Raw genomic sequence first — 55,238 nt, forward strand, 5'->3', positions numbered from 1 at the left:
GTTTAAATACTATTCTTTCCTTACAGACCGAACAAAAATAATTCTTCTTTATCTTAACAGATAAATTTTGGAAAAGCAAATAGGTTAAGAAAACCCACTTCAATCAGTGAGTTTTTTTCTTCTGTAATAGATTAATTTACTCATTAAACTATTTCTTCCTGAATCAGTTAAAATTCTAACGAATAGTGGAATTGTGGCAGGTAGTTTAACTGCGATTATCTTGAATATTATCTTTAATATTATTCCATCACCTTCGAGACAAAAGCAATCAGAAGAGAGAGTTGTTCAAAGTCAAGCTTCATAAAAAATGTGCTTTCTCTATATTCATTTTAACATATGAATATAGGGAGAGCATTTTTTGTTTTTCTAAAAAATCAAGTGTTAAAGTAGAAAAACTACGTGTTTGTGCAATACTGATGAAAACGTAAAAGGAGGTGCATTGGTGATGAAGGATCATGAAAAAGTTAGGTCAATAAGTGAATATCAATTGATGAAGCAGTTAAAAGAGGATCAACATGAATTACTAGAAGTATCAGACTTATCAGAGCTATCAGATCCGATCTACACTCAAAATGCAATAAACGACAATGAAAAGCAGCAAATCCAAACAACAGTGAACAAAATGTCTCAGTTATGTGGTTGGGTTCTATCTGACCATGTTGTAATGAGAAACTGCATAAAGCTTGTATTTGTTCACTCGGATTATTCGGAGAAAAAGGAGATTGTTATTCAAACGGATGAGCAAAATCGGTTATTAATTACAGCAGATGAGGAAGGCTACTGTTAAAAACTGTTCTCCATTGGTTACTTTTTAAAAATTTGTCATGAAGGATGTTGGAAGTCAATAGAATTTTTATAAAAGTAATCATAGGGAGAATGGGATGAGAGTAAAAGAGCTGAGAGTTTCTAAACCAATGAGTGTAGACATATTTATCCAACTGGCGAATCTTGCAAAAAAATTTGAATCAGACATTTATGTAATCGGCCCTAATTATAAAATTGATGCCAAAAGTCTAATGGGATTATTAGCAACATTACGAATTGATGATCAAATTACCATCTTAACTAGCGGAGAGGATGAAGAGGAAGCAATAAAAGCGTGTATCCAGTTTTTTAAATAAAATTTTTGGATTTTATTCACCTTGTCCTTAATCGTTGAATACGATATAGAAACAACGATAACGAGGTCAGGTGAAAATGACATGAAAACAAAACTGATCAATTGGTTTGAAAAAAGAAAAAAAGTTCATCAAGAGAAGATGATGAAACTTGGAAAGTGTCCTGATTGTCGTGGTTATGGAGTTGTCATTGTACCGATACACTATGCCGGAAGTAATATAGAATGTTATAAATGTAATGGAACAGGAAAATTTTCTGAATGGGAAAAAAATACACAATAATAATAAGGACAGTGCCTTACGAAATCTTATGGAATGACATTCGTACAATGTATTCCGGGATTCGAGAGGAACTGTCCTTTTTTAGTTGAAATTCTTTACTTTTCTAAAAGTCGTTCTTTTTGATCTTCGTATTCTTCTTCTGAAAGAATTTCTAAATCAAAAAGCTCTTTTATTTTCTTTAATTTTTCAAAATTGTCAACTGCAGAATCGACCCTTTGATTTTTTACCTCTTCAACTTTGCTCTCAATCATTTCTTTTAGTTCGTAAGCGAGCTCTTTTTCCTGTTTAGAAAACTCAATTGCATACATATGTTTTTCTTTTTTATTTTCACCTGGACCACAGTCGATTACGATATTTCCATTAGACGCAAAACCCGGTTCCTTTAGGGTAACATTTGAAATATTTTTATACTGGAGTAATTTTCCTTTATTAAATTTACCAAGAAATCTGTTTTGAATGATTTCAATACTATTTTGATACATGTAAACAGTTGTTTTACTTCCTTTTTTAAACGTGTATTCTTTAAATGCTAATTCAGCCACCGTTTTTCCCCATTTCCATTCATCATACAAATTTTTTTATCCACGCTGAGACAACATAAACTGCTTTTATTTTACATAATTTTTAACTAAATTTCACCGCTTTTACGATTAAAATTTTGTAACGAATATTAAAAAAGCAAAAATGCCTTAACAAACATGTTTAAAAAACTGCCATTAGATCGATATTAAGGAATAATAAGGAATAATGAGGTGATGAATTGGATTTTCTACGTGGGATAGCAGATTGGAAGCAAACAAGAGTAGAAAAGGTGCGTACTGATATGGAGTCTTTGGGGAGATGTCCAGATTGCAGAGGCAGAGGCTTTACTTCATCTTTTACAAGTGTTTATTTACCACCAACATATGATGCCATTTTTGATTGCCCGGGTTGTAATGGCAGCGGTCAATATGAGGACTGGAGCGGAAATAATGCTTAGGTAAAGGTATTATTACTGGTATTGAAAACAAGTTACGATCTGGCATAGGATCTTTTCATTTGAGTAAAAATAGATGTGCTTCACAAAAAAAGTGAGGGGGAGATCTTCAGAATGAAATGGCAAAAGCAGCTTTTATCAAAGTTACAGGAAAGAAGCGAAAAAAAAATTGCACTTGCGATAGACACATCAACTAAACAAACGAATACATTACTCATTCAGAATATAGTGAAGCTGTTTGGTGAGGTTGCCCCACATTCACTTTTAGTGCAAGCAGATTTTAAAATTAGAAACATTACGCCAATAAAAGAAGATAATATAACGTATTACACTCATGGAAAGTCGTCTTATACCGAAGTATTAGAATGGGCTGATCAAGAAAAGATCGATACTCTATTTTATATTACGGATGTAACGGGCTATTTTTATGAAGAATTAAAAGTGAATTGTGAAGTGTTTTGGTTAGTTCCCGATGAATTTGTTCCAAAGGTTCCTTTCGGTAAAGCAATTCGTGTTGCTTAGAAAGAATTAATGAGGCTGATACAACAATTCAGCCTCTGCTTTGATTTAAAGGAGAGAATATAATGACAGGGGATATGATCGAAGAATTTACCGCAAAAAATGGAGAAAAGGTAATGCTTAGACCTGTTCGAATCGAAGATGCAGAACAGATCATTCATGCTGTAGCTCTAATTATTAAATCTGGCGCTTACATTCAGAAAGAATCTGCACGCAGCTTAGCAGAAGAGCAGAGATTTATTGAAAATATGATTCAATTAGATAATATGTATGTTGCTGCAGTTCTAAATGATGAAATAGTAGGCATTGCCCGTGTGATTAGAGGAGAACTTGAAATGAAACGACATACCGGGTTATTTAGAACATGGTTAGTCCATTCAGCTCAAGGGAATGGTATAGGTTCCAATATAATGAACCATACAATGAAATGGTGCAGGACTCATCAATTACATAAGTTATGTTTGACTGTATTTGCTTCAAATGATTTAGCCCACAAATTGTATGAACGATACGGTTTTATCGAAGAGGGTGTTCAGAAGGAGCAAGTGAAAATAAATGGAATGTATGATGATGAAATTTTTATGGCCTATTTTTTTAATAAGAAAGAATAGCAACTGGTCTGTGTATATGTATTGGAATTAATTCGTGATGGGATTTGATAATCATCATTAAAATTGAAATAGAATTTCCAGAATTTTCAGCGGTGAGTATTTCCTATGAATGTTATATAATGAAAGAGCACAACAACAACTCCTTTAAAACGTTGCTTTTCCCCATTTTTAGGGAAAGGCTTTTTTTATACATAAAAAATTTAATAAGATTTTATTGAAGATAGTTTAGTATAAGGTAAACTATTGCTTTCGTTAGTAGGACAGGACCTTGAAGACAAGATGTTTTTTATCTAATACGTAAAAAGAATATATTGACATTGGTGGGTGCGGGGTTTCGAATTTCTTTCCGATCATCAAATTAGCTTCAATTCCTTGCTAGTAAGGAATTGAAGCTTTTTGGCTTTTTGTAGATTAAATCTCTTCACTATTTTAAGAAGATTTTCGAAGTTAATTAGATTCTCTCTATATGTATTTTTCTACTATAGCGATAAGTGTTATTAGCACTGCTTTGAGAGATGAAAAACGATGAATTCCATAAAAATACATCGCTATAAGAAATATAAAGTACTTGAATTTAATTTCTTAACAAGAATGTGAATTAAATTTAGTTCCCTTGAATGGGTACAAACTTTCTAGATTAAGATTAATAATGATAGCTGAAAAAGAAATATACATTAAATCAAGATGGAAAAAATATGTAGAAAAAGCAAATAAATTGACAATAAAATATATGTTAAGAATTCAAATAAACGGGAAAAACAGAAATAACAGAAAATTATCATTAGTTACTTCAGATAATAGTGTAAAATCACTTTTTTACCAAACAATTATCGATAGGAGGACTTTAAAATGAGAATTAATAAACCTGAATGGCTTTTACTTAGCAAGGAAATAAAGTTGAAACTTATTCGTTTAGCAGTTTTGGAAAATGAAATGAAGCCCTCTAAACGAATAATAAACATAGGGTAATAGGCATTTAAAGGATATATTCCCTAGTTTTGAGATTTTTAGTGAATTAGTGATCTACAACAAAGGAATTAAGTAAAAAGATTACACCTCTGCACTTGGTAAAGAGGAGAGAAGGAGGAAATTACCTATTACAATAAGGAAAAAACTTTCTTGTAAAGTATCAATTAACTCCATTAAATTTGAGTAGTTAAAACGTCTTAAATCCTTGATAGCATTGGAGTGAGGCGTTTTTTTACGTTTTTAGGAACGAACGATAAGGGATATCAACAAATCTTGAGGATACTTTTGAGCTTTAATAGGGTAATGAATTTACATGTTTCTGCAAGTGAAAGTGTGAATCATAGAATATAAGTTTTTTTAAAGCATGAAGTATAAAGTCAATTAGCCTCGCCATTCGGCGGTTTTTTTTTATTTTGGATAAATTTAGCTTATTTGGAAAAAGTAAAGTTAATATATTTTGAAGATGGTTTGAAGAAAAATGAGGTGAAGTGACTTTGGCCTATATCTTATCGGTAGGAAAATCTATTCCTCAATATGAATTGACTCAAGATTCAACTGTAGAATTTGCAAAAGAAATATTTGAGGATTCGTTTAAGGATTTTGATCGCCTTTTACCCGTTTTTAAAAATGGAGAAATAGAAAAGCGGCAATTTGCACAGCCTGTTGAATGGTACAAAAAGCCAAGATCGTTTGAAGAGAAAAATGATCTATATATTAAAACTGCAGTGAAACATGGGATTGAAGCAGTGAAAAATTGCCTTTCTAATAAAACATTATTACAAAACAATATTATATATGAAGAGGTTGATGCCCTCTTTTTTGTTAGTACAACTGGTTTATCAACTCCGAGTATAGAGGCAAAAATAATGAATGTACTGCCTTTTAAAGAAACAACAAAGCGAATTCCAATCTGGGGACTGGGGTGTGCCGGCGGTGCTTCAGGCTTGTCTCGTGCTTATGAATATTGTAAGGCATATCCAGACTCAACAGTTCTTGTTATTTCAGTGGAATTATGCAGCTTAACTTTTCAACATGATGACAGGTCAAAAAGTAATTTAATAGGTACATCACTTTTTGCAGATGGTGTTGCATGCACTTGTGTGGTAGGAAATAATGTTGATTGGAAATCAAAATCCAAATTGCATTCTATCCCTAAAATACTTGATACAAGATCAACATTGATGCGTAATTCCGAAGATGTAATGGGGTGGGATATTAAAAATAATGGTCTATACGTGATTTTTTCACGAGATATCCCCTCAATTATAAAAAAGTGGCTTCGCCCACAAGTTATTGATTTCCTGGAAGAAAATAAAATGAAATTAGACGAAATAAACCACTTTATTGCCCATCCGGGAGGAAAAAAAGTAATCGATGCTTATACAGAAGGTCTCGGCTTTTCAGAAGAACAACTACATATTTCAAAAGAAGTGCTAATAAATCATGGGAATATGTCATCAGTAACGGTTATGTATGTTTTAGAATTATATCTCCAAAGGGAACTAGGTAAAGCGAAAGAGTATGGTCTAATTGGTGCTCTTGGACCTGGATTTAGCTCTGAAATGTTGCTTGTTCAATGGGAGGAATGATAAGGGATGTTTTATATAGTCTTTTTCTTTTTAATCGTACAAAGAATAACAGAACTATTTATTGCAAGGAAAAATGAAAAGTGGATGAAGAATAGAGGCGGTATTGAGCATGGAAAAGACCATTATCCTTATATCGTGTCATTACATCTCCTCTTTTTAATCTCCTTTTTTATAGAAGTTCAAGTTTTTCAAAGAGAGTTAACAGACATATGGTTTGTTATGTTTCCGATTCTTTTTGTGACACAGTTTTTGCGGTATTGGTCAGTCTTTTCTTTAGGGAATTACTGGAACACAAAAATTATAATTGTCCCAGATGATGTGGTCATTTCAAGGGGACCATACAAATTTGTAAAACATCCGAATTATATTGTAGTAGCGGTTGAAATTTTATTATTGCCTTTATTATTTCATGCTTATATTACGGCAATTCTGTTTACGATCCTGAATGTGGTAATGATGACGATAAGAATTCCTGCTGAAGAATCCGCTCTTCAAACATATACGAATTATCATGAGGTCTTTCCGATTAAGTCTAGATTTTTGCCGAAAAGGTAATAAAGAAAGATTTTTCAAAAAATATTAAAAGTCCCATTGAAAATGATTATCATTGATGATAAAATATGATTGTGTTGAAAATCATTCTCATAAATATGGAGGTCTGCTGCGAATATGACGATGTTATTTGTCGGTTGTACCGTTGTTACGTATAGCTTTTTAATTGGCTACATATTAAAAAATATTGATACCCAAAAAGCATAATCATTTGAACATTTTATATAGTAGAATTTTATGGCTCACAGCTAATTGTTGTGAGCCTTTATTCTTTTTTCTAGAAAACGACGATAGAAAATTTGCATATAATTCTGTAAAATGAAGTTATTAAATTGCAAGTGCCATAAGTGAAGGGGATAAACATGACAACTGTTGTAAAATCAAAACAATTGATGCAAACCATTATTAATCTTCATGAAATGATCCATGAAAAAGATCATGAAAATGCGGTTAAATTAGTCGAAATGTCTCATAAGCTTGAACAAGAAAAACTGTATATTGCTTATGCAGGACATTTTTCGGCAGGAAAGTCATCCATGATAAACAAACTATTAGATGAGCAAATTTTACCGACAAGTCCAATTCCTACAAGTGCTAATCTTGTTTTGTTAGAAAAAGGGATAGAGCAGGTAACCTTATATTCTGCCGCAAAAGAAAGCATTGAATTATCAGGTGACTACTCAATAGAACAAATCAAAGAATATTGTAAACAAGGTGACGATATTGAGAGGATTCGTATTAAAAAACCTTATGACAACTTAGCAGAAGATGTTGTTATTATGGATTCACCTGGTATTGATTCCACAGATGCAGCACATAAATTGTCAACAGAATCAATGCTTCATTTAGCGGATGTTATCTTTTATGTAACCGACTACAATCATGTTCAATCAGAAGAGAACCTTTCATTTATCCAAGAAATGAAGAGTCGAAATAAAATGATTTTCTTGATTGTCAATCAAATTGATAAACATGAAGAAAAAGAAATTCGTTTCCAAGACTTTAGACAAAACATTGAGGGATCATTTGCAGAAGTAGGACTACATCCGCAGGACGTGTTTTTTACAACCTTAAAAAACGATCAACATCCTTATAATGATTTAGAAAAAGTGAAAGAGTTAATCAGAGTGGTGATTCAAGATAAAAATAGATTTCTGGAGCAAAATATTTCTCAATCAATTACACAAGTTGTGTCGGAGCATATTGACAAATTTGAGGAACAGCTTGATCTAATAGATCTAAACGAGGATGAGATTCGTGAGAAGTTAGATGAACATACAAACAAATTGAATCAATTACTTGCGCAAATACAGCAGAAAGAAGAGAAGATGGAAAAGCTTGTCTTAGATACAGAAGAAAAAGTATCGGCAATATTAAAAAGTGCAAATTTAATTCCATTTGAAACTAGGGAGAAGGCTTCAGCTTTTATTGAGGCAGCAGATCCTTCATTTAAGATCGGTTTACTTTTTTCGAAGTCTAAAACTGAACAAGAACGTGAAAAAAGAAAAAAAGAACTATATGACAGTCTGAAGAAAAATACAGAAACGCAAATTTCCTGGCACTTTATTACATTACTTAAAGAATTTATTCAATCATACGAAATTCATGATCCAAAGCTTATTCAAGAAGCTCAATCGTTTTCCATCAACGTTTCAGAGCAGCTTGTATCTGATGCAATAAAAACTGGTGCTTCTTTTAATAATCAGTATATTTTAACGTATTCCTCTGATGTTAGCGAATTAATCAAAAAGCAAAGTAAGCATCAAGTTATGGACTTATTTAAAAAGATGATTGATGGTATTAATAATGAAATTCAAGAGCAAATCGAAGAAATAAATGTAAAGGTAAAGAGCGAAAATGAAGAAATTGGCCATTATAAAGAGATTTTATTCAAGTTCGAGACACTTGGTCAATATAAACATTCATTGCAAGAACTAAATAAAGGAATATTTGTTTCAACTCATAATGAAGAAAAATGGTTAAATGAGCATCAGACATATAAGAAAGTAACAAAAGACATCCAAATACAAGAAAAGGTAGTAGCTGCAGAAGAACCAAGAGAGGATCAATTTTCAAAGCCTCTATACAATACTCGTTACAGTAAGCGGGATGAGTTTATAAAGAACGCAGAGCAGGCTGTCAAACGTCTTGACAATATCCAAGGGTTTAAGCAATTTACAGAGTCACTTGAAGGGAAGATTAACAGTTTTAAAAACCGCACCTTTACTGTTGCGTTATTCGGTGCCTTTAGTGCAGGAAAATCTTCCTTTGCTAACGCACTTATAGGAGAAAGACTGTTACCTTCATCACCTAATCCGACAACAGCGACGATAAATAAAATAGCACCGCCAACATCTGAAAAGGCACATGGACTAGTTGAAGTGAAATTGAAATCAAAAGAGATGTTAATGAAGGACATAATGATTAGTATTCCATCATTGAATAATAAGGATTTTTCGATCGAAAGTATAGCAGAAGTACTTCGAAACTATCAAGGCCAAAATAAAAACGAAACTGAACAGATAGCAAAGTATCAAAAAGCGATAGTAGATTATCAAACGTTAACAAGTGAAGGACTTACCGTGCAATCGGATACGAATTCATTTAGGGATTTTGTTGCTAAGGAAGAAAAGGCATGTTTAGTTGAAGAGGTCATTGTTTATTTTGATTGCTCGATTACCAGGGCTGGTATTACCTTAGTTGATACGCCGGGAGCAGATTCCCTTCATAAAAGACATACAGATGTAGCTTTTCAATATATTAAAAAGGCAGATGCAATTCTTTATGTCACCTATTACAACCACCCATTCTCAAAAGGTGACCGTGAATTTTTAAGACAATTAGGAAGGGTTAAAGATTCCTTTACACTTGATAAAATGTTCTTCATTATCAATGCAGTGGATTTAGCTAAAGATGAAGAAGAAGTGAAAGTTGTTAAGTCTTATATTAAAGATCAGTTTTTAAAGCATGAGATAAGAAATGTACGCTTATTTGGAGTATCCAGTTTAAATGTTTTATCAGGCCAAGTAGATGAAGAAAAAGATTATATTGAATTTCAAAAACAGTTCAATACTTTTATTAAAGAAGAATTAACGAATACAACTCTTTTATCAATAAAAGAAGATTTAAATCGTTGCAAGGATAGGATTCAATCCCTTATTCATGCTGCCGAGTTGAGTGGCAAGGAAAAAGAGGAGAGAAGAGAAAGCCTTCTGCAAGAGCAAATGAAAGTCAACGATGAAATTTCGAATATATCTCCTGACCATATTGTTACATCTATTTCTAAAGAAATAGAAGAGCTGATTTTTTACGTGAAGCAGCGACTATTTTTCCGATTTAATGATTTTTTTAAGGAGAGCTTCCATCCGAGCATATTTAACCAAAATGCTGACATTCAACAAGCGTTAAAAATTTGTTTAGAAGAGCTTGTCAGAACGGTAGAATTTGAATTAATACAAGAACTGCAAGCTACATCATTAAGAATAGAAAAAGTTATTTACAAAACATTAGATGGTGAGTTCAGCCGGATCGTACAGCTCATAAAGAAAAAATCTAAAAATGTTACACTTGCTACAATTGAGTTTCCAGAAATTCAAACACCAACAATAGTTGTTGAATTTTCATCAAGTATGCTGGCAACTATTCAGCCGACTTTGAAGTTATTTAAGAATACAAAATCTTTCTTTGAGCGTAATGAGAAAAAGTTCATGTCTGATGACTTATCTAAACGAATGGATAGCCCTATTTCAAGTATATTAAATGAATACATTGAGAATTTTTCAAGTTATTATCGTGATGCAATTGGATCTTCTCATCACCTCCTCATAAAAGAGGTAAAGAAACAAACAGAGGAAGGGTTTTCTGCTTTGTTGGATATCCGACATGAAGACACGGAACACTTAAAAACAGAGTTAGCTGTCATCACAGAAAGTGTTCAATTATTACAAGAGAATAATCTTCAACATCATTAATTTTATGATACAATTTATTGATAAAACTCATTTAATGTGCAGGGGGAAAAAGGTTGGATTCAAAAACGTATCAAGTTTGTGCAACGTGTATACATTTTAAGGCGATTCGAAAAGATAAAAAAATGATCTATTATTGTAGTCGTTTAAAATACGAAACGAAGCCAACTTATTCGTTTAATTGCTGGGACCCTAAAGAACACGTTAAAAGGTTAATGGAAAAACGAGGTGGAACGACATGAGTAACGTACATGAAGCAATTAGTCAGCACAGTAAAAATCAGCATCAACACATTCAATCTTTCTTAAAATTAGAAGCGAAAAGAGAATCTTTAATTGAAGAAGCTATTTTTCTCTGTGTAAATTCTAAACCATTTAAAGTTGAACCTATTAATCAGGTAACGTCTGAAATGAACAGGCTAGCGTCAGAAGGAATTGTACCGATGCGTAAACTGGTAACAAAGGAAATGGTACAGGAATTTGTGGAAAGAAAATATGGGAAATAATTAATATGTAATTTCAGCATTGTTATTTTTGTTATACATTACCAAGATCCCATCCGGTTTTAAAAATCATCTCTGTGAAACACTATAAATGTTTTTCTTAATGAAGTGAAAGGGATGATTTTATGGGACGTACAAAATTAGGTAATGCAAATGCACAACGTAATAATAATAAGAAAAAGAAAAATGATTTTAATACTGAATTTGCTTCATATGCACAAAATGAAGCACTTAAATTAAGCAGTAAAAATAAAGAGTAATCAATTTATGAAAACCTGTGGAGATAACTTCTCTACAGGTTTTTTTATGTGTTTATATGCATCAGGAATTGACTTGAAGTACCAAATACAAGGTCTCATTTTTTATGATATACTATTCTTTGATTATGAAGAAGTATGATTTTATAAGTATTTTACTGATTGTGAGGGAGATAAATTGAAAAAAGATCAGCATTTATTAATCGTGGATGGAATGGCTTTGCTATTTCGCTCGTTCTTTTCAACATCTGTGTACGGTCAATTTATGATCAATAGTAAAGGGATTCCGACAAATGCAGTTACTGGTTTATTAAAGCATTTATTTGCTGTTATTGAATATACAAAACCAACACATATTATTTGTTGTTGGGATATGGGCAGTAAAACATATCGTAATGATTTATTTACTGATTACAAAGCGAATAGACCTGAAGCCCCAATCGAATTACAGCCTCAGTTCAACTTGGCAAAAGAAGTAGTAGAAGCATTAAACATAACAAATATTGGTATAGAAGGCTTTGAAGCTGACGACTGTATTGGAACATTAACAAAGAAGTTTGAAACTGAAATGAAAATATCCATCGTTACAGGAGATAAGGATATTCTTCAACTATTAAATGATCAAGTGGATGTTTTAATCTTACAAAAAGGGATAGGCAATTATAAGCATTATACAAGAGATATATATGTTGAAGAATTTGCAATTGAACCCCGTATGTTAATTGATGTAAAGGCCTTAATGGGAGATTCAAGTGACAATTATCCGGGAGTAAAGGGGATTGGCGAGAAAACAGCTTTTAAACTTATTTCTCAATACAAAACGATTGACGCATTACTTCTATGTTTATCCGAACTTACGAAGAGTCAAAAGATGAAAATTGAGAATGATTTAGAAATGCTTCATCTTTCAAGGAAATTAGCTGAAATTAATTGTACAGCTCCATTAGAATGTTTACTGGACGATTCGCTTCTCCTAATTGATGAAGAAAAAGCACTTTCTATCATAAAGGAGCATGAACTAAGAGGGATTCAGTCAATACTTAAGAACATCATGTTTTCACAAGAGGAAGCTATATAAAGGTTGAATAAGTAATCAAAGCTATACACGTAAGCATGCATGATATCGAAGAAAGAGAGAACCCTCGACTCATGCATGTTACTTTATTTTGTGTTTTTCTTCTTGGCAGCATTTTCTAGTTTGCTTTTCGGCTCCATAGAGAATTCAACATCTGCTGCGTGTCCTTGGGGATTTACACTTGGAGCTTTTCTTCCTCGATTATTTCCTCTTTTTTCACTACTCATTTGATATCCACCTCCAATACTATTATGACCTACTACCTATAAAATACGTATTGAATAATTGTGATAAAAGTAGCAAAGATTGGTAACGAAAATGAAAATAATGATAGAATTTGTCGACGTTTTTAGATAAGATCAAAGGAGGACAACGTAAACAAAGGATGAATCTTAATATGTTTGGAACGGTTAGTGAATATGTTGATCACTTAATAAGTAAAGGATTTGTATTAGGGGATGATGCAAATGGGTTTATAGCATTTGGTCAACAGTACACAGATACAGTAGATGAAGTAGTTATAATAGCGATTGAATTAACATTAAAGATTCAAAAGGAATTTGACGGCTCATTTTTTATTTCCCTGCTGGAAAATTTTAAATCAGAAAAAATAAACAATCGTAAACAAGCTCTTCGTTTTATTGAATCATTACACTTAATATGAGATGTGAATGTGAAGCTATTTCTAGGGATGAAATAGCTTGGATTATCACACTCATTATAATTAACACCTTTTAGATATGATTAGTTTGTTTCAGCTCTCTTTTAAGCAGCTTGGGGATTTCGGTTGTTATCATAGTAGTAAAAATGAACAAGCATCCGATTAATCCATACATTGACAATCGTTCATTGAGAACAAAAAATGCTGTTATTGCTGCAAATACAGGTTCCATTGCAAAAATGATGGCGACTCTAGCTGCACTTGTAAACTGTTGAAATTTAGTTTGTATATAAAAGGCAATAGCGGTTGCAAAAATAGATGTTATTAACAATGCAAAGATAACGTCTCCATGTAAAACTTGATTAAGTGAAACCAAGGTTTCTTCAAATGTAAATGAACTTAGAAAGCTTAGTATAGATACCGTCAATAATTGAATAATGGTTAAAGGTAGTGCTGGATGTTGTTCAGTAAATTTACTTGTAAACACAATATGAAAAGCGAATCCTATTGCGCATATTAAAATTAGTAAGTCCCCAAAGTTTATTTGTGATATACCTGCTAATGTTAAAAAATAAAGACCAACTGTTCCAAAACCAGCACTAATGAAGATGATGAGTTTTGGTGGTTCTTTTAAATAGTAGATAGCAAGTATGGGAACAATCAACACACTTAACCCAGTAATAAAACCTGCTTTAGAAGATGTTGTATAAATAAGACCTACTGTTTGAAAGGCATAGCCTATAAATAAAAAGAATCCCAGGAAAGTGCCTGCTTTCATTAACTTCAGTGTAATGAATTTTTTTTCTTTCTTCCCTACAAACAATGAGAGGATAATGGCTGCTAAAAGGAACCGAATACCATTAAATAAATGTGGCGGTAATGTTTGAATCGCATTTTGTACAATGACAAAGGTGGAACCCCAAATAAAAGCAACAAATAATAGACTTCCGTCTGCAAATAGTTTTTTCATTACATTCACTCTTTCAAATACAATCATTTTTGAATATATTATTGGTTACGGATGGCATATCTTGCAAGTTGATCAGCTACTTTGTTTTCTTTACTTGGAATCCATTTAATGAAAAATAAATCAAACTCCTTAGCGAGTTCAAGTATTTTTTCTAAGAGTGGGGAATATTGGTTATTTTTTACGTATTGCTTTTCAACTGCACGATCAACTAATTGTGAATCTGTTCGGAACGATACAACTTTAAAACCATTTTGAATGCAAATCTCCATACCCTTAATAACCGCATGGTATTCCGCTTCATGATTTGACATTAAGCCTAGTGGTATAGAGAATTCTTCGGCTTTTCCATGTCCTTTAATAAATACTCCTGCACCGGATTGACCGGGATCACCGGCACTGGCTCCGTCAACATATACTTCAATCAAAAATTTCCCTCCTCATACCTAATCCTTTAATAAATCAGCAAACGATGGTAAAATAATTACCATTGGTCTCACACAACATAGGAATCATTATTATAATAAATCGAATATGATTATAGCATATTGATTACATTAATAAATATAAAGACTACTTTTAGTTACCTTATAATAATTCATGTTCAGGAGTGGACGTAGTTGAAATATCGAATTGAGTGGATGTATCAAACTAAGAAAAAACTGCAAACAGAACTTGTATCTAATTTTCTTTCATTAAATGAAGCGATTATGATATCAGAAGATATTTTACAAACGGGAAGAGTAAAAGAAATTACTTATACTTCAGAAGATGGACAAACATGGAATCTTAAAGAGTTAAAGAAGTTAAAAGATATTGTAAAAGATGAACCACACGATGTTGTTGCATACTTTGATGGCGGATTTCATAAAAATACTAAACTGGCTGGATTTGGAGCAGTGATCTATTTTACCCAAAGTGGAAATAGGCATAGAATAAGAATGAATGAAAAAGCAAATGAAATTGACTCTAATAATGAGGCGGAATATGCAGCTTTTGCTTATTTAGTTAAAGTTCTTGAAGAATATGGAATATCAAGACAAAAGGTATTATTTAAAGGTGACTCACAGGTCGTATTAAACCAACTATCCGGTGAATGGCCGTGTTATGAACCAGAATTTAATGTTTGGCTTGATCGAATTGAAGCTAAACTTAATCAACTAAGAATAACTCCGGAATATGAACCAGTTTCAAGAAAAGAAAATACCGAGGCTGATAAATTGGCCACTCAAGCGTTGGAAGGTATTGAAATTAAAAGTAAGATGACGATAGATGAGGGCGTTGAGATGGATGAATAAAAAACAAACGTTACAAGAGTTAAGTGAAATTATTGACACCTACTGTTCAAATTGTTTATTAAAAAAACATTTCAGAGAAGAATTTGGTAAAACATATGCCCACACTTTTTGTATAAAAAGTTGTACTGTTGGAGATAAAATAAAAAGTGTTGGCAAAAAATTAATCTAAAAAAATCCGCTTCTTAGCGGATTTTTTTAAAACCTGTAAATATTATTAATGTTTAGCTTCTGACAATTGATGTTGACACTGGTCTATCAGTTGTTGTTGTTTTGTTAAAAAGTCCTGGTCAAATCCAGTATCGGAAGTTAGACTCATTAGTGCTTTAGCATCATTAATTGCATTTTCAGCATTTTTAATTGCTTCAGGATCCATTTGCATTGTGGCTGCTCCAACCATTTTTTGTGCGGCTTTAACTGATGCTTCCAGCTGTGCAATTTCATTCATTCCACTAATTAATCCTGTGTGATTAATTTGGTCCATGTTAATACCACCTCCAAAGATAGTTTTTGTCTAATCTCTAATAATATTCGTTAAAAAAAACATTCTATTTTTTATATCACATTTTTAAATGACGTGTTAAAATGAAAATAGAATTCATCTTGTAAAAAAATAGAACAAATATAAAACATATTTACTAGAAATTGTCGATTTATAAATAAGGGGAGAGGGGGTTAAGGACTTGACGAATGGTCCATTAGATTCATCAATAAAAGAAGCTTTTCAGGAAATTTATAAAGATATTGATAAATTGGTCTTTATAGCGAACAATGCGAATGTATTCAATCATAATGAAGTATCTCGGATCGAGAAAAGTATTAAACAAAATGTAAAAGCGATTGAGTATTTACTAATAAGTCAAAAGTCACTATAAGAAAAAAAGAGGTGGAAATAATCCAACCTCTTTTTGTTTAAGTTTTGTTTTATGTTAAATCACAATTAAACTAGTGATTATAACTTTGTAACGTTAGCAGCTTGTGGTCCGCGGTTACCTTCAACGATTTCAAAAGAAACCTCTTGACCTTCTTCTAATGATTTGTATCCATCACCTTGGATAGCAGTGAAGTGTACGAATACATCGTCTCCACCTTCAACTTCGATAAATCCGAAACCTTTTTCGTTATTGAACCATTTTACTTTACCGTTTTGCATAGTACTTAATCCTCCTAATACTGTAGCACAGGTGGTGCTAAAAAAAATTTTATCATTTAAGAATATGATATGTAAGGTGTAGACATGATGTGAAAACTAGGTTGTTACCAATATATACTCATCTTAATGATAATTTCACTATACACTAATCTCAAGATATACGTCAAGGTAAAGTAGCATATTTTAACATAACTTTCTGAAAGTTTATAATAGATTCGTATGTACAAGCATATAATGGCTAAAACAAGTAGAGGATGGTCTTTGTGAGAAAGATTAAAATAGGAAGCAAAGATGTTTTTGTGACATGCCATCGAAAAATAGATCATATAAAATTCAATAAAATATGTGATTTGATTTTACAGTTAGATCATAACATTTTTCATCTGGAAAAATCCTCTGTAATCATAGTGCAAGGTAATGAAGAGAACTTTGTAGTAGAAAGAATGAATACTGACACGTATACATTACATGTCCATTATGTTATTCCTAAACAGGAAGTATATAAAATAACTGAAAATCAGACAATAAGTTAAAAGAAAACTAGTTCCCTTTTTTCAAAAAAAGTTTATAATAATGGTAATACGATATGTAGCTTATATTAGCTGCAACTTTGATGAATGATACATAATCATCGCATTTTTATTTAAAGCTGCATTGGCTATCTTGAAAGGGGTTTTTGAAAAATGGTAGAAAAAACATTTACAATTACAAGTGAAGCAGGCCTTCACGCTAGACCAGCAACTGCATTAGTAAATGCGGTTAATTCATTCACTGCAGATGTAAACCTAGAAGCGAATGGACGAACTGTAAATCTAAAATCGATAATGGGTGTTATGTCTCTTGGGATTTCTAAAGGTACTCAAGTGAAAATTTCTGCAAGTGGAAGTGACGAGGAAGCAGCATTAGAAGCTGTGGAAAGAGCGATCACAACTGAAGGTTTAGGAGAGTAAACTAAAAAAGAGCGACATTTCATGTCTGCTCTTTTTTTTGTCTAAATAGCGTTCATATACGGTAAAGTCAATGTTTATGTTATTCTTCTCTTGTTTTGTCTCTTTGGTCTTTGTTACGTTTGTTTCCCTTACTATTATCACCTGCAACATGTTCCTCTGCTAGCTCCATTTGATTTGCACCGTTTCTAGGTGAATTTTGATTACTGCTGCCTTTATTCATTTTTTTAGTCATTATAGGCCCTCCTTAATAATGAAACCTTTAATTACTTATATATTTTTTTCCGAGGGAAAAAATATATGCATGTCATTTGATGTTTTTATATAATAAAAAGCCCTATATTCAGAAAGAGCGATTAAGCATAGTCTTTCGTGAATCGGGCTTACCTTCCTTACTTTAGTTCTATGTTTTTGTCATGTGTTGGCATCATTTTCTTATTGGTGTACCTTGATTGATGGATCCAGCCTGTATAGGAAGTAACTATTTGGAGATCTTTATCTAAGAGTACTAATGCCATGTACGGATAGTGGTAATTTTGTCTAAATCTAAGATCGAACCATCGAACTTCAAATCCATTTTGTCTCTCGACATACAGTGCATGAGTATGCTTTGAGTTAGCGAGAAAATGTTTTACATTACAATCTTTAAGTGAAGACTGAATATATGGACAGGAAGGATCATGTTTTCTAAATGAATGATTCCAGATAACTTCTCTTTTATTTACATGGCCTGTTCTAAAGTAGTCATCTGTCTCAATTACAAAATCCCATTTATTAATAGATAAAGTAGGAATGACCGTATAACTTGCTATTGGATGATATTTAGCCAACATTGTTTTTAGACGGAGAGAAATAAGGTAACGATAAAAAAGGTAAAAAGAAAGAGTAACATAACAAAAGAAAAAGATGATCCCTGGTGGAAATTCAAATAACCAAAATATAAAGCCTATTAGGTGAACAAGAATAATAAATAAATCGAACAATGGAATAAAATTTAATGATAGCCATTTCTTTGTAAATGGCCGTCCTGCTTGAGTCCCGTAAGCATTAAAAATGTCAAACAGTACGTGTAAAATAACAGCAATAGAGGTCCAATACAGTAATGGTATAAAGGATATTTGGTCGAAAATTGCAAATGTGATGCAAGCGATCAATATTGGCCAAATAATCATAGCTAGGAGAGAATGGGACAGTCCTCTATGGTGTTCAGTATACATACCATTTCCTTTAAGGATTTTTATCGCATAATCAAAATCTGGTGCATTTGAACCGATGACTGTCCCAATCATAACAGCAGTAGCTAACTCCGGATTTGTTGCTACATTTGGATCTAAATAGGCAAGACCTGCTAATCCTAATCCCATGGTAATATGAGTACTTGTATCCATTTATTGCCCCCAAGATAATAGATAAACCCATCCATCCGGTAATGCTATTTTATCTCTATTCAATTTGTAGACATGTGCTGGTCTGCATGCTATTCAAATCAATTTATTTTAAGCTATTACTAGAATTATTAATAATTAACAGAGCCAACCATTACTTGTTTATCCTTAATATAAGCTGACTCTTTTATCATATCTTGTACAATCATGTCAGCGGAGTGAGGGACATTTAATTTTTTTATATTGTGCTTCATGTTTAGAAGTTTTTGGTCGTTCATTAAAAGATTATGGACTTCTTCACATATATCTTCAATTTGATTAATAATAAGTGCAGATTGATTGTTTTCGAAAAAATGTGCATTTTCCTTCTCTTGACCAGGAACTGGCTTAAAAAGGACAATAGGTACACCAATTGCTGTAGCTTCTGTCAATGTAATGCCGCCGGGTTTTGTAATCATACATGAAGCGATTCGATAAAGCTCATCCACACGTTCTACATAGCTTAACACCTTAAATTGTTGAGGATAATTTTTACCTAATGAATCGAGAGATTCCTTTAGAGGATGGTTATTTCCACATACGACAACAATTTGTAACTGTTTATTTTTTGATAAGAAGGCTTGACATAATTCTTTTACATTCTTCAAAACGCCATGTGCACCAGCCATAATAAGTAATGTTTTCTTTGAAGGATCTAAGCCGTATTTATGATAAATCGGGTTTAAATCCATTTCCAATTCAAATTGTTTTCGAATTGGAATTCCAGTTACTTTTATACGATTTGGATGAATTCCTAATTGTAATAATTTTTCTTTAACATGATTCGTTGCGACATAGTATTTGTCGATATTTTCATGGACCCATATTCTGTGTAAACAAAAGTCTGTTAATACATTAAAAGTTGGGATAACTGTTCCTGTTTTTCTTCTGTATTCAGGAACAACAATCATAGGAAATGTATTAATGATCATATCAGGTTGTTCTGAAGTTACAATTTGATGTAATCGTTTATGTCCCATAATAAAATATAAGTTCATTAATCTTTTATTATAAATTTTATCAACTCCATAATAAAAAAGACGATAAAATTGTTTTCCGATGGAGAAACTTTTTAAGTATAAATATTGAGTAATTTCAGAGAAAACTGGAAATGATTCAGAATAAAGATTACAGACAATAACTTTTTTAAATCCCAGCTCCTTACACTTTTCTTCTAATGTTTTGGCAACTTGAACGTGACCATTTCCGTATTTTGCAGTTAAAATTAACACCTTTGAATTTGGCTTCAACATCATCACCTCAATCTAGTCAAAAACAGTTCGATATACATGAAAACAGTCCATATTCAAAGTATATGAAAATATGAACTGAATTTGTCTTTTAGGTTACCATATAAATGTTACTTTTTCATAAAGCAATTATTAAGTATTTCTTAAGATGTTAAGTTGTTGTAAACAATCGAAATCTAAATGAGACTACTCTATTAATTCAGTCCCAATTATAAGGAGTTTCCTGGTATACATAATAATTGAGCCAGTTAACAAAAAGAAGATTTGCATGAGATCTCCAGCATTGAATAGGTTTATTTTTAGGATCGTTGTTTCGGAAATAATTTTCAGGAATGTCAATTTCCAAACCTTTTGCTAAGTCACGTTCATATTCATCTTGTAGGGATGTTAATTCATACTCAGGATGTCCCGTTAAAAAAACGTGTTTTTCATCCTTGGACATAACCAGGCAGACACCGGCTTTTTCTGAATATGATAAGATCTGTAACTCAGGGATTTGATCAATTTCTTCTTTTAATACATCAGTATGTCTAGAGTGGGGAACATAGTACAAATCGTCGAATCCTCTTAATAGTTTTACAGTCGGATCCACAACTTCATGTTCAAAAATACCAAAGCATTTTTTTTCCAGTTTATATTTATTTACGCCATAATGGTGGTAAAGTCCTGCTTGTGCACCCCAACAAATATGTAAAGTTGAAGTAACATTTGTTTTCGTCCAATCCATAATTGTTTGCATTTCAGGCCAATATGAAACTTCCTCATAATCCAGGTGTTCGATAGGCGCACCTGTTATGATCATGCCGTCATATCGTTTATGTTGGATATGACGAAATGTGGTATAAAATTCCTTTAGATGTTCAATTGCTGTTGTCTTTGATGTATGTGTTTCAGGTCGCAAAAAGGTAATATTTAGTTGCAATGGTGAATTTCCTAACAAACGCAATAACTGTGTTTCGGTCTTTTCTTTTTCTGGCATAATGTTCAGAATAATAATATTTAAAGGACGTATATCCTGAGAGTAAGCACGTTTTTCATCCATAATAAAAATATTTTCTTTTTCAAGAATTTCTTTTGCTGGTAAATGACTTGGAATATTAATTGGCATTATAACTACACCCCCGCTACAAAATTAAGCTTTAAGACTTTATAAAAATAAGATAACCAACAGTCACTGATTCTTTATTATAGAAAGTTTAGAAAAATAATTCAATTTATATATTTCAATAAATAACCAGTTTTTAAGAAAAAATTAATTTTTGTGTAAATATGAGTGGTTCTGACTTATTTAATAAGTAAAAAATATGGTAAAGTAAATCTTATACATAGTGCTATAAACTTTTACGATCATTGGGAGGAAGAATGTTCGATCCAACAGTTTTCGATAATTTAAAGGTTGTAATAGAAGGATATATTTATGATATGGATATTGACGAACAAATTTCTGTGACAGATCGCAGTGATATTATTGATCTAGCAAAGATGTCCAGACAATATTCCATCTCTTATAAAGGAATAAAAAATAAAAGAAAAACAGCTAAATTCCTCATAGAAATGCCACATCATGAACTATCAGGTGAGCTTCTTCAAACAACAAGAAAACCTGGCTGCAGGGTAACTCTTGTTTTCTTGGAAACACAAGATTCAAAGGAATACGATGAAATATTATATAGGAAATTAAAAAAAATATGGGGAGAAAATCATCCTGTTTCTTTGTTCCTTACAAAGGAACTTACAATGACATCCTTCTACTATCATCACAAATATAAAGTGAAATTTCAAACAATGTTTGGTGAGGATGATTTAGAGGCATTACTACAAATAGTTGATCATTCGATCGTTTTACTTGGTTTAACTTCAAGAAAATAAAATAAGCTATTTATTATTTAAAGTTACACAAGTTGCTATAATCAAAACGATGAAGTCGTAAAAATAAGCTTTTTTGGTTCTCACTTGACTCAAAAACCTTATTAGCGGAGTAAACTATAGAACTAACATATATTGTATCCGGTTTCCCGGTAGGGAGGTAACATGGGAAATGGAATATCCAATACTTATTAGCTGTGACAAAGTTTCTGCACAGTTTTGTCTCGGTGGTTCCATTGGGGCATGAAAACTTTTAAACAACTGATGAACTGTATTATTTTCATAACAGTGTAATAAAATCACATGTCGTCCTGTCCATGCCTGACCAATTATTGTGCGAGGGTTTCTTCTTATCATCTGATTAGCTCCTTTAAACTTAATAAAATATTATATGAAGGGCAGCTAGTCAGATGTTCTTTACTTTATATATCAATCAATTACTGATGGAAGGCAACGATAAAAATGAATTCAGAAGACATAATCGAATACATAACAAAGTATGTGTACAAACAATTCGAACATGAGGAAAGTGGCCATGATAAATGGCATATTGATAGAGTTAGAAAACTTGCTGTATCTATAGCCGAAAAAGAAAATGCAAATGTATTTATTGTTGAATTGGCGGCTATTCTCCATGATTTAATAGATGAAAAGGTAAAAGAAACGATTAGGCTAGATATCCTTGAAGTTGAAAAATTATTGAAAATGCAACGAGTTCATAAGGATGATCGAGATAAAGTTTTAAAAATTATTGATTCAATAAGTTTCAGGAAGAATATCAGTCAGAATGAGTTGAGTATAGAGGGTAAAATTGTTCAGGATGCAGATCGTCTAGATGCAATCGGTGCAATCGGTATTGCCAGGACATTTTCTTTTGCTGGTTCACGTGGCCATATTATATATGATCCGGAGAAGAAAAATAATCATCATGCTATTCAGCATTTTTATGATAAATTACTTAAATTAAAAGAATTAATGAATACGGAAACAGCAAAACATATAGCAGAAGAAAGGCATTTATTTTTAGAGCAATATTTACAACAGTTTTATTCAGAGTGGGGTACTACTACAGAAAAGTAAAGGGAACAAATTGTTGCAATGATAGCTATTCTTTCTTTTTACCTATTGAACAGATTGTTTAGTTAATATAGAACGAAAATCAAGTAAAATCCTATGAATAGCATGTCTAAACAAGGCTATGTTACAATACCATTACGAAATAAATAAAGGAGTGCCCAGAATGAAGATTAAATCTATTGAACCTACTCCAAGTCCTAATACGATGAAGGTTCTTTTATCAGAGGAACTCCCTTCAGGAAAGAGCAATAATTACAAAAAAGATTCTGCGGTTGATGCACCGCAAATAATTAAAGATATTCTTGCTATAGAAGGGGTAAAAGGAGTTTATCATGTTGCAGATTTTCTTGCTGTGGAAAGAAATGCAAAATACGATTGGAAAGATTTGCTAGCCCAGGTTCGTCAAGCGTTCGGAGAAGATGTCTTGGAAGGATCTTCAGACAATGGGACGAATGAAGAAGCGTTTGGTGAAGTGAAAGTATCTATCCAAATGTTTAATCACATTCCGATGCAAGTTAAATTGACAGATGGAATAACCGAACAACGGTTTGGCTTACCTGACCGTTTTAAAGATGCCGTATTTACAGCTCAACAATCAAATGAAAATGTTGTATTAGATCGCCAGTGGAAAGAACATGGAGTACGTTATGGTGATCTTGAAGATATTGGAAAAGAGGTTGTTGATGAGATAAATGCTGCATATTCTGACGAACGCCTTAATAACTTACTTATGGCTTTATCGGAAAATAAAGAAGCGGCAAAAATACAACCACGTAAATCATATAAAGTAACACTCGAGATGTTAGATCATGATGATTGGACTGAACGCTTCGCTCATTTAGATCAAATGAATCCTACAGAAGCGGATATTCCTGTTTTGGAAAAATCATTAAATGATGAGAAAGCTTCAATAAGAAGACTGGCTACAGTTTATTTGGGGATGATCGAGAAGCCAGCTGTTTTACCATTGCTTTATAAAGCACTTAAGGATAAATCTGTTACGGTGAGAAGAACAGCAGGTGATTGTCTATCAGACATTGGTGATCCTGCAGCCATGGAAGAAATGATGGTTGCATTAAAAGATAAAAATAAATTAGTAAGATGGCGGGCAGCCATGTTTCTTTATGAAGTCGGAGACGAAAAAGCCTTATCTGCATTAAAAGAGGCTGAAAATGATCCGGAGTTTGAGGTTAGTATGCAAATCAAAATGGCGATAGAACGTATTGAAGGTGGAGAAGAAGCGAAAGGTTCTGTTTGGAAACAGATGACAGAAAGTCGAAAAGCGTAATACTTAGCGTTGACAACCAACCATTATAAGTGTGGTTGGTTGTTTTGACATGTACTTTATTGAGACTTTTATTCATAAATAAGAAAGATAAAATTTTGTACTAAGTTTTGGTGTCTAGCTCAAGCTGATGGGTGGCGCCTTGCGCTTTTCTTATTTGCAATGAGAAATAGGCTATAGTATTCTAAAAATACATGTGAAGTACTTGGAGGGATTAATGATGTCAATGGCATACGAAGAATATATGAGGCAAATGGTCAAACCTATGAGAGCAGAATTAACAAATGCCGGGTTTGAGGAGTTGACAAGTGAAGAAGATGTTGAGCAATTCATGAAAGATGAGAATGGCACAGTTCTTGTTGTAGTTAATTCTGTTTGTGGATGTGCCGCAGGTTTAGCTAGACCTGCAGCAACCCAAGCCGTTCTTAACGCTGATAAAAAACCTTCTAGATTGGTTACAGTTTTTGCTGGACAGGATAAAGAGGCAACAGCAAAGATGAGGGATTATTTTGAAGGATATGAACCTTCTTCACCATCAATGGCACTATTGAAAGAAGGAAAGGTTGTTCACTTTATTCCACGTCATGAAATCGAAGGGAATTCGATTGAGGCTATTAAGCAAAACTTGGAAAGTTCATTTGAAAAGTACTGTTAAAAGGATGCTCATGCATCCTTTTATTATGACTTAAATTAGGAGAAAAATATGATTGTTACAACATCAGGAAGACCTAATGAAAAGCAGGATCAATACGCTATGCAAATTGCTGATGTACTGGGTGCCACATATCAAAAACGAAACAAAAGATCAGTAGCAGATATACAAAAAAGAGCTGTGGATCACGTTATTGTAGTGGGGAAAAACAGAGTGGAATTGCATTTTTTAAATGGAGAAAGCCCATTATTTTTTCATCCTAATTCAGCAATGTTCAGGATCAAAAGGCTGATGAAAGGAGAGGGAGATCCCTTTTGTGATGCTTGCGATTTGCGGCCAGGAGACAAGATTTTAGACTGCACGTTAGGTCTTGCTTCGGATAGTATAGTCGGAAGTTATGTAGTAGGAACCCATGGACTGATAATAGGGGTTGAAGGCAGCAGGTTTCTATCTTATCTTGTGCATAAAGGTCTTAATCAATGGGAAACAGGCTTACCGGTTATCGATGAGGCGATGAGACGAATTGTTGTACATAATATTGATCATTTTTCATATCTCAAAAGCTGTGATGATGATTCATTTGATGTCGTATATTTCGACCCAATGTTTGAAGAATCAATTGATGGCTCTGTTGGAATTGAACCTTTAAAAAAATTAGCCAACTATTCGCCGCTGCATGCTGAAACCATCGAAGAGGCCAAGCGTGTTGCCAAAAAAAGAGTTGTCTTAAAAGATCATTACAAAAGCTCCAGGTTTAAACAATTTCAATTTGAGGTGAATGTTCGTAAATCAGCAAAATTCCATTACGGTGTAATAGAAATATCTTAATAGCAAATGATAAGACCATGGAGGTGTATTCATTTGGCAAAGAGAAAAGTTGACCCATCAAGAGCAGGACTCAGCTCTCCAAACGTGGAAGGACAAGGTACAACCACAACTGAAACAAATGGTTATCAGGTAGACTCCGCTCGAAAGAAAACAAAAAGAACTTAATTAGAAAAGGGTGCTTGCATGAAAACAAGCACCCTTTTCTTTATGTATTAATCTGTAATTTCAACGTAAATGAAATACGCAAGTGTAATAAACGAAATGATTACAAATAAAGTATCATAACCCATATCTAGCTCCTCCTATTCAATATACTTACTATTTACCTGTACACACAATTTTAAACGTTTTCTTATCATATTAAAAGATATTGGTGAAAGATTTTTCAACACAAATTATTTATAAAATTTGTCATGAAATTGATATATAATAACATCCGGCTCTATGTTAAAATATTCATATAATCTTAAAGTCGGAGGAACACTGCTATGAACAAATGGTTACGTAAATCTCTTGTTATCCTATTTTCAATCGCTACATTTGGCCTCGTTACGCCACCGGCTTCATTAGCAGCAGTTCAGGAAAAACCAACAGAAGATACAGTTTCGAATTCAACCGTGTCAAGAGAAGAAACGGAACAAGCAGCTCAATCTAATATCAATATCGAAGAAGAGAAAACGCTTTCTAACGAGGAAGTTTTATCTAATATTCTATTAGAAGCAGAGCATAAGTCTTTTGTTAAATTTGGCGATAAAATTGGCCATGTTATTGAGGATGAATTTAAACAAGTCATTTTTCCGAAAATGGAAGAAGTGATTACATATTATCTAAATGTTGAAGATGATGAGCTTTTTCAGCATATAGAAATTTCTAAACCTTCCGGTGGAACAGGCGAAAAGATTTTTCACATTTATCATTCTCAAACGGGAGAAGATTTACTGCGGTTTCATGTTCGTAGAGAAAATCGACCTTTAGAAGGTTACTGGTTTAACTTCCATTACCATACATATCATGATTTTTTTCAGTCTCATAAAGATTTAGGAAGTATTTACTGGAATAAAAATACTCCTCCAAATTGGATGAGCTTTCATTAATCCCCACAAAAAAGAGTATGCGTATGCATGCTCTTTTTTGTACAATGAACCATACTTCACCATCCATGCTTTCCAGTTTGTAACTTCTAACTTTTATAGTAGGAATCTAGTAGAATCCCATAGAATGTGTTAATATTTTAATATAGTGATTTTATATATATCCAACACTCCTACTATATTACAAACCTCATACAAATAAATATGATTTTCACCCACATACGTAGTAGAACAAAAGAAAGGATGCACATCATGAAAAAGGCTGGGGTCATTCTTTTCATCATCCTTATTTGTATTCCTTTCTATCATCTTGCCAAAGCTTTTCCAGAAGGTAGACCTCTTTCCACCTATCAATTTGAGAACGCAGATTTTAATCTCTCCAAATCTGTTGTAAACGAATTGATTTTATTACCATATTCTGCTTTTTCAGAAAAAGAAGCCATCAAGATGATAAATAACATTCAAAAGGTAGATGAAAACATCCTATTGTTAGCAGTAGAGGAAAGTATCCAGGTTCAATTATTTACTGGCCCTTTAACAAATCAAAATGGATTGAGTGATTTGAAAAATATCAAACCAAGAGGTTATGGGGAATCAGATCCAAACTGGGACTCAGTACCAGGTATGAGTGACAATCGCGTTGTTTACGCGAAAATCGGTCATAGTGAATTTGGTAAGGGACACGGTTCAATCAATTTAGAACTTCATGAATTCGCACATGCAATTGATCGTTATGTCTTTCATTATGTTCGAGTTGATCCAGTATTTATTAATATTTGGAAGCAAGAGGTAGATCAACTTTTTCCATTAAAGAATTATTTTCTTCAATTTCCAGAGGAGTATTTTGCAGAAACCTTTGCCATGTACTACTATGATGAAAAAAACAAAAAGGCTCTTTATGAAAATGCGCCATTAACTTTTAAATATATTCAATCATTAGAGGAAAAAGCCGTTTTCCAACAGAACAATTTGTATGTGAATTCACAGTATTAAATGGTAAAATACATGAAGGAAAAAAAATAAGGGAAGTGTCTTTATGAAGCAGTATCTAGATTTATGTAAGCATGTCTTGGAAAATGGTGTTAAGAAAGAAGACCGTACAGGTACAGGAACAATTAGTACATTTGGATATCAAATGAGATTTAATCTCCAAGAAGGATTTCCGCTAATCACAACAAAAAAGCTTCATGCAAAATCCATCATTCATGAGTTATTATGGTTTTTAAAAGGTGATACAAATGTAAAGTATTTACAGGATCATGGCGTTAGAATTTGGAATGAATGGGCGGATGAAAAAGGTGAGCTAGGTCCTGTTTATGGTCATCAGTGGAGAGCGTGGCCTGCAAGGGACGGCTCCACAATTGACCAAATTACAAATGTAGTTGAACAAATTAAGAACAATCCCGATTCAAGAAGGTTAATTGTTTCTGCTTGGAATGTTGCAGATGTAGATAACATGGCATTGCCTCCATGTCATTGCTTTTTCCAGTTTTATGTTGCCGAGGGAAAACTTTCATGTCAACTATACCAACGATCTGCGGATGTCTTCCTAGGAGTTCCTTTTAACATTGCTTCCTATGCATTGTTAGTTTATATGATGGCAAAAGTAACTAATTTAGAGGTAGGGGAGTTTGTTCATACATTTGGTGATGTCCACATTTATTCAAATCATATTGATCAGGTAAAGGAACAATTACAAAGAGAACCAAGACAATTGCCTACATTAAAAATTAATCGTGACGTAACATCGATTTTTGATTTTTCTTTTGAAGATTTTGCAATTGAAGATTATGAGCCGCACCCGCATATAAAAGGAGTTGTTAGTGTTTGATTTCTTTAATTGTTGCGATGGATAAACATCGCCTTATTGGCAGAGATAATCAATTACCTTGGCATCTTCCGCAAGACTTGGCATACTTTAAAAAAGTAACCATGAATCACAAAATTATAATGGGTAGAAAAACGTTCGAATCGATTGGAAGACCACTACCTGGACGTGAGAATATTATTGTAACGAGAGATTCAACATATTCGCAGGAAGGTTGTACCATTCTGCATTCAATTGACGAAATCTTAGAGCTATCTTCCCGTTCAGATGAAGAATTGTTTGTAATAGGTGGAGCAGAAATTTTTAAAGAAATACTGCCAGTAAGCGATCGATTATATATTACCGAGATTGACGATGTGTTTGAGGGAGATACTTATTTTCCAGATAGAAAAGAGACTGAATGGAAGAAAATTTCAGTGGAAAAGGGAACGAGGGACAAGAAAAACCCTTATGACTTTGAATTTGTCGTTTATGAAAAGATTAATTAAGGATATATTTCGGAATAAAAAAAGCAGGACAAGCCAGATTGCTGACATTGTCCTGCTTTTTATGGTAAAAGATATAGTAAAACTGAAAAAAAGTGTAGAACAGTTCCTATTAGTACAAATAGATGCCATACTGCGTGATGGTATTTAAACCCCCGCCACATATAAAATATAGCTCCAACTGTATAAAATACTCCTCCGATTACAAGAAGAATAACACCATTTAGAGGTACGTTTGAGACAATGTGATTCCAAGCAAAAACAATTAACCATCCCATTATGACGTACATAATGGTAGAAAAGAAAAGAAATTTCTTTACAAAAAATGATTTAAATATTGTCCCGCCAATTGCAAGTCCCCAAACAATTCCAAACAATGTCCAACCGATCCACCCTTTCACTGCAATGAAAAGGAATGGAGTGTATGTGCCTGCAATAAAAAAGTAAATTGCCGAGTGATCTAATATTTCAAAGAAATCTTTTGCTTTACCAGCCGGGAAGCTGTGCACAAGTGTAGATGCTGTATACAATAGAACCATTGTGGCTCCGAATAAAGTAAAGCTGACGATATGCCAAGGTGTGCCATGGAGAGATGAAAAAACAACTAAGACGACCAGGCCGGCAATGCTCAGTAAGCCGCCAATACCATGTGTTATTGAATTTGCAATTTCTTCCCCTTTTGAAAAGGTATGTGTGTTTGCCATTTCCTTCTCCTTTCAGCTCGAAAATCTCTATGCTATATCAGGTAATTTATCAATTATACCACTTTATCCTTTAAATTTCATCACACTTAAATATGTTATAATGAAATAAAGGTATCTTAATCTTGTACGATTTGCTGAAGAGACAATAGAATCTCATTGAACAAGGCTTTGTCTTCAAAATCTTGTTCAGTCCAGTTCTCATATATCCAAAAAAGCATTTCTCTTGGGCTGTTAAAAACTTCCCCACTTGTGTCTGCTTCACGGATCATAAACCGTCCATTGTCTGGATCTGCAACTACTAAACACGGAATTGCACTTTCTATATTTTTAATTTCATACTCCATTATTTTATCACCTCTAAAGCTTTTATCGTGTAAAGATTAATTTACAGAACTAGTAGTTCTTAAAATAATGTTAAAATTTATAATATTTCCTTTAAATTTTGAATATTCATGATATAATTTCAAATTAACAAGCAGTTGAAAGGACCGTGAAAATGAAACAAGCTATCAATGATTTGCAAAACGTATATGTAGAAGATATTTTAAAAGCACATCATCTTCTTAAAGATGTTGTGACACATACACCATTACAAAAAAATGAACAACTTTCTGAAAAATACCAATGTAACGTATACTTAAAGCGTGAAGATTTTCAAGTGGTTCGATCTTTTAAAATTCGTGGTGCTTTTAATAAGATTAAACAATTAAATCCTGAAGCCATTGTAAATGGCATTGTTTGTGCCAGTGCTGGTAATCATGCTCAAGGTGTGGCCTATTCGTGTAGACAATTAAAGATTCATGGGAAAATTTATATGCCTTCCACAACTCCTAGACAAAAGGTGTCACAGGTTGAATTATTTGGAAAAGAGTTTGTTGAGATTATTTTAACCGGAGATACGTTTGATGATGCATATCAAAAAGCTATTGAATGCAGTGAAGCAGAAAAACGTACATTTATTCATCCATTTGATGATACAGATGTTATAGCTGGTCAAGGGACTGTTGCGGTTGAAATATTAAACGATGCCGACTTTGAAATTGATTATGTGGTAGCAAGTGTTGGTGGTGGCGGCCTTATTTCCGGAATAGGCACATATTTTCATGCAATATCTCCATCGACGAAAATTATTGGAGTAGAACCTGAAGGAGCACCGGCTCTATATCAATCTAGAGTTGAGAACAAAGTAGTTTCTCTCGATAAAATAGATAAATTTGTTGATGGTGCAGCTGTAAAGAAAGTTGGAAACAAAACATTTTTAATTTGTAATGATGTAGTGGAAGAAGTGCTATTGGTACCTGAAGGTAAAGTTTGTACAACCATTTTAGAATTATATAATGAGAATGCCATTGTTGCAGAACCTGCAGGTGCTTTATCTATATCTGCGCTTGATTTTTTACGAGACCAAATTAAAGGAAAAAATGTTGTTTGTGTAGTTAGTGGTGGAAATAATGACATTGGAAGAATGCAAGAGATCAAAGAACGATCAATGATGTATGAAGGATTACAGCATTATTTTATTGTTAATTTCCCACAACGTGCTGGTGCCCTTAGAGAATTTCTAGATGAAGTTTTAGGGCAAAACGATGATATCAATCGTTTTGAATATACAAAGAAAAACAATAAAGATAAAGGACCTGCATTAGTTGGAATTGAACTAAAACAAAAAGAAGATTATGAACCGCTTCTTCAAAGAATGAAGAAAAAGGGTTTTTATTATAAAGAAGTTAATAAAGACAGCAATCTTTTCCATTTGCTCATATAACTTTTAACATTTAAAAAAACTTGCTATTAGACAAATTTAGACAGACTTCCAATTTGAATTAGGTTATAATATAGGAAACGGGTAAAAAAGAGGATTGATAACTTGTTATTCAAAAGCCTAGAGTTCAAGTTAATGAGTGGACAGAAGGTAAAGATTACTGATATTCCAGTATTGGAGGAAGATAACAAATACCGTTTCATGCTTCAAATCCGTTTACAAAAACTTATAACATTAATTCATGCACAGAGAAATCCAAAGACTGTTTATTCTTTTAAAGATTACTTGAAAAAACTGCTAAAATGGCCTGATTATGAGGCGATATTTGGCACAAATGTTTTAAAAAACAATGCTTAGAAGGAAGGGAGCCAATTATTGCTTGGCTCCCTTCCTTATTACACTCTAATAACCATTGATTGTCCAACAATTGATTGTATAATGGAGATAGTATTTTTAGGGATGTGATGGTTTGACCAAAGTTAAGATTGTAACTGACTCTACTATTGATTTGGATAAGGAATTACTAGATGAATATGAAATCATAGTTGTACCATTATCAATAACAATAGACTCTACAAATTATCTTGATGGAGTTGATGTGACTCCAGAAGTGTTTATTGAAATGATGAGCCAATCTAAAGAGCTGCCCAAAAGCTCTCAGCCTCCTGTAGGGGAATTTTTGAAAGTCTATGATGAACTTGGTAAGGATGGAAGTACAATCATTTCTATTCATATGTCAAAGGGTTTAAGTGGAACTGTACAATCAGCTGAAACGGCCGCCCAAATGTCTTCTGCAGATGTAACTGTAATGGATTCCATGTTTATTTCAAAAGCACTAGGTTTTCAAGTGATTGAATCTGCAAAAATGGCTAAAAATGGCTCCTCAAAAGAGGAAATTCTTAAAAGAATAGATGAAATACGTCAAAATACATTGCTTTATATTAGTGTTGATACACTTGATAACCTTGTGAAAGGTGGTCGAATTGGCAGAGGTAAAGCACTTATTGGCTCTCTGCTTAACATTAAACCTATAGCCAAGTTACAAGAGGGGGTTTACACCCCTGTAGGAAAAGTAAGAAGTCATTCACAAGCAGTTAAATTTTTAGCAAAGCAATTTGCTGAGGATATTAAAGGTAAAACAGTTAAAGCAGTGGGTATTGCTCATGCAGATGCATTTGATTTTGCGAATAACTTAAAAAAAGCTGTAATTGATATTTATCCAAACATTACCGTAGATATATCTTTTACAACTCCAATTATCTCTACGCATACAGGCAAAGGGGCAATTGGATTTATGTATTATACTGAATAAAATAAAATTGCGATTTTATATGATCATTTTGTTAGTCAAATGATTAATGTAGAGTCGCTTTTTATTTTTTGTTAAGTTATATATTTATAGACATTTTAATAAATGGATAGGCACATGATTGAGTTAATATCAATAAAATAACCACAAGAAAGAAGAGAAGGTTATCAAACCTTTTGTAGATAGTATTACATAAAAACAGAATATCGAAGGTGGTGTGTACAATCGCTAATAAAGTGTTGTTTATCGGAGATTTTGGAATTGATGATATTGTAGCCTTATTATATGCCTTTTATAGTAAAGATATAGAAATTGTTGGTGTTGTTGTAGATTATGGGAATATATCAAAAGACAATGCAACAAGAACGGCCACATATTTAAGTGAATTAACGGGTTTAACAAATATCCCAATAATCGGTGGTGCTGTTAGACCACTAACAGGTGAAGATCCGACTTATTTTCCCGAAATTCATGGAGAATATGGTTTAGGCCCCATCACTCCTGATTTATCTGAACCAATTCCTGAATTTGAAAATTTTCATGAAATAGTTACTGTTATTGAATCTTATCCGAATGAAGTCATGATTGTGAATGTTGGGAGGCTAACATCTCTAGCAACTGCAGTCGTCCTCTATCCAAATCTTCTTTCACAAGTTAAAGAGCTTTTTATTATGGGAGGAGCATTTCTATATCCTGGTAATGCAACACCTATTGCGGAAGCAAACTTTTATAGTGATCATTATGCTGCAAATTTAGTTTTAAGTAAGGCACAAAAAGCTAAGATCTTCCCATTAAATGTAACTAGCTATGCAATTATTCCAGACAATTATTTAAAGGAATTAGATAATCACTTTACAAGTAAAGATGATCGGGCAGGTATGTTGTTAAAGCCTATAATCGATTACTATACGAAATGGTATAAACAAAGAGATCCTTCCATTTCCGGAGGACCTATGCATGATTTGTTAACTATATGGGCTGTAGTAAATAGCCATTACTTTGAGTTCATAGAAAGACCAGTCAAAGTCAGCACAGAAAGTGATGATGCACGAGGTCAGAGTATTGGTGACTTTAGATCTTTTAAGGAGCTTGCTGATTACCCGACACATTTCATTGCAACTAAATTTAATCGAGCATATTTTCTAGAGGATATATATTATACATTTAAAAATGAAAAATAAAAATATGAGGACATAAAATCTTCACACAAATTACCTTTTACTTTTCAGACAACTTTGATAAAATTCTTTTTGTTGAAGTAAAAGAAGGGTGAAGATATTATGTTGAAATATAAGAAAGTTTTAGTACTTGGTATTTTCTTATTGGTTCTAACAACTGCGTGTGGAAACCAATCTCCCATTAAAGATCCTTTAAACTATGAAGTACAATCATTTAGTTACACAAATCAGAATAATGACCCTCTATCTTTGGATGACCTAAAAGGGACAGTCTGGGTAGCAAACTTTATTTTTACGAATTGTGAGACAGTATGTCCTCCGATGACGGCACATATGAGTGAATTGCAGCAGAAGATGAAAAGTGAAGGTGTAAACGCCAGAATTATTTCGTTTAGTGTAGATCCTGAAAATGATACTCCTGAAAAAATTAAAGATTTTACGGCACCTTATTCCATATCATTTGAAAATTGGGATTTCTTAACGGGTTATTCACAAACGGAAATTGAAGAGTTTGCAAGAGAAAGTTTTAAAACAATTGTTCAAAAACCAAAAAATAGTGATCAAGTCCTTCATGGAACTTCCTTTTATGTAGTTGACCAAAATGGTGTGGTCATGAAGGACTATAATGGTGTGGAAAACCCGCCATATGATCAAATGATCAAAGATATTAAGGCGCTAACTAAGTAATTGAATAGTAGTGACGGTCAGATCTCATAAAAACACCCATTATAGCACGTTATTTAATAATGTAAGCTGTATATTGTGTTTGTGATTTCTGCCTTTTTTATTTAGAAGATCTTTTGATGTTAATGATTAAGTAAAGAGTATCATTCTATATGAATGTTCAGTCTAAAAACCAATATATTATCCATGATATAATAGGTTTTTAGACTAGATGACAGGGTGATTTCATGATAAGAAAGGTAATTACCATTGGTATAGTAAGCTTGATTCTAACAGGGTGTATGTCTGAATCAATGTCAACACTTGAAACCAAACCAGTTTCTCTTACACAAAAAGAGGAACCATCGGAAGAGTTTATTCCTAAAACAGTAAAGCTTGTTGCCCTTGGGGATTCCTTAACAAAGGGTGTAGGGGATGAGTCTGATCAAGGTGGTTATGTAGGAAGGGTAACAGATATGTTAGAGGAAGAAAAAGAAATCAAAGAGGTACATGTTGATAACTTTGGGATAAGAGGGCATAAAACGACAAATCTTCAAAAAAGATTAAAAGAAGAGAATGTTGTTCAAGCTTTGAAGCAAGCTGATGTTATTGTTATAACGATTGGTGGAAATGATATTATGAATGTAGTTCGTCAAAATATTTTTTCTTTAGACTTTGAGCCTTTTCGGAAAGAACAACTAAACTTTGAAAGAAGATTAGAGGATATCTTCGCAACAATTCGTGCTCACAACTCAAATGTTCCAATCATATTTGTAGGACTTTATAATCCTTTTAAATACATGTTGCCAAATTTACCTGAAATTGATCAAATTATTGAAGAATGGAATAGCGTATCCAAACAGATGATTAAAAGTGATGAAAATAGTGTGTTTGTACCTGTAGATGATATTTTCTCATCGCAAAGCGATCAAAAATTGCTTTATAAAGATGAGTTTCATCCGAATGAGAGTGGGTATACTTTAATGGCAGACCGTATTTATCAAGCAATGACAAATGAGGATATTACAGCGAAGTTTGTTGGTAGAAATGAGTGATTCGATGGAAAAATGGAAAATGTTGTTTCTTGTACTTGCTGGGATAAATTTAATTTTTTTAATAGTCGTTTTCTCTTTATTATTAATGCCTGTTGATCAACCCAGAGAAAAGGAAAAAACTCAGCAAATTGATGGACAAGAAATTGTTCCGTTCTTAATTGGTACTGATAAAAGCACGTTAACGAAATTAGTAAATCATTATCTTGAACAGGAAACAGATCAAGAAAACTTAGAGTATTATGTAGAATTAGAGGATAAAGTAAATGTTTATGGTGTTATTAAAGCATTTAATAAAGACGTTGATATGAAATTAGTTCTTGAGCCGATCGTAAAAGCCGATGGAAACGTACAGTTGCTTGTGAATGAATTATCTATCGGACAATTAAAACTACCGGTGTCATATGTATTAAAGTATATGAGTACCAATTATGATCTACCTGAATATGTTGTCATTAATTCAAGTGAAAAGTTAATTGATATCCATTTAGATGAATTAACTTTAAAAAATGGGTTAAGTGCTCGTGCAGAGACATTTAATCTTGAGAAAGATGATATTACATTCACATTACATGTTCCGTTACCATAAGGTCTAACATATGTTAGACCTATGTTTATCTTGAAAATTGGTCCAAATTACCCTGCCTATAAAGGCTAGAATGATCATAGTGAAACATGTATACTTATAGGATAGATTGTCGAATAAAGGAAATGATAGATTGCTAGAATGAAAGTCTCATCATAAAATAAGAGGCTCTGTTCCCTTATCTACTGGAGAGGAGGAGCGTAATGTTTTGTACTAACTGTGGAGCAAATATTGCAGTAAAGTCTGCGAATTATTGTTCAAATTGTGGAAAGAAGCTAGAAGAACAACTACATCCTTCTTCATATAAAAAGAAGAAAATACTTGTTTATATTACCCCGTTTCTAAGTTTACTACTTGTTACCTCAGGGCTTATTTTGACACATACTTTTGAGTCAAAAGTAAATGCTACAGTTCTTAAATTTCAAGAAAAAGCTGAAAAGGCTGCTTTAGCAGGAGAATATGAGAAAGCACTATCCTTTCTCGAATCCGGCCTTTCATTTCGTAATACCTATGATGTAATGATAAAAGAAAAAGAAATAGTGGAATCCATTATTGACTTAAATCAAGATCTAAGTGATGTTGAACAAAAAATAATGAATGAACACTTTGAAGATGCTCAAAAAGATCTTAACTTGATTAAAAGACAAGTTAGTACAACTAGTTCACCTTTATTTGTGAAACTGTCTTATGAAATTGATCAAGTTGAAACGAGTGTCAAGGTCGGAACGATGAAAGAAGAAATAAATAAGCTTTCTACAATAGATGAATTAGCTGATAAGCTGTCAACACTCTATTCAATGGAGGTTCAAGAAGCTTCTGAAATAAAACAACAAATTTATATGAAAATGGTAAGTATAAGTGCTTCTGAAGCTGAAAAGAATCTGGAACAAAAGCACTTTAATAAAGCTATAAATTCTGTCGAAGACGCACTACAATATGTTGTTAACAATGAAAAATTATTATCATTAAAAGATCGTATTATTGAAGAGAAGACCGCATTTGAGGCAGCAGAGCAAGAGAGAATTAATAAGGCTATACAAGTTGCCAAAAAAGAGGAACAGATGAACTCTACACAAGCTGTAGAACTAGTCGATGTAAAGGCTAACGTAGATAAATATGGGGATGCCTATATTAAAGGCTCTGTTAAAAACAAAGGTACTGAAAGTGTTCACTCAATAGTAATTGAGTTTCGGGTTTTAAATGACAAAGGTTCAGTACTTGAAGAAGGTAAGACAAATATTTTTCCTAACAAGTTGCAGCCTGGTCAAGCAGGAAATTTTGAGCATGTATCATATTCAACAAAAGAAAAGGTAAAGGTTGAGGTCACAAATATATCATGGCTTTTAGAAGAGAAGAAAGGATAATTTATGAAGAAAAGAATGATTAGCAGTATCTTAATATCCCTTCTCATATGGATTGCAGGTGGAATAGGCTTTTTTTATGTTAAAGAGTATACGGCAAAAAAGGTTTACTCAGAATCAACGATCTTAAATCAAAACAAAGATGTAAATGCGGTTCAACCACCACTAGAGATTAAAGAAATCATTCGGGAAGCTCAAAAGAAGGTTGTAATGGTTGAGTTAGAGGATGGAACAGTCGGTTCCGGCTTTCTCTATAATCATAAGGGGGATATCATAACAAACGCACATGTAATAAGTGGTGCGAAGCAGGTGAAAATCCGCACAACAGATGCAATGGGTTTTGATGGTGAAGTAATTGGGATTAGTACTGAAACCGATGTTGCTGTCGTAAGGGTTAATGGATTAGAAAATGTTGAACCATTAAAGCTGGCACCCAATACTTCGCTCGAATTAGGTGATGAAATTTTAGCTTTGGGAAGTCCATTGGGGTTTCAGAACACTGTAACAACTGGAATAATTAGTGGGACCGACAGAGAATTGGACGTAGAGCCGTATAAATATGATAATGTTTACCAAATATCTGCTCCGATTGCTCCAGGAAACAGTGGTGGACCATTAATTGATAGGAGAACAGGAAGTGTTGTGGGAATCAACTCAGCAAGAATCGAACAAGGAAGCATCGGATTTAGCCTTCCAATTGGAACTGTCCTTCCATTAGTAAATAGCTGGTCAGAAACTCCAATGAAAAACTTACCTGTTGTAGAAGCGGTTGACGAAGTTGAAGAAATCGATGAAAATAAAATTATAGAAACAGCTGATTACCTTGTCAGTTATTTCATTGATAGTATAAATTATCAGGATTTTGTAACAGCTTACTCATTATTGGGAAGTAACTGGCAAACAAATATTGATTATCAATCATTTAGAAATGATTATTTGAATATTATTTCAATAAGGGTTGATGAGCTTAAAACAACAAAAATTGAAGACAAGGTCCTTGTAGAAACAGTTTTAACGGTTACCGAACAAACAGATCAAGGACATAAAAGCACTTCAAAAAAGATGAACTACGTGGTAGCTTATGAAAATGACCAAGCTAAAATTATTTCTGAAGAACAGCATGAATAGTCAGATTATAAATATATAAAACGTAAGAGTATTAAGATGGGGGTTCAATGAATGAAAAATAAATTTATGATCTTTGCGCTTGCTGCAATTCTTGTTTCGTTCATTTTTGGCGGGATAGCATGGCAGAAGCTTGCTGCTGAAAATATGGATGAAGTATATTTGAATCTTGCATACAGTACAATGTGTCTAAGTGTTGCTTTTTATTTATGGCATATAAAAGATGAAAAATCTAAATCATAAGAATGAAAACTGAGAGGGTTTCATCCTCTCAGTTTTTCTATTTATTTAAGATCATTCTTCTTCCGTTTCAACTTCTTCTGTACTTTCTTCCTCAGTTCCTTCTTCTGTACCTTCTTCCGTCTCTTCTACATTTGTTTCTTCCTGTTCAGTATCATCTGTGTTGTTACATGCAGCCATTAAAAATACAGCAAGTAATGATGCTCCGACTTTTAACAATAAGCTCTTATTCATTTTAATTCCTCCCATGTAACGAATAGTATTTACTTTGAACCCGGCTGGTTCTATCTAATAATAATAGAAAATGAATGAGTGTATACAGATTTTACAAAAACTAAACAGGAACTTTAATAATTAATAAAAAGTTAAAAATTTATTAATATTTTTTACAATAACTTTTTATGAAACTAGGTAAATTAGTCCTTCTATGTTTCAACTCTCAGTCTGTAGTCTTACCTACAAGTAAGTATAAATAGTTTACATACATTTCATTATGTTCGGAAAAAATGAGGGTATCAAAAAAAGGAAGGATGGGAAGATGAAAAATAATAAATTAAGTTATGAGTCAGATGGGAAAATGGGGAAGCATAAAGGTAAAAAGCAAAATATAAAGAATAACAGCGAAGAGAAAATGTTTTTTAATACAACACAAAATAGTGAATGATTAAAAAAGAGGTAGAGAGAAGCAAAGATTTTCTCTTTACCTCTAGTCTCTTTATTGATTATTTTGTGCTCTTTTTATAAAAGAAATTTCGTCCTCAATTAAGCCGCATGTTCCGCATTGAATACGGTATTCGGGTCCCTTATAGGAAATGTGAAAAGGGTCTAATGCAGATTGATCAAGTTGTTCCACAACATCTCCGGTTTGTGGGTTTAATTTAACAGATTTAACTTGTTGTTCAATAATATTGAATCTTGTTCTATTGGTTTTGCAATTTGGACATAAATACGGTGATGACATAGAATCATGACCTCCATGTATGTTTTTCTTATTATTCACAATTGAAGAGATTTTATGTTTGAAAAAGTGGATTTACTGACATTACATAATGAGGTTGAATTCATTTATTTATGAAAAAATATAAAAGGATGACCAATTAAGTCATCCTTATTTCAAAGAGGTTATTAAGCTTTTAATAGTTTATTAAATAAGATAATAAAATTCTTAATATCTTCTTCACTAAACTCATTAAATTTATTTAATAAAAAATCTGTTTTTTTCTTTTCAAACAATAAAAGGGTGTTTTTTCCTTCTTCCGTAAGGTGTATATCTACAATTCGACGATCATGAACAGAACGAATACGGTCGATCCATTTTTTTTCAATGAGAGAGTCTGTTATAGCTGTAATGTGAGATGCAGATACATTCAACATTTTAGATAAATCGGAAGATTTTTTAGGACCGTGTTCAAATAAAGTCTTTAATATGAAAAACTCGTTTCTTGACATTTCGTTATCGTACACAAGATTCATTTCTTGGCGTAATTTTCTATATACATGTCGCATTAAAGCTTCCATTTCATACATTTTATCTTGACGATTATTCAACTTTTTTCCTCCGTACTTACATGATATCCTTTTAATTAGACTAAGGAAGTTCTATGGATGTGTCAAGAGATATCATCTTAAATAAGGTAAGCAGTTTACTTTTCTAGGATACAATACATGCTATATAATAGAAATCATTAGTTAATATAAGGTAGGGTGATTAAATTAATGAGTAATAATCATAATTTAGAATTAGCTACGTTTGCGGGTGGATGTTTTTGGTGTATGGTTCAACCCTTTGATGAATTACCAGGTATTGAGAGCATTATATCCGGCTATACAGGTGGAGAAAAAGAAAATCCTACTTATGAAGAGGTATGTTCAAATACGACTGGACATTTAGAAGCTGTACAAATTACGTTTAACCCGGATATTTTCCCTTATGAGAGGTTATTAGAGCTGTTTTGGCAACAAATTGATCCGACAGATAATGGTGGTCAATTCTATGATCGCGGAGAATCATATCAAACAGCTATATTTTATCATTCTAAAGAGCAAAAAGAGCTTGCTGAACAGTCTAAAAAAGATCTTGAAAATAGCAACAGGTTTTCTAAACCTATCGTAACTGAAATTCGTGAAGCAATGCCTTTTTATCCTGCTGAAGAATATCATCAGGATTTTTATAAAAAGAGTACAGGACGTTATAAACAATATCGTTCAGGTTCTGGACGGGACCGGTTTATTGAACAACATTGGAAAGATAAAAATCATCTAAAAGCTTCACTAACACCAATGCAGTATGAAGTAACACAAAAAAGTGGAACAGAGCCTCCATTTCACAATGAATTTTGGAATCATGAAGAAGAAGGGATTTATGTTGATATCGTTTCAGGTAAACCCTTATTTAGCTCAACGGATAAATATGACGCAGGTTGCGGATGGCCAAGTTTTACAAAACCGATTCAGGACTTTGAAGTGGTCGAAAAATTAGATACTTCCCATGGTATGGTTAGAACAGAAGTTAGAAGTAAAACAGCTGATTCACATCTTGGTCATGTCTTTGATGATGGACCGGGTCCAAGCAGGCTAAGGTATTGTATAAATTCGGCAGCATTAAAATTTATTCCAAAGAAAGATTTAGAAAAAGAAGGGTATGGAAAATATCTCTCATTATTTGAATAGGAAGTGAAAAAGGCTGAAGTACAGCCTTTTTAAATGTAGACATACAAATTACTGATTATATAGTATAGGGTATATTGGAGAAAAAGGAGTGGGGATAGTGGCAGTTTTAGGTTTTGAACATGTAGGTATCCAAATAGCTGATATCGATAAATCAATTTCTTTTTACCAAGAGGTAGTAGGTTTAGAACTTCTTGATCAATTTTTACATACTGATGGGAAAATGAAATTGGCATTTTTAGGTGTGAAAGACCAAATTATAGTTGAATTAATTGAAGGATATAATCCGGATTTACCTGATGAAGGAAAAGTACATCATATTGCATTCAAAGTTGATAATATTGAAGCTGAGAGAAAAAGATTACAGTCTGCCAATGTGGAATGGATCTATGAAGATATTACTGTTTTACCGAATGGTGCAAAGTATATATTCTTTCGGGGTCCTGATAAGGAATGGATTGAATTCTTCGAAAAATAATGTGTGTTAACCGTGCTAAGTCCCGAAGCACGGTTTTTTCATTGTTGTTGCATATGTAGAATGAAGTGATTTTTCACCTGGAAATAGGCAAACACACATACAATACAACCTACCCATAGCATAATGTAGAGTGAAATCAAAATAAATCATGGGAGTGAATTATTATGCATTGCTATAATGAGTGTGGATATCCATATGGTGGCGGTTACGGTTATGGGAACAGCTTCGTTTTAATTGTAGTACTTTTCATCTTGCTAATCATCGTAGGTGCAGCTTATATTAACTAATCATTCTGACATTTTTGGAGCTCAATATGGGCTCCTTTTTGTAAACTTAAATAAATATAAAGTTGACATATATCCACCCAATCATTACCATTATTAGTAGATGAATAAAAGGGGGAATATATGTGAATTGGGAGTTAGTGGCTGATGATGTAATAAACGGAAAAGTATTAACAGTGAATGAAGCTCTCTCGATTTTAGAATGTCCTGATGAAGATATATTAAAATTACTGGACGGAGCATTCAAAATAAGAAGACATTATTATGGGAAAAAAGTAAAGTTAAATATGATTATGAATACAAAATCAGGATTATGCCCTGAAAACTGTGGGTATTGTTCACAATCCAGTGTGTCAAAAGCAACTATTCAGAAATATAGAATGCTAGATAAAGAGACAATCTTAAAAGGAGCAGAGCAAGCGCATCATCTTCAAGTAGGCACCTATTGCATTGTAGCGAGTGGAAGAGGACCTACCGATAAAGAGGTGAGCCATGTCACTTCTGCTGTAGAAGAAATTAAAGAAAAATATGGATTAAAAGTTTGTGCTTGTTTAGGGATACTTAAACCGGAACAAGCAGATAAATTAAAGGAAGCTGGAGTGGATCGATATAATCACAATCTCAATACTTCAAGAGAACATCACAATGAGATTACAACTTCCCATACATATGATGACCGATTGAATACAATTGCTATTGTGAAAGAAAGTGGAATCTCACCATGTTCCGGGGTGATTGTTGGGATGCGGGAATCACTTCAAGATGTTGTTAATATGGCTTTCAGCTTAAAACAACTTAATGCTGACTCTATACCGGTAAATTTCTTACACGCTATAGACGGTACTCCGCTTGAAGGAACGAATGACCTTAATCCAAGATATTGCTTAAAAGTTCTTGCACTATTTCGATACATAAACCCAACAAAAGAAATCAGAATCTCAGGCGGACGTGAGGTGAACCTTAGATCACTTCAACCACTTGGATTATTTGCAGCAAACTCAATATTTGTGGGAGACTATTTGACAACAGTTGGACAAGAAAGCACGGCAGATCATAAAATGTTAGAAGATTTAGGGTTTGAAATAGATTTTCAATATCATGAATCAAAAGTATAATTTTGATAGAATGAATGTTAGAATATCTCTAGCTGTTCCATTTTATTTGGAATGTTTGAGGTATTCTTTTTATATAAAAAAACCTATGTTTTTCCAAAAGGTAATGGTTTTATTCTGTTCTTGAACAAGCAATAATTATAAAATATTGTCAGCAGGGGGAATGACGTTTGAAATCTTTTTATCATTACTTAATGAAATATCGTCATCCTAAGCCACAGGATGAAATTTCCAAGTTCGCTAATGATGCTTATGATGATCATAGCTTTCCTAAAAACACAGATAATTATGACGAAATAAGCTCCTATTTAGAAATGAATGGTTCCTATTTAGCTAGTATGACCGTATTTGATGATGCATGGGAAAGGTATCAACATGAAATTTTAAAAAATATTTAAAAGAAAGAGGCTGGGACAAAACTAAAATGTTCATTACTAATGACGAATAATTTTGGTTAGAATAGGCCCTTAATAGAAAAAATCCGAACTAATTCAACATTCTAATCGTAGAATCATGAATTATAGTTCGGATTTTTCTTTGGCTAAAATACTTTTGTCCCAGCCTCTTTTAAATGATAAAAAATTATATTGATAATAGTAAATAACAAATTTGTTTTTAATATGTACATATCGATATATAGATCTGCAATGATTTTCTGGAGCCCATGACGAAATGAAAAATACAGCATATACTATCTTATCCTTACAATCACGACAAAAGGAGAGATGGAAAAATGAAAAATAATCGTCAAAATAAACCAAAATTTAAAATAGGAGATATTGTCGTGATTAATATGTATGGAACGGTTGGCACGATAACAAAGCTTCATTTAGTAGACCAGCAATTTGCCTATGAAGTGAATCATGGGGATGTGTTGTTTTATGAAAATGCACTTCAATTATTTTCAGAATATGATGGGACTATTGTCGAAACAGAAAAGATAAGTATAGAAGTTCTCTACCAAATTGGTGATATCGTATTGGTAAAAGGATATGGAACATCATTGTTTAGAATTGTGGGAGTGAGAACAGAAGTTTGGAGATACGCAGAAGATGGGTGGGAAGAAATTACTTATGAGTTAACTAGAATGTCAGATGGAGAATGGTTAGAGGCGACAGAAGATGAAATGAGCCTAATGATAAGTAATCAAGAGGCTGAAGAATTTATTCAGCAAGTTCATTTGCACAACACAATATCTGATGAAAGCCGTTACTATGCTTCTTTGATTCATCAATATATTGGCCTGGAACCATCAAGTGATAATAGAAAATCAGATGATAAAAAGCAATTAATTGATGAAATGCTTGATATCTACAATGATTATAAAACACTTTATAATCTTTTTCATGATCAGGAATATTTAGATATGATGAATCTGGTGTTAAAAAGCTTATCAAGATACAAGGATATTGATTCAATACATTAATTCTTACAGTGAAAACATAATAAAAATGAAATAAGGAATACAGAAAAAAATAACTCCATAAAATAAGCCTTTTAGAATAAAGCTTAATAATTGATCAAAGCCATCTCCATCAATAAAATCCAGCATGTTATGTTTCTCAACTTTTTTTAACTTACTATTGATTTTTTTGCTAGTAACCTCATTTATCATCCTAATATTCCCCATTTCTTTATGTGCTTGTCCATCTAAAACTATTTATATGAAAGGAATATATGGTTATTCCATTTTCTTTTTGTATCATTCAAAAAAATTATTCACTTAAGTAGCATATGTCCCTGTGCATGGACATAAAAAATAGAAGGGGGGCGATATTGTGAAGGAAATAGAAGTAATTATTGACACAGAGGAGATTGCTGAGTTCTTTTACAATGAGCTCACAAAAAGAGGGTATGTTCCAGGTGAAGACGAACTTGGAGAGCTTGCAGATATTACATTTGATTACCTTCTGAACAAATGTATAATTGATGAAGATTTAGAGTTTGAAGACAATGAATAATGCAAAATAGTAAAAAGAGGATGTCTCATAAGGTTCTGATTTTATATAGCATTTTCTCTATAGCATGTAATTGATTTTTACCGGCTATATAGTAGGAAAGTGAACCTTCTATCGAGACATCTTCTTTTTTGTGTTTTTTAGAAAAGGTATCGGTCATTAGTTAATCATTTTCTGTACTTTATCTATTGACTTCATTAGGGTTAAATCCCGTTTAACATCTTTCGTAATATCCTGAAAATCAGCTTTTACTTTATCTCTCCAGTACTTAACCTTTGAGTAATTTGTATACCAATCGTGGTAAGTCGGAGAATGATGTTTGACGTTTTCCCAGGAAAGAATAAGAGAAGGACTGAATATTTTAGATTGATTTTGGTTTGACGTATATTCATGTGGCCAGTAATCAGAACGAGAACCTGTATGAACATGTTTATTGGCAAAATCCAAAATAGAGGAGTATGCTTGTTTTGAAAACAGAATATGATAAAGTTTTTTCCCAATATTAATTCTTGTTTGTACAGATTGAAAGTTGTGTACTTCGATTCCTGATAAGGAATATTTTCTTAAAAAAGTGTATTTTTTATAAGGAAAAATAACATGGGTAAAACCCATCACTTCTTGTATCATATACATAAAATTTTGAAAGATCGCTTGTTTTGTATGGTTTAAAGTCATGAGATGTTTTTCAACATATTGTTGTTCATTTGTAATTAATGCAAATGTCAGAAATGTTGAAGATAATTTGTTACGGAAAAAAAAAGTCCATATCGGCGTCATAAATGTTGAGACAGAAAACAAAGGTAATAGATGAAAATACGAAATATTATCTTCTATGCTTTTTTTATATAGGAGCAGTTGCGGATACGCATCATGAAAAATTAATGAATTAGCACGTTCAAGGAAATGAAAAAGGCTGACTTGCTGGGTAGGAGAGAGAATGGAAGAGAGTATAGAACTTTTTAAGTCAGTCATATTATATCCGCCATTTCGTGAGACCATATGAGCCAAAAAAGCCCAATGGATCTCTGGATATTCCAAATAAAATGAAAGATAAGCATTTGTTCGGGTTATATTATTTTTATTTGCTAACTCTGTTTTATATTTAATAGTAGATATAATCTCTTTTTCTATTTGTGTTACGATTAATGGAGTTTTGTCTTTGAGTATATCTTTTAAATCTTGTTCGATTGTAGCCATCGGTTCATGGTTTTGTTTTTTCATATTTGTCATCCCTTTAATGAGATATAACCTAATTCTCTACATTTGTATGGGAGTTTAATAAAAAATGTGAAACTTTTGTTTATCCGTGTCGTATATAAAGGAGAATAAATGATCAATTTGAACATAAAGAGAGGGATTCAACATGTTAAAAAAGATCCTAAAGTCATTCATATCAAATAAACACTCTCATTCTTATCGAAAGTATAGTTCAAGCGACTTTAAACGTTCAAGCTATAAACACCGTCATCCATCAAAATATGGTCATCATGATTACAAGAAAAGACACGGATCAAGCAGTTTTTTTAGTTCCTATAGCAGCTAATGAACGTTTTGCTGAATAAATGGATCGAGCTTGTAGAAAAACCCCTTACTCCCTTATCAATTGTAGAAAATAAATATGTGATAACCGAAATTCTGGGTAAAGGAAGTTATGGTTTTACGTATCTAGTTGAAGATGAACAGAAAAATCAAAAAGTACTAAAACAGTTAAGAAAATACAAGAGGCTCGATCGGGCCGGAAGTAGGGCATTTGACCGAGAAGCTTTCATATTAAGTAATTTTCAACATCCTGCTTTTCCTCAACTTTTTGAAAAGTTTGAGGATGTAAGTCAAAAGAAATTTATTGTCATGGAGTATAAGAAGGGTAAAACATATGAGCAATTAATTTTTGATGATGGTGTAAAGTATACCGAAAAAGAGGCGTTAGTAGAACTTTATCATGTTCTTGGACTTGTGAAGATTATCCATGAAAAGGGATATGTACATCGGGATCTTCGAATCCCCAATATATTAAAACATGAAAACACCCATTATATTATTGATTTTGGATTAGCTAGGAAAAGAACTGACCAGATTGCAAACGAAGAGAAGTTAAATCGATTAGACAAAAAATTGTTTCGGGAGATTAGTTATAAAAGTGACTTTTATGCTCTAGGTCATTTTCTATTATTCTTACTATATTCTTCATTTGAACCTGAAACATCTAAAAAGAAAACATGGGAAGAGGAATTGACCATTACAAGTAATTGTAAAGAGATTTTACGAAAAATGCTGCAATTGGATACGGCGTACGAAGAAGTGGATCAGGTCTTAAAAGATGTGGGGAATTGTCTTTATTAGGGAGGGATACAATGTCTTTTTTCAATAAAATATTAGCTAGTGTTGGGATTGGATCTGCTAAGGTCGATGCAAAACTATCAGATTCAATTATCAAAGTCGGGGACAAAGTCAAAGGAATTATTGAAGTAAAAGGAGGAAACATCGAACAATCAATTGATGAAATTTATCTGACAATTAACACAAATTATGAAAAAGAAGAAGATGATAAAGTCGTTCACAAACAAGCAGTCATTGCAAAGGTGAAGCTGAATGAACCGTTTGTTATTATGCCAGGTGAAACAAAAACAATTCCTTTCACATTTGAGCTGCCTTTGGATACTCCATTAACCGTTGGATCCTCAAAGGTTTGGTTGCAAACAGGAGTTGATATTAAGGGTTCTATAGATCCGACAGATCGGGATATCATTAAAATTGAACCACATCCTTTGATGGAAAAAACAATTAGTGCACTAAGTGAACTTGGATTTTCACTTAGAAATGTAAAAAATGAAGCTGCTTCATATAAGGTACGGAAAAGATTACCGTTTGTACAGGAATTTGAATTTATTCCAACAGCAGGTCAATTTAAAAAAAGTTTAGATGAAGTAGAAATCATGTTTTCTCTACTTAATGAATCAAATATAGAGATTTTTATTGAAGTTGACAGAAAAGCTAGAGGTATTAGCGGTCTCTTTTCTGAAGCCCTAGATTTGGATGAGTCATTGGTGAGATTTACTCTTCATGAAAATGAAATAGACAATATAAAGGGAATTTTACTGGATATTTTAAATAAACATAGTTAATAAAACATCAGCAGAGCAATTAAAGTGCACAAAATCTTCATGCCCTTTAATTGCTTTTTATTATTCCGTGAAAATAGGTAAATAGGATTGTTTTTTGCAACAAAAGACTAGATACTTTCGTTGTATTTATATTAAGATATTTTTATTTAAGTAAGTTTTTATTAAAGAGTGAGAAGGGGTTAAGGGATGAAGGAGAGCCATACATTACTGTCAAGAATAAAGTCGAAAGAGAGGAGAAAGCGTAGAAGATTAAAAAAAGCATACAGAAGAATGCTTACAATCATTTGTTTTGGCATCATTTTCCTTACAGTATACAATTACATAAATTCTGATAAACAGGGTGAACCAGTCACAATAAATGAACCCGAAGAAGCAAAAATAATCGATCAGGAAAAAGAACCAGTAAAAGAACAAATAAATCAACCGAAAACAACCATAACAATAAGTGCAGCTGGTGACTTCACATTAGGAAGAGATGAAACGTATGATTATCAGGGGTCATTTGTTGATGTAGCTACTCAAAAAGGTTTGTCCTATTTTTTAGAAGGGTTGGATTCCTTATTTTTAAATGATGATTTTACTACAGTGAACCTTGAAACAACATTAACAAATTCATCTGAAAAGGCAAATAAGACCTTTCGCTTTAAAGGTGATCCAGAATATGCTGAAATTTTAAAAATGGGTGGAATTGAAGCCGTAAATTTAGCCAACAACCATATATTCGATTACTTACAGCAGGGCTATGATGATACGAAGACTGCACTAGAAAATAAAAAGATTGGATACTTCGGGTATGAAGACTCTTACATAACAGAAGTGAAAGGTGTGAAAATAGGCGCTTTAGGCTTTGAAGGGTGGCAGGATACTCAAGAGATACGCACTCAAATTAAGGAAAGTATTCATGAATTGAGAGGTCAAGGGGCACAAATTATATTGATTCACTTTCATTGGGGAGATGAAAAGCAGTATGTACCAAATGATACTCAAATCTCATTAGCTAAATTCAGTATTGATTCTGGTGCAGATCTAATACTTGGCCATCACCCGCATGTTGTTCAGGGAATTGAAGAGTATAAAGGGAAGTTTATCGTATATAGTTTGGGGAACTTTATGTTCGGTGGAAATAAAAACCCATCTGATAAGGATACATTTGTTTTTCAGCAAAAATTTTATATCGAAAATGGAAAGTTAAATGAAAAAAAAGAGATTAATGTGATTCCATTTTCAATATCATCTGTGTCTACACACAACGATTATCAACCGACATTGCTAACTGGAATAGAACATGAAAGAGTAAAGGAAAAAATTATCCTTTATTCAGATCAAATATCCAATTCGGAGTGGCTTGTCTACGAGAAAGATTTGGTGACATCTGAATAAAATAGCATTGAATTGTCGTACTTAACAAAAAAGGTAATTTAGGTATAATAGAATAAGTGAGTAAAATTGACAAGTGTTTGCTAATCCAAACGTTTGAGTCTTACAGAATTGATAGATTTAATCTTTGAAAGTGAGTGTTCATTATGGGTCGTAAATGGAATAATATTAAAGAAAAGAAAGCTTCAAAAGATGCTAATACGAGTCGTATTTATGCAAAATTTGGTCGTGAAATTTATGTAGTAGCAAGACAAGGAGAGCCAGATCCAGAAGCAAATCAAGCATTAAAAGTAGTTCTTGAGCGAGCAAAAACATATAATGTCCCAAAGGCAATCATTGATCGTGCAATTGAAAAAGCAAAGGGCGGGGCAGAAGAAAACTATGATGAGCTACGCTATGAAGGCTTTGGACCAAATGGTTCGATGGTCATTGTAGATGCTCTAACGAATAATGTGAACCGTACAGCTTCTGATGTTCGGGCAGCATTTGGTAAGAATGGCGGGAATATGGGTGTGAGCGGTTCTGTAGCTTATATGTTTGATGCAACAGCTGTTATTGGGATTGAAGGTAAATCCTCTGATGAAGTGCTTGAAATATTAATGGAACAGGATATCGATGTTCGAGATATTCTTGAAGAAGATGAGTCTGTTATCGTTTATTCTGAACCAGATCAATTTCATTCTGTACAAGAAGCTTTTAAAACAGTGGGAATAACAGAATTTACAGTAGCTGAGTTAACGATGCTTGCACAAAACGATATTACATTACCTGAAGAAGCGAAAGTCCAATTTGAAAAAATGATTGATGCACTAGAAGATTTAGAAGATGTTAGACAGGTTTATCACAATGTAGATTTAAGTGAATAATTTTTTAGCAGACCTTTAAATAATAAGGTCTGCTTTTTTATATATTGAAAAAAGCTTCAGCGTTGGAATGCAAATCCTTTTTTTAGTTAAACTAATAACTGCTTTAAAATTCTTTATGGAGGGTCTTATATGTCGAAAAAAAAGAATTCACCTTCTTCAGAAGTAGATCAAAAAAAACTTGTGGATGATAAGGCAAAAGCGGCTAGAGAAAATAACTTTGAAGATCAGCACATTCGACGAGTAACGCCAAATGGAGCAGATGGTCAATAAGATCAGATTCTAGAAGAAAAAGACTGGAATGAGGTGTAAGTAGATGGCGAAGAAGCATCACAATAGTCCTGAACAAAAGGCAGTAATGGCCAACAAAAAAGATACTGAAATGGGAAGTGAATATGCCTACAAGTCAAAACCGGCTCCTGGGCATAAAGAACAAGCTAAGCACAAGAAAGTATAAATAACTACCATATAAAAAGGTCAGGTCTTCTTAATTAAAGAATATAGTCCTTTAAAAATAAGGTCTAAATCTTTTTGCTAGTAGATTTGGCCTTTTTCTTTTGAAGTAAACGAAATAATAAGCAAGGTATGATATAGCTTTCCTTTACTTTCATTTTATGGCATGATCGTAAATAATGCCTATGGATTGGATAGGAGGAAAGAATAGAATGATGATAATGGTAGTGGTTGCTTTACTTTTATTTTGTTTCTGTGCAATGGTTTATTCTGTAGAGTTTTTCTCTACAATCGATGTGAACGTAACCTTGTTTTTTGAGCAGGTCAGGTTACCGCTTGCAACAGATCTTTTTTTATTCGTATCGGATATAGGATCGATTAAGTATGCATTGCCTATTTGTATTGGTGTTGCCATCTTTTTATTATATAAACGGAAATGGATAGATGCTGTTTTGTTATTTATTCTATTCTTTACGGTTAGACAAATGAACTACTTGCTTAAGGAATTATTTTTACGTGAACGTCCTACATATGATGCCGTTTACCAGGCAACACATTATAGTTTCCCTAGTGGACATTCTATGAATTCTGCAGCAATTTATGGGTTTTTATGTTATTTAATTCTTTCTCATTTTATAAAACGGGAAGAGCAAAAATTGCTAGCTATAACGATGACTATTTGTCTCGTCATGTTAATAGGTGTTAGTAGAATTTATCTAGGAGTACATTATTTAACAGATGTACTAGCTGGATGGAGTGCAGGGTTTGTTTGGTTTATGTTATTTAGAACGATTAGAACTACTATGCTTGTTACAAAGTCTTAATAGAAAAGCTTTAAGGAATTAAATTATGTTATTCTAATGATTTCGACAAAAAAAGCGGTTTTTATCTAAAGGAATCTTTCGAGTAAGTGGCTAATTATTATAATAATAATACTTAAGCGAAGGAGAGAGAAACCGTGTATACCTTACTATTAAAAAAAAGAATCACTTCATATGATGTGACCATTTTTCAAACACCGAAGTTTGGGGAGAAAAAAGGGTATCAAGATGTTTATCGTTTTGTGATGGAAGGGAATAATCACAAAGATGCATTACAAAAGGTTTTTCAAACTTTCAATGTTACAGACCGAATGCCGAATGATTATCAAGCGAGATATTTAAGCACAGGCGATATTGTTCTTATTGATGAAGGAAAAAAGGGGCAATTTTATTATAAGCTAAATCCACAAGGGTGGAATAAAATTAATCGTATTCATGTTAGATAAGCAAATGACGAATAGGCAATCGATATCACAAGAAATATCACATTATTGTGACCATCGATTACCTTTTCTTTATTTTACTTAACAGTCATAATTAAAGGTTGTTCCCAGGGCCATTCTTTCTTTTGCCTGATGTATGTTCCTTTACATGAGCTGTTTCTTCAGCTTCTAAAACAGCAGGTGAAATATGGTTGTTTTTCTTTGGTGTATTTCGATTTCGATGTTTTTTCCCCATCAGTACATCTCCTTATATTTCATTTGTTTTATTCGTTGCATGTGTTTTTTGTTTTCTTGGTTTTTTAGATTCATGTGGTTGTGTTCCATTTCTAGAACCAGGGTTAGTTTCATTTGCATATTGAATCGCTTGTTCTAATTTTTTTTTCATTTCGTTTCCCTCCTAAAGAGATTACGGTTATATCTTTTCCCAATGTTATAAAGCTATAGCTGACAATAAATGTATTGCATTTTTTTAGAAAGATAGAAAATGGTAATATTGAAAAAATTTAATTGTCTTATCAAGATATGATATAGTAAATGAGAAATGGGTTTATCATTCTCTCTAGGAGGTTTAAAAATGAGCGTACATATTGGTGCAAAAGAAAATGAAATAGCTGAAACAGTATTATTACCAGGGGATCCATTACGTGCAAAGTATATTGCCGAAACATTCTTGGAAGATGTGACCTGTTATAATGAAGTTCGCGGAATGCTTGGTTTTACAGGAACATATAAGGGTGAAAGAATCTCTGTTCAAGGTACTGGAATGGGTGTGCCATCTATTTCTATATACATAAATGAACTTATGAATAGTTACGGAGTACAACAATTAATACGTGTTGGTACTTGTGGAGCTATTCAAAAAGATGTAAAAGTTAGGGACGTCATTTTAGCAATGAGTGCATCGACCGATTCTCAAATGAATAGACTTACATTTGGCGGCGTAGACTATGCCCCAACTGCAAACTTCGATTTATTGAAGAAAGCTTATGATGCAGGGCTCGAGAAAGGTCTAAATTTAAAAGTGGGAAATGTATTTACAGCAGATATGTTCTACAATGACAATGCTGAACATGAAAAATGGGCACAATATGGTATTTTAGCAATTGAAATGGAATCAGCTGCACTTTATACACTGGCTTCCAAATACAATCGTAAAGCGTTATCTGTACTAACTGTAAGTGACCACATTTTAACTGGAGAAGAAACAACTTCAGAAGAACGCCAAACTACGTTTAATGATATGATTATAGTAGCACTAGAAGCGGCTATTAAAAAAGGATAATGATCAAAAATATTTCTAAAAGTATGCTATTTGCATGCTTTTTTCTTTTGGACATTGTTGACCACCCAGTTTTTTGTCGAAAAGAAAACATTGAATTTACGTTTTAATGTCTAGGTAGAAAGGTAAAGATGTAGGTAGTTACTTAATTATCATTTCTTTAGCTTGTATTTAGTGTTAAAATAGCTTTGTTATTGAACAAGAATAGGGTGGTACTATGTTTTACAATAAATGGAGCGTTATTTTACTTTTACCGGTCGCTCTTTCGGGTTGTACAGATTTTTCTAAATCGATGCCTTTTCTTAGTGGTCAGCAAGGGCAAAACTATACCCAAACTGAACAAATTGAGGATAATGAAGAATTAAATGAACCAAAAGAAGAAATCGATGAAGATTTTTTATTAGAATCAGAATTTTTCAATCAGGTAAAACAAGTGAATGGCGACAACGTTATTGAAAATCCGACAAATTTACTCGTAATGGTAAATAAAGATTTTGCTCTTTCTTCTGAATTTGAACCTAATGATTTGGTTGTCCCTGATGTTGAGTTTTCTTTCGGTGATGCGGATGTTCCACAAAAATATATTAGAAAAGTAGCAGCTGATGCGTTAGAAGAGCTTTTTGAATTAGCTGAAAAAGATGGAATTGAATTATTAGCTGTGTCCGGTTATAGATCATATTCACGTCAAGAAGGAATTTTTAATGTGGAAAAGCAAGATAAGGGTGAAGAATATGCATTGCAAGCTGTTGCACTACCGGGACAAAGTGAGCATCAAACCGGATTAGCAATGGATATTTCAAGTCGAAGTGTAAATTTGGAGATTACAGAAGAATTTGGTGATACGAAAGAAGGAAAATGGGTTCAAGAGAATGCTCATCGTGCAGGTTTTATTATCCGTTATCCAAAAAATAAAGAATCTCTTACAGGCTATCAATATGAACCATGGCATTTGCGTTATGTCGGAAAAGAAAAAGCAACTATTATGTATGAAAAGGATTTAACATTAGAAGAGTACTTTCTAAAAGTGAAAAAGATATAACGGTGATATAGTATGAATGATCATTTGGACAAACTACAAAAAAATCTAGACATCTTGTTCATAGGGTTTAATCCTAGTTTGGTTTCCGGGGAAGTAGGACATAACTATGCAAATAAACATAACCGTTTTTGGAAA

General features: G+C 32.9%; 77 protein-coding genes (1 of these 77 cut by a window edge). 58 read left to right on the forward strand and 19 right to left on the reverse strand.

Features of this window, described 5'->3' with window-relative positions; all coding sequences use genetic code 11:
- The first annotated feature begins 442 nt into the window (after window positions 1-442).
- The 3 genes from BK577_RS10530 (at window position 443) to BK577_RS10540 (ending at window position 1,400) form a co-directional block, all read left to right on the forward strand.
- Window positions 443-787: a hypothetical protein gene (locus BK577_RS10530; RefSeq protein ID WP_078432839.1), complete on the forward strand. Its 345-nt coding sequence runs from the start codon at window positions 443-445 to the stop codon at window positions 785-787.
- A gap of 94 nt (window positions 788-881) precedes the next feature.
- On the forward strand, window positions 882-1,121 hold the full coding sequence (locus BK577_RS10535; RefSeq protein WP_078432840.1) for an HPr family phosphocarrier protein: 240 nt from the start codon (window positions 882-884) through the stop codon (window positions 1,119-1,121).
- 81 nt (window positions 1,122-1,202) lie between these two features.
- Window positions 1,203-1,400 (forward strand): hypothetical protein, encoded by a 198-nt coding sequence (locus BK577_RS10540; protein ID WP_078432841.1) that lies wholly within the window; start codon window positions 1,203-1,205, stop codon window positions 1,398-1,400.
- A gap of 95 nt (window positions 1,401-1,495) precedes the next feature.
- Here BK577_RS10540 and BK577_RS10545 read toward each other — a convergent pair whose 3' ends face one another.
- On the reverse strand, window positions 1,496-1,942 hold the full coding sequence (locus BK577_RS10545; RefSeq protein WP_139367294.1) for an SHOCT domain-containing protein: 447 nt from the start codon (window positions 1,940-1,942) through the stop codon (window positions 1,496-1,498).
- 218 nt (window positions 1,943-2,160) lie between these two features.
- On the opposite strand from BK577_RS10545, the gene BK577_RS10550 reads away from it, so the two are divergent.
- From BK577_RS10550 to BK577_RS10595, 10 genes are all read left to right on the forward strand, one after another.
- The gene (locus BK577_RS10550; protein ID WP_078432843.1) at window positions 2,161-2,379 is read left to right on the forward strand and encodes a hypothetical protein; all 219 of its coding nucleotides are present in this window, start codon (window positions 2,161-2,163) and stop codon (window positions 2,377-2,379) included.
- A 111-nt stretch (window positions 2,380-2,490) separates the two neighbouring features.
- Window positions 2,491-2,898, forward strand: a complete 408-nt coding sequence (locus BK577_RS10555; protein ID WP_078432844.1) for a VWA-like domain-containing protein — start codon at window positions 2,491-2,493, stop codon at window positions 2,896-2,898.
- Window positions 2,899-2,960: 62 nt separating this feature from the next.
- Window positions 2,961-3,506 carry a GNAT family N-acetyltransferase gene (locus BK577_RS10560; protein WP_078432845.1) on the forward strand — a complete coding sequence of 182 codons (546 nt, stop codon included), beginning with the start codon at window positions 2,961-2,963 and terminating at the stop codon, window positions 3,504-3,506.
- Between the two features lie 1,463 nt (window positions 3,507-4,969).
- Complete coding sequence (locus BK577_RS10570) at window positions 4,970-6,064, forward strand: type III polyketide synthase (RefSeq protein ID WP_078432847.1); 1,095 nt, start codon at window positions 4,970-4,972, stop codon at window positions 6,062-6,064.
- Between the two features lie 6 nt (window positions 6,065-6,070).
- Window positions 6,071-6,619 (forward strand): isoprenylcysteine carboxyl methyltransferase family protein, encoded by a 549-nt coding sequence (locus BK577_RS10575; RefSeq protein ID WP_078432848.1) that lies wholly within the window; start codon window positions 6,071-6,073, stop codon window positions 6,617-6,619.
- 359 nt (window positions 6,620-6,978) lie between these two features.
- Window positions 6,979-10,587: a dynamin family protein gene (locus tag BK577_RS10580; protein WP_078432849.1), complete on the forward strand. Its 3,609-nt coding sequence runs from the start codon at window positions 6,979-6,981 to the stop codon at window positions 10,585-10,587.
- 53 nt (window positions 10,588-10,640) lie between these two features.
- A complete protein-coding gene (locus BK577_RS10585) occupies window positions 10,641-10,826 on the forward strand; it encodes a hypothetical protein (protein WP_078432850.1) in 186 nt (61 codons plus the stop codon).
- Window positions 10,823-11,089, forward strand: coding sequence for a DUF2533 family protein (locus BK577_RS10590; RefSeq protein WP_078432851.1), 267 nt, complete (start codon window positions 10,823-10,825; stop codon window positions 11,087-11,089). Before BK577_RS10585 ends, BK577_RS10590 begins: the two co-directional genes overlap by 4 nt.
- A 122-nt stretch (window positions 11,090-11,211) precedes the next feature.
- Window positions 11,212-11,346 (forward strand): hypothetical protein, encoded by a 135-nt coding sequence (locus BK577_RS26600; protein WP_264144522.1) that lies wholly within the window; start codon window positions 11,212-11,214, stop codon window positions 11,344-11,346.
- 175 nt (window positions 11,347-11,521) lie between these two features.
- A complete protein-coding gene (locus tag BK577_RS10595; protein WP_078432852.1) occupies window positions 11,522-12,421 on the forward strand; it encodes a 5'-3' exonuclease in 900 nt (299 codons plus the stop codon).
- 83 nt (window positions 12,422-12,504) lie between these two features.
- Here BK577_RS10595 and sspL read toward each other — a convergent pair whose 3' ends face one another.
- Window positions 12,505-12,645 carry a small, acid-soluble spore protein L gene (sspL, locus tag BK577_RS10600; protein WP_026562594.1) on the reverse strand — a complete coding sequence of 47 codons (141 nt, stop codon included), beginning with the start codon at window positions 12,643-12,645 and terminating at the stop codon, window positions 12,505-12,507.
- Window positions 12,646-12,815: 170 nt separating this feature from the next.
- On the opposite strand from sspL, the gene BK577_RS10605 reads away from it, so the two are divergent.
- The gene (locus BK577_RS10605) at window positions 12,816-13,082 is read left to right on the forward strand and encodes a DUF6123 family protein (protein WP_078433531.1); all 267 of its coding nucleotides are present in this window, start codon (window positions 12,816-12,818) and stop codon (window positions 13,080-13,082) included.
- 70 nt (window positions 13,083-13,152) lie between these two features.
- On the opposite strand, the gene BK577_RS10610 is transcribed toward BK577_RS10605, so the two are convergent.
- Entirely contained in the window at window positions 13,153-14,049 is an 897-nt protein-coding gene (locus BK577_RS10610; RefSeq protein ID WP_078432853.1) for a DMT family transporter, read from the reverse strand.
- A 38-nt stretch (window positions 14,050-14,087) separates the two neighbouring features.
- Window positions 14,088-14,474, reverse strand: coding sequence for a reverse transcriptase-like protein (locus BK577_RS10615; RefSeq protein ID WP_078432854.1), 387 nt, complete (start codon window positions 14,472-14,474; stop codon window positions 14,088-14,090).
- 192 nt (window positions 14,475-14,666) lie between these two features.
- Between BK577_RS10615 and BK577_RS10620 the strand changes: the two genes are divergently transcribed.
- Both BK577_RS10620 and BK577_RS10625 read left to right on the forward strand, forming a co-directional pair.
- Entirely contained in the window at window positions 14,667-15,344 is a 678-nt protein-coding gene (locus BK577_RS10620; RefSeq protein ID WP_078432855.1) for a ribonuclease H family protein, read from the forward strand.
- Window positions 15,337-15,513, forward strand: coding sequence for a zinc-finger domain-containing protein (locus BK577_RS10625; protein WP_078432856.1), 177 nt, complete (start codon window positions 15,337-15,339; stop codon window positions 15,511-15,513). The genes BK577_RS10620 and BK577_RS10625 overlap by 8 nt, the downstream gene beginning before the upstream one ends.
- A gap of 45 nt (window positions 15,514-15,558) precedes the next feature.
- Here BK577_RS10625 and BK577_RS10630 read toward each other — a convergent pair whose 3' ends face one another.
- Window positions 15,559-15,825 carry a DUF2564 family protein gene (locus BK577_RS10630; RefSeq protein WP_078432857.1) on the reverse strand — a complete coding sequence of 89 codons (267 nt, stop codon included), beginning with the start codon at window positions 15,823-15,825 and terminating at the stop codon, window positions 15,559-15,561.
- Window positions 15,826-16,024: 199 nt separating this feature from the next.
- Here BK577_RS10630 and BK577_RS10635 point away from each other — a divergent pair, with 199 nt between their 5' ends.
- Window positions 16,025-16,216 (forward strand): hypothetical protein, encoded by a 192-nt coding sequence (locus BK577_RS10635; protein ID WP_026562600.1) that lies wholly within the window; start codon window positions 16,025-16,027, stop codon window positions 16,214-16,216.
- A gap of 77 nt (window positions 16,217-16,293) precedes the next feature.
- On the opposite strand, the gene cspD is transcribed toward BK577_RS10635, so the two are convergent.
- Window positions 16,294-16,494: a cold-shock protein CspD gene (gene cspD / locus BK577_RS10640; protein WP_046590248.1), complete on the reverse strand. Its 201-nt coding sequence runs from the start codon at window positions 16,492-16,494 to the stop codon at window positions 16,294-16,296.
- 263 nt (window positions 16,495-16,757) lie between these two features.
- On the opposite strand from cspD, the gene BK577_RS10645 reads away from it, so the two are divergent.
- The gene (locus tag BK577_RS10645; RefSeq protein WP_078432858.1) at window positions 16,758-17,027 is read left to right on the forward strand and encodes a hypothetical protein; all 270 of its coding nucleotides are present in this window, start codon (window positions 16,758-16,760) and stop codon (window positions 17,025-17,027) included.
- Window positions 17,028-17,177: 150 nt separating this feature from the next.
- A complete protein-coding gene (locus tag BK577_RS10650) occupies window positions 17,178-17,444 on the forward strand; it encodes a phosphocarrier protein HPr (RefSeq protein ID WP_026562603.1) in 267 nt (88 codons plus the stop codon).
- Window positions 17,445-17,523: 79 nt separating this feature from the next.
- Here the strand turns inward: BK577_RS10650 and BK577_RS25980 are convergent, their stop codons facing one another.
- The 4 genes from BK577_RS25980 to metA all read right to left on the reverse strand — a co-directional run bounded on the left by BK577_RS25980 (window position 17,524) and on the right by metA (window position 21,223).
- Entirely contained in the window at window positions 17,524-17,676 is a 153-nt protein-coding gene (locus BK577_RS25980) for a hypothetical protein (protein ID WP_169908202.1), read from the reverse strand.
- A 157-nt stretch (window positions 17,677-17,833) separates the two neighbouring features.
- Window positions 17,834-18,829 (reverse strand): metal-dependent hydrolase, encoded by a 996-nt coding sequence (locus tag BK577_RS10655; RefSeq protein WP_078432859.1) that lies wholly within the window; start codon window positions 18,827-18,829, stop codon window positions 17,834-17,836.
- Window positions 18,830-18,957: 128 nt separating this feature from the next.
- The gene (locus tag BK577_RS10660; RefSeq protein ID WP_139367338.1) at window positions 18,958-20,115 is read right to left on the reverse strand and encodes a diglucosyl diacylglycerol synthase; all 1,158 of its coding nucleotides are present in this window, start codon (window positions 20,113-20,115) and stop codon (window positions 18,958-18,960) included.
- A gap of 199 nt (window positions 20,116-20,314) precedes the next feature.
- Window positions 20,315-21,223 carry a homoserine O-acetyltransferase MetA gene (gene metA / locus BK577_RS10665; protein WP_078432861.1) on the reverse strand — a complete coding sequence of 303 codons (909 nt, stop codon included), beginning with the start codon at window positions 21,221-21,223 and terminating at the stop codon, window positions 20,315-20,317.
- A gap of 254 nt (window positions 21,224-21,477) precedes the next feature.
- On the opposite strand from metA, the gene BK577_RS10670 reads away from it, so the two are divergent.
- The 10 genes from BK577_RS10670 (at window position 21,478) to BK577_RS10720 (ending at window position 29,230) form a co-directional block, all read left to right on the forward strand.
- A complete protein-coding gene (locus BK577_RS10670; RefSeq protein ID WP_078432862.1) occupies window positions 21,478-21,984 on the forward strand; it encodes a hypothetical protein in 507 nt (168 codons plus the stop codon).
- A gap of 459 nt (window positions 21,985-22,443) precedes the next feature.
- Window positions 22,444-23,061, forward strand: a complete 618-nt coding sequence (locus tag BK577_RS10680; protein WP_078432864.1) for an HD domain-containing protein — start codon at window positions 22,444-22,446, stop codon at window positions 23,059-23,061.
- A 160-nt stretch (window positions 23,062-23,221) separates the two neighbouring features.
- Window positions 23,222-24,346 (forward strand): conserved virulence factor C family protein, encoded by a 1,125-nt coding sequence (locus BK577_RS10685; protein WP_078432865.1) that lies wholly within the window; start codon window positions 23,222-23,224, stop codon window positions 24,344-24,346.
- A gap of 217 nt (window positions 24,347-24,563) precedes the next feature.
- The gene (locus tag BK577_RS10690) at window positions 24,564-24,998 is read left to right on the forward strand and encodes a BrxA/BrxB family bacilliredoxin (RefSeq protein ID WP_078432866.1); all 435 of its coding nucleotides are present in this window, start codon (window positions 24,564-24,566) and stop codon (window positions 24,996-24,998) included.
- A 48-nt stretch (window positions 24,999-25,046) separates the two neighbouring features.
- Window positions 25,047-25,823 carry a class I SAM-dependent methyltransferase gene (locus BK577_RS10695; RefSeq protein WP_078432867.1) on the forward strand — a complete coding sequence of 259 codons (777 nt, stop codon included), beginning with the start codon at window positions 25,047-25,049 and terminating at the stop codon, window positions 25,821-25,823.
- Between the two features lie 33 nt (window positions 25,824-25,856).
- On the forward strand, window positions 25,857-25,988 hold the full coding sequence (locus BK577_RS10700) for a YuzL family protein (RefSeq protein ID WP_078432868.1): 132 nt from the start codon (window positions 25,857-25,859) through the stop codon (window positions 25,986-25,988).
- Window positions 25,989-26,311: 323 nt separating this feature from the next.
- A complete protein-coding gene (locus BK577_RS10705; protein ID WP_078432869.1) occupies window positions 26,312-26,917 on the forward strand; it encodes a YpjP family protein in 606 nt (201 codons plus the stop codon).
- Window positions 26,918-27,166: 249 nt separating this feature from the next.
- The gene (locus BK577_RS10710; RefSeq protein WP_078432870.1) at window positions 27,167-27,907 is read left to right on the forward strand and encodes an anthrax toxin lethal factor-related metalloendopeptidase; all 741 of its coding nucleotides are present in this window, start codon (window positions 27,167-27,169) and stop codon (window positions 27,905-27,907) included.
- Between the two features lie 43 nt (window positions 27,908-27,950).
- A complete protein-coding gene (locus BK577_RS10715) occupies window positions 27,951-28,745 on the forward strand; it encodes a thymidylate synthase (protein WP_078432871.1) in 795 nt (264 codons plus the stop codon).
- Window positions 28,742-29,230 (forward strand): dihydrofolate reductase, encoded by a 489-nt coding sequence (locus tag BK577_RS10720; RefSeq protein WP_078432872.1) that lies wholly within the window; start codon window positions 28,742-28,744, stop codon window positions 29,228-29,230. Before BK577_RS10715 ends, BK577_RS10720 begins: the two co-directional genes overlap by 4 nt.
- A 59-nt stretch (window positions 29,231-29,289) precedes the next feature.
- On the opposite strand, the gene trhA is transcribed toward BK577_RS10720, so the two are convergent.
- Entirely contained in the window at window positions 29,290-29,931 is a 642-nt protein-coding gene (trhA, locus tag BK577_RS10725; protein WP_078432873.1) for a PAQR family membrane homeostasis protein TrhA, read from the reverse strand.
- Between the two features lie 116 nt (window positions 29,932-30,047).
- Window positions 30,048-30,275, reverse strand: a complete 228-nt coding sequence (locus BK577_RS10730) for a hypothetical protein (RefSeq protein WP_078432874.1) — start codon at window positions 30,273-30,275, stop codon at window positions 30,048-30,050.
- 152 nt (window positions 30,276-30,427) lie between these two features.
- Here BK577_RS10730 and ilvA point away from each other — a divergent pair, with 152 nt between their 5' ends.
- The 10 genes from ilvA (at window position 30,428) to ypmT (ending at window position 39,210) form a co-directional block, all read left to right on the forward strand.
- A complete protein-coding gene (gene ilvA / locus BK577_RS10735) occupies window positions 30,428-31,696 on the forward strand; it encodes a threonine ammonia-lyase IlvA (protein ID WP_078432875.1) in 1,269 nt (422 codons plus the stop codon).
- Window positions 31,697-31,798: 102 nt separating this feature from the next.
- Window positions 31,799-32,050 (forward strand): DUF2535 family protein, encoded by a 252-nt coding sequence (locus tag BK577_RS10740; protein ID WP_078432876.1) that lies wholly within the window; start codon window positions 31,799-31,801, stop codon window positions 32,048-32,050.
- A 112-nt stretch (window positions 32,051-32,162) separates the two neighbouring features.
- Window positions 32,163-33,005: a DegV family protein gene (locus BK577_RS10745; protein ID WP_078432877.1), complete on the forward strand. Its 843-nt coding sequence runs from the start codon at window positions 32,163-32,165 to the stop codon at window positions 33,003-33,005.
- 209 nt (window positions 33,006-33,214) lie between these two features.
- Window positions 33,215-34,183 (forward strand): nucleoside hydrolase, encoded by a 969-nt coding sequence (locus BK577_RS10750; RefSeq protein ID WP_245823461.1) that lies wholly within the window; start codon window positions 33,215-33,217, stop codon window positions 34,181-34,183.
- Window positions 34,184-34,282: 99 nt separating this feature from the next.
- Complete coding sequence (locus BK577_RS10755) at window positions 34,283-34,867, forward strand: SCO family protein (RefSeq protein ID WP_078432878.1); 585 nt, start codon at window positions 34,283-34,285, stop codon at window positions 34,865-34,867.
- A 224-nt stretch (window positions 34,868-35,091) separates the two neighbouring features.
- Window positions 35,092-35,898, forward strand: coding sequence for an SGNH/GDSL hydrolase family protein (locus BK577_RS10760; RefSeq protein ID WP_078432879.1), 807 nt, complete (start codon window positions 35,092-35,094; stop codon window positions 35,896-35,898).
- Between the two features lie 4 nt (window positions 35,899-35,902).
- Window positions 35,903-36,484, forward strand: coding sequence for a YpmS family protein (locus BK577_RS10765; RefSeq protein ID WP_169908204.1), 582 nt, complete (start codon window positions 35,903-35,905; stop codon window positions 36,482-36,484).
- A gap of 200 nt (window positions 36,485-36,684) precedes the next feature.
- Entirely contained in the window at window positions 36,685-37,845 is a 1,161-nt protein-coding gene (locus BK577_RS10770) for an FxLYD domain-containing protein (RefSeq protein WP_078432881.1), read from the forward strand.
- A gap of 3 nt (window positions 37,846-37,848) precedes the next feature.
- Complete coding sequence (locus BK577_RS10775) at window positions 37,849-38,970, forward strand: S1C family serine protease (protein WP_078432882.1); 1,122 nt, start codon at window positions 37,849-37,851, stop codon at window positions 38,968-38,970.
- 51 nt (window positions 38,971-39,021) lie between these two features.
- The gene (gene ypmT / locus BK577_RS10780) at window positions 39,022-39,210 is read left to right on the forward strand and encodes a protein YpmT (protein ID WP_078432883.1); all 189 of its coding nucleotides are present in this window, start codon (window positions 39,022-39,024) and stop codon (window positions 39,208-39,210) included.
- Between the two features lie 51 nt (window positions 39,211-39,261).
- Here the strand turns inward: ypmT and BK577_RS10785 are convergent, their stop codons facing one another.
- Window positions 39,262-39,441, reverse strand: a complete 180-nt coding sequence (locus BK577_RS10785) for a hypothetical protein (RefSeq protein ID WP_078432884.1) — start codon at window positions 39,439-39,441, stop codon at window positions 39,262-39,264.
- 304 nt (window positions 39,442-39,745) lie between these two features.
- Between BK577_RS10785 and BK577_RS26605 the strand changes: the two genes are divergently transcribed.
- Window positions 39,746-39,871, forward strand: coding sequence for a hypothetical protein (locus BK577_RS26605; protein WP_264144554.1), 126 nt, complete (start codon window positions 39,746-39,748; stop codon window positions 39,869-39,871).
- Window positions 39,872-39,922: 51 nt separating this feature from the next.
- Here the strand turns inward: BK577_RS26605 and BK577_RS10790 are convergent, their stop codons facing one another.
- On the reverse strand, window positions 39,923-40,168 hold the full coding sequence (locus BK577_RS10790) for a hypothetical protein (protein WP_026560710.1): 246 nt from the start codon (window positions 40,166-40,168) through the stop codon (window positions 39,923-39,925).
- A 164-nt stretch (window positions 40,169-40,332) separates the two neighbouring features.
- Window positions 40,333-40,755, reverse strand: coding sequence for a MarR family winged helix-turn-helix transcriptional regulator (locus tag BK577_RS10795; protein ID WP_372496263.1), 423 nt, complete (start codon window positions 40,753-40,755; stop codon window positions 40,333-40,335).
- A 168-nt stretch (window positions 40,756-40,923) separates the two neighbouring features.
- Between BK577_RS10795 and msrB the strand changes: the two genes are divergently transcribed.
- The 6 genes from msrB to BK577_RS10825 all read left to right on the forward strand — a co-directional run bounded on the left by msrB (window position 40,924) and on the right by BK577_RS10825 (window position 45,174).
- Window positions 40,924-41,877: a peptide-methionine (R)-S-oxide reductase MsrB gene (gene msrB / locus BK577_RS10800; protein ID WP_078432885.1), complete on the forward strand. Its 954-nt coding sequence runs from the start codon at window positions 40,924-40,926 to the stop codon at window positions 41,875-41,877.
- Window positions 41,878-41,974: 97 nt separating this feature from the next.
- Window positions 41,975-42,352 carry a VOC family protein gene (locus tag BK577_RS10805; RefSeq protein ID WP_078432886.1) on the forward strand — a complete coding sequence of 126 codons (378 nt, stop codon included), beginning with the start codon at window positions 41,975-41,977 and terminating at the stop codon, window positions 42,350-42,352.
- A 164-nt stretch (window positions 42,353-42,516) separates the two neighbouring features.
- Window positions 42,517-42,639, forward strand: a complete 123-nt coding sequence (locus BK577_RS10810; protein ID WP_078432887.1) for a YjcZ family sporulation protein — start codon at window positions 42,517-42,519, stop codon at window positions 42,637-42,639.
- Window positions 42,640-42,761: 122 nt separating this feature from the next.
- Window positions 42,762-43,751 carry a biotin synthase BioB gene (gene bioB / locus BK577_RS10815; RefSeq protein ID WP_425435926.1) on the forward strand — a complete coding sequence of 330 codons (990 nt, stop codon included), beginning with the start codon at window positions 42,762-42,764 and terminating at the stop codon, window positions 43,749-43,751.
- A 167-nt stretch (window positions 43,752-43,918) separates the two neighbouring features.
- Window positions 43,919-44,146 (forward strand): YozE family protein, encoded by a 228-nt coding sequence (locus BK577_RS10820; RefSeq protein WP_078432889.1) that lies wholly within the window; start codon window positions 43,919-43,921, stop codon window positions 44,144-44,146.
- Between the two features lie 335 nt (window positions 44,147-44,481).
- Window positions 44,482-45,174, forward strand: a complete 693-nt coding sequence (locus BK577_RS10825; protein ID WP_078432890.1) for a hypothetical protein — start codon at window positions 44,482-44,484, stop codon at window positions 45,172-45,174.
- Between the two features lie 3 nt (window positions 45,175-45,177).
- Here BK577_RS10825 and BK577_RS10830 read toward each other — a convergent pair whose 3' ends face one another.
- Window positions 45,178-45,363 carry a hypothetical protein gene (locus BK577_RS10830; protein WP_078432891.1) on the reverse strand — a complete coding sequence of 62 codons (186 nt, stop codon included), beginning with the start codon at window positions 45,361-45,363 and terminating at the stop codon, window positions 45,178-45,180.
- Between the two features lie 163 nt (window positions 45,364-45,526).
- Between BK577_RS10830 and BK577_RS10835 the strand changes: the two genes are divergently transcribed.
- Window positions 45,527-45,709, forward strand: coding sequence for a YozD family protein (locus BK577_RS10835; RefSeq protein WP_026560717.1), 183 nt, complete (start codon window positions 45,527-45,529; stop codon window positions 45,707-45,709).
- A 156-nt stretch (window positions 45,710-45,865) separates the two neighbouring features.
- On the opposite strand, the gene BK577_RS10840 is transcribed toward BK577_RS10835, so the two are convergent.
- Window positions 45,866-46,927: a DUF2515 family protein gene (locus BK577_RS10840; protein ID WP_169908206.1), complete on the reverse strand. Its 1,062-nt coding sequence runs from the start codon at window positions 46,925-46,927 to the stop codon at window positions 45,866-45,868.
- A 330-nt stretch (window positions 46,928-47,257) separates the two neighbouring features.
- On the opposite strand from BK577_RS10840, the gene BK577_RS10850 reads away from it, so the two are divergent.
- The 8 genes from BK577_RS10850 to BK577_RS10875 all read left to right on the forward strand — a co-directional run bounded on the left by BK577_RS10850 (window position 47,258) and on the right by BK577_RS10875 (window position 52,788).
- Window positions 47,258-48,046 (forward strand): serine/threonine protein kinase, encoded by a 789-nt coding sequence (locus BK577_RS10850; protein WP_169908208.1) that lies wholly within the window; start codon window positions 47,258-47,260, stop codon window positions 48,044-48,046.
- An 11-nt stretch (window positions 48,047-48,057) separates the two neighbouring features.
- Window positions 48,058-48,828 carry a sporulation protein gene (locus BK577_RS10855; protein WP_078432895.1) on the forward strand — a complete coding sequence of 257 codons (771 nt, stop codon included), beginning with the start codon at window positions 48,058-48,060 and terminating at the stop codon, window positions 48,826-48,828.
- A 270-nt stretch (window positions 48,829-49,098) separates the two neighbouring features.
- Window positions 49,099-50,208 carry a CapA family protein gene (locus BK577_RS10860; protein ID WP_078433534.1) on the forward strand — a complete coding sequence of 370 codons (1,110 nt, stop codon included), beginning with the start codon at window positions 49,099-49,101 and terminating at the stop codon, window positions 50,206-50,208.
- Window positions 50,209-50,351: 143 nt separating this feature from the next.
- The gene (locus tag BK577_RS10865; RefSeq protein WP_078432896.1) at window positions 50,352-51,071 is read left to right on the forward strand and encodes a YebC/PmpR family DNA-binding transcriptional regulator; all 720 of its coding nucleotides are present in this window, start codon (window positions 50,352-50,354) and stop codon (window positions 51,069-51,071) included.
- A gap of 129 nt (window positions 51,072-51,200) precedes the next feature.
- Complete coding sequence (locus BK577_RS25985) at window positions 51,201-51,341, forward strand: hypothetical protein (RefSeq protein WP_169908210.1); 141 nt, start codon at window positions 51,201-51,203, stop codon at window positions 51,339-51,341.
- 43 nt (window positions 51,342-51,384) lie between these two features.
- A complete protein-coding gene (locus BK577_RS25990; RefSeq protein ID WP_169908212.1) occupies window positions 51,385-51,525 on the forward strand; it encodes a hypothetical protein in 141 nt (46 codons plus the stop codon).
- A gap of 208 nt (window positions 51,526-51,733) precedes the next feature.
- Window positions 51,734-52,345 (forward strand): phosphatase PAP2 family protein, encoded by a 612-nt coding sequence (locus BK577_RS10870; protein ID WP_169908214.1) that lies wholly within the window; start codon window positions 51,734-51,736, stop codon window positions 52,343-52,345.
- A 134-nt stretch (window positions 52,346-52,479) separates the two neighbouring features.
- The gene (locus tag BK577_RS10875; RefSeq protein WP_139367295.1) at window positions 52,480-52,788 is read left to right on the forward strand and encodes a YodL domain-containing protein; all 309 of its coding nucleotides are present in this window, start codon (window positions 52,480-52,482) and stop codon (window positions 52,786-52,788) included.
- Between the two features lie 91 nt (window positions 52,789-52,879).
- Here the strand turns inward: BK577_RS10875 and BK577_RS25995 are convergent, their stop codons facing one another.
- Window positions 52,880-53,020 (reverse strand): hypothetical protein, encoded by a 141-nt coding sequence (locus BK577_RS25995; RefSeq protein ID WP_169908216.1) that lies wholly within the window; start codon window positions 53,018-53,020, stop codon window positions 52,880-52,882.
- A gap of 12 nt (window positions 53,021-53,032) precedes the next feature.
- The gene (locus BK577_RS26000; RefSeq protein WP_169908218.1) at window positions 53,033-53,170 is read right to left on the reverse strand and encodes a hypothetical protein; all 138 of its coding nucleotides are present in this window, start codon (window positions 53,168-53,170) and stop codon (window positions 53,033-53,035) included.
- A gap of 189 nt (window positions 53,171-53,359) precedes the next feature.
- Here BK577_RS26000 and deoD point away from each other — a divergent pair, with 189 nt between their 5' ends.
- The 3 genes from deoD to BK577_RS10890 all read left to right on the forward strand — a co-directional run.
- Entirely contained in the window at window positions 53,360-54,067 is a 708-nt protein-coding gene (gene deoD / locus BK577_RS10880) for a purine-nucleoside phosphorylase (RefSeq protein ID WP_078432898.1), read from the forward strand.
- A gap of 214 nt (window positions 54,068-54,281) precedes the next feature.
- Window positions 54,282-55,103 carry a M15 family metallopeptidase gene (locus BK577_RS10885; protein ID WP_078432899.1) on the forward strand — a complete coding sequence of 274 codons (822 nt, stop codon included), beginning with the start codon at window positions 54,282-54,284 and terminating at the stop codon, window positions 55,101-55,103.
- Between the two features lie 12 nt (window positions 55,104-55,115).
- A protein-coding gene (locus tag BK577_RS10890) for a mismatch-specific DNA-glycosylase (RefSeq protein ID WP_078432900.1) crosses the window boundary here: on the forward strand, window positions 55,116-55,238 show its 5' portion. 381 nt of this gene lie beyond the right edge of the window; only the first 123 of its 504 coding nucleotides appear in the window; the start codon lies at window positions 55,116-55,118; its stop codon lies off the right edge, out of view.

The sequence above is a fragment of the Metabacillus halosaccharovorans genome (assembly GCF_002019635.1).
GTDB classification, from domain to species: Bacteria; Bacillota; Bacilli; order Bacillales; family Bacillaceae; genus Metabacillus; species Metabacillus halosaccharovorans.

Bases quoted from the DNA above. Each gene is read 5' to 3' on its own strand.
- BK577_RS26000 (WP_169908218.1), bottom strand. From the start codon at position 53,170: ATGAAAAAAAAATTAGAACAAGCGATTCAATATGCAAATGAAACTAAC.
- ypmT (WP_078432883.1), top strand. From the start codon at position 39,022: ATGAAAAATAAATTTATGATCTTTGCGCTTGCTGCAATTCTTGTTTCG.
- BK577_RS10775 (WP_078432882.1), top strand. From the start codon at position 37,849: ATGAAGAAAAGAATGATTAGCAGTATCTTAATATCCCTTCTCATATGG.
- BK577_RS10770 (WP_078432881.1), top strand. From the start codon at position 36,685: ATGTTTTGTACTAACTGTGGAGCAAATATTGCAGTAAAGTCTGCGAAT.
- BK577_RS10535 (WP_078432840.1), top strand. From the start codon at position 882: ATGAGAGTAAAAGAGCTGAGAGTTTCTAAACCAATGAGTGTAGACATA.
- BK577_RS10540 (WP_078432841.1), top strand. From the start codon at position 1,203: ATGAAAACAAAACTGATCAATTGGTTTGAAAAAAGAAAAAAAGTTCAT.
- ilvA (WP_078432875.1), top strand. From the start codon at position 30,428: ATGAAACAAGCTATCAATGATTTGCAAAACGTATATGTAGAAGATATT.
- BK577_RS10690 (WP_078432866.1), top strand. From the start codon at position 24,564: ATGTCAATGGCATACGAAGAATATATGAGGCAAATGGTCAAACCTATG.
- BK577_RS10790 (WP_026560710.1), bottom strand. From the start codon at position 40,168: ATGTCATCACCGTATTTATGTCCAAATTGCAAAACCAATAGAACAAGA.
- BK577_RS10765 (WP_169908204.1), top strand. From the start codon at position 35,903: ATGGAAAAATGGAAAATGTTGTTTCTTGTACTTGCTGGGATAAATTTA.
- BK577_RS10855 (WP_078432895.1), top strand. From the start codon at position 48,058: ATGTCTTTTTTCAATAAAATATTAGCTAGTGTTGGGATTGGATCTGCT.
- BK577_RS10865 (WP_078432896.1), top strand. From the start codon at position 50,352: ATGGGTCGTAAATGGAATAATATTAAAGAAAAGAAAGCTTCAAAAGAT.
- BK577_RS10625 (WP_078432856.1), top strand. From the start codon at position 15,337: ATGAATAAAAAACAAACGTTACAAGAGTTAAGTGAAATTATTGACACC.
- BK577_RS10610 (WP_078432853.1), bottom strand. From the start codon at position 14,049: ATGAAAAAACTATTTGCAGACGGAAGTCTATTATTTGTTGCTTTTATT.
- BK577_RS10555 (WP_078432844.1), top strand. From the start codon at position 2,491: ATGAAATGGCAAAAGCAGCTTTTATCAAAGTTACAGGAAAGAAGCGAA.
- BK577_RS10825 (WP_078432890.1), top strand. From the start codon at position 44,482: ATGAAAAATAATCGTCAAAATAAACCAAAATTTAAAATAGGAGATATT.
- BK577_RS25995 (WP_169908216.1), bottom strand. From the start codon at position 53,020: ATGGGGAAAAAACATCGAAATCGAAATACACCAAAGAAAAACAACCAT.
- BK577_RS10715 (WP_078432871.1), top strand. From the start codon at position 27,951: ATGAAGCAGTATCTAGATTTATGTAAGCATGTCTTGGAAAATGGTGTT.
- BK577_RS10710 (WP_078432870.1), top strand. From the start codon at position 27,167: ATGAAAAAGGCTGGGGTCATTCTTTTCATCATCCTTATTTGTATTCCT.
- BK577_RS10695 (WP_078432867.1), top strand. From the start codon at position 25,047: ATGATTGTTACAACATCAGGAAGACCTAATGAAAAGCAGGATCAATAC.
- BK577_RS10830 (WP_078432891.1), bottom strand. From the start codon at position 45,363: ATGATAAATGAGGTTACTAGCAAAAAAATCAATAGTAAGTTAAAAAAA.
- BK577_RS10670 (WP_078432862.1), top strand. From the start codon at position 21,478: ATGTTCGATCCAACAGTTTTCGATAATTTAAAGGTTGTAATAGAAGGA.
- BK577_RS10630 (WP_078432857.1), bottom strand. From the start codon at position 15,825: ATGGACCAAATTAATCACACAGGATTAATTAGTGGAATGAATGAAATT.
- trhA (WP_078432873.1), bottom strand. From the start codon at position 29,931: ATGGCAAACACACATACCTTTTCAAAAGGGGAAGAAATTGCAAATTCA.
- BK577_RS10680 (WP_078432864.1), top strand. From the start codon at position 22,444: ATGAATTCAGAAGACATAATCGAATACATAACAAAGTATGTGTACAAA.
- msrB (WP_078432885.1), top strand. From the start codon at position 40,924: ATGAGTAATAATCATAATTTAGAATTAGCTACGTTTGCGGGTGGATGT.
- BK577_RS10810 (WP_078432887.1), top strand. From the start codon at position 42,517: ATGCATTGCTATAATGAGTGTGGATATCCATATGGTGGCGGTTACGGT.
- BK577_RS10655 (WP_078432859.1), bottom strand. From the start codon at position 18,829: ATGGATACAAGTACTCATATTACCATGGGATTAGGATTAGCAGGTCTT.
- BK577_RS10730 (WP_078432874.1), bottom strand. From the start codon at position 30,275: ATGGAGTATGAAATTAAAAATATAGAAAGTGCAATTCCGTGTTTAGTA.
- BK577_RS25985 (WP_169908210.1), top strand. From the start codon at position 51,201: ATGTCGAAAAAAAAGAATTCACCTTCTTCAGAAGTAGATCAAAAAAAA.
- BK577_RS10560 (WP_078432845.1), top strand. From the start codon at position 2,961: ATGACAGGGGATATGATCGAAGAATTTACCGCAAAAAATGGAGAAAAG.
- BK577_RS10840 (WP_169908206.1), bottom strand. From the start codon at position 46,927: ATGAAAAAACAAAACCATGAACCGATGGCTACAATCGAACAAGATTTA.
- sspL (WP_026562594.1), bottom strand. From the start codon at position 12,645: ATGAGTAGTGAAAAAAGAGGAAATAATCGAGGAAGAAAAGCTCCAAGT.
- BK577_RS25980 (WP_169908202.1), bottom strand. From the start codon at position 17,676: ATGACTAAAAAAATGAATAAAGGCAGCAGTAATCAAAATTCACCTAGA.
- BK577_RS10590 (WP_078432851.1), top strand. From the start codon at position 10,823: ATGAGTAACGTACATGAAGCAATTAGTCAGCACAGTAAAAATCAGCAT.
- metA (WP_078432861.1), bottom strand. From the start codon at position 21,223: ATGCCAATTAATATTCCAAGTCATTTACCAGCAAAAGAAATTCTTGAA.
- BK577_RS10785 (WP_078432884.1), bottom strand. From the start codon at position 39,441: ATGAATAAGAGCTTATTGTTAAAAGTCGGAGCATCATTACTTGCTGTA.
- BK577_RS10575 (WP_078432848.1), top strand. From the start codon at position 6,071: ATGTTTTATATAGTCTTTTTCTTTTTAATCGTACAAAGAATAACAGAA.
- BK577_RS10885 (WP_078432899.1), top strand. From the start codon at position 54,282: ATGTTTTACAATAAATGGAGCGTTATTTTACTTTTACCGGTCGCTCTT.
- BK577_RS10650 (WP_026562603.1), top strand. From the start codon at position 17,178: ATGGTAGAAAAAACATTTACAATTACAAGTGAAGCAGGCCTTCACGCT.
- BK577_RS10870 (WP_169908214.1), top strand. From the start codon at position 51,734: ATGATGATAATGGTAGTGGTTGCTTTACTTTTATTTTGTTTCTGTGCA.
- BK577_RS10705 (WP_078432869.1), top strand. From the start codon at position 26,312: ATGAACAAATGGTTACGTAAATCTCTTGTTATCCTATTTTCAATCGCT.
- BK577_RS10755 (WP_078432878.1), top strand. From the start codon at position 34,283: ATGTTGAAATATAAGAAAGTTTTAGTACTTGGTATTTTCTTATTGGTT.
- BK577_RS26605 (WP_264144554.1), top strand. From the start codon at position 39,746: ATGAAAAATAATAAATTAAGTTATGAGTCAGATGGGAAAATGGGGAAG.
- BK577_RS25990 (WP_169908212.1), top strand. From the start codon at position 51,385: ATGGCGAAGAAGCATCACAATAGTCCTGAACAAAAGGCAGTAATGGCC.
- cspD (WP_046590248.1), bottom strand. From the start codon at position 16,494: ATGCAAAACGGTAAAGTAAAATGGTTCAATAACGAAAAAGGTTTCGGA.
- BK577_RS26600 (WP_264144522.1), top strand. From the start codon at position 11,212: ATGGGACGTACAAAATTAGGTAATGCAAATGCACAACGTAATAATAAT.
- BK577_RS10860 (WP_078433534.1), top strand. From the start codon at position 49,099: ATGCTTACAATCATTTGTTTTGGCATCATTTTCCTTACAGTATACAAT.
- BK577_RS10605 (WP_078433531.1), top strand. From the start codon at position 12,816: ATGTTTGGAACGGTTAGTGAATATGTTGATCACTTAATAAGTAAAGGA.
- deoD (WP_078432898.1), top strand. From the start codon at position 53,360: ATGAGCGTACATATTGGTGCAAAAGAAAATGAAATAGCTGAAACAGTA.
- BK577_RS10685 (WP_078432865.1), top strand. From the start codon at position 23,222: ATGAAGATTAAATCTATTGAACCTACTCCAAGTCCTAATACGATGAAG.
- BK577_RS10760 (WP_078432879.1), top strand. From the start codon at position 35,092: ATGATAAGAAAGGTAATTACCATTGGTATAGTAAGCTTGATTCTAACA.
- BK577_RS10580 (WP_078432849.1), top strand. From the start codon at position 6,979: ATGACAACTGTTGTAAAATCAAAACAATTGATGCAAACCATTATTAAT.